At 55.2% G+C, this 57,671-nt stretch carries 53 protein-coding genes and 1 tRNA gene (1 of these 54 only partly in view); 34 read left to right on the forward strand and 20 right to left on the reverse strand.

All coding sequences use genetic code 11. The features are described 5' to 3' along the window. The 5 genes from cydC to G438_RS0108185 all read right to left on the reverse strand — a co-directional run. A protein-coding gene (gene cydC, locus G438_RS0108165; protein ID WP_034285705.1) for a thiol reductant ABC exporter subunit CydC crosses the window boundary here: on the reverse strand, window positions 1-508 show its 5' end (the start). 1,316 nt of this gene lie to the left of the window's left edge; 508 of the gene's 1,824 nt are visible here — the first part of the coding sequence; the start codon lies at window positions 506-508; its stop codon lies off the left edge, out of view. After that, window positions 505-2,301: a thiol reductant ABC exporter subunit CydD gene (gene cydD / locus G438_RS0108170; RefSeq protein ID WP_026460905.1), complete on the reverse strand. Its 1,797-nt coding sequence runs from the start codon at window positions 2,299-2,301 to the stop codon at window positions 505-507. The genes cydC and cydD overlap by 4 nt, the downstream gene beginning before the upstream one ends. A gap of 93 nt (window positions 2,302-2,394) precedes the next feature. Beyond that, window positions 2,395-3,513 (reverse strand): cytochrome d ubiquinol oxidase subunit II, encoded by a 1,119-nt coding sequence (cydB, locus tag G438_RS0108175; RefSeq protein WP_026460906.1) that lies wholly within the window; start codon window positions 3,511-3,513, stop codon window positions 2,395-2,397. 16 nt (window positions 3,514-3,529) lie between these two features. Beyond that, complete coding sequence (locus tag G438_RS0108180; protein WP_026460907.1) at window positions 3,530-5,077, reverse strand: cytochrome ubiquinol oxidase subunit I; 1,548 nt, start codon at window positions 5,075-5,077, stop codon at window positions 3,530-3,532. A gap of 173 nt (window positions 5,078-5,250) precedes the next feature. After that, window positions 5,251-5,457, reverse strand: a complete 207-nt coding sequence (locus G438_RS0108185; RefSeq protein ID WP_026460908.1) for a hypothetical protein — start codon at window positions 5,455-5,457, stop codon at window positions 5,251-5,253. Window positions 5,458-5,698: 241 nt separating this feature from the next. Here G438_RS0108185 and G438_RS0108190 point away from each other — a divergent pair, with 241 nt between their 5' ends. The 25 genes from G438_RS0108190 to G438_RS11490 all read left to right on the forward strand — a co-directional run bounded on the left by G438_RS0108190 (window position 5,699) and on the right by G438_RS11490 (window position 27,595). After that, window positions 5,699-8,191 (forward strand): Rne/Rng family ribonuclease, encoded by a 2,493-nt coding sequence (locus G438_RS0108190; protein WP_034285707.1) that lies wholly within the window; start codon window positions 5,699-5,701, stop codon window positions 8,189-8,191. 222 nt (window positions 8,192-8,413) lie between these two features. After that, window positions 8,414-8,896 (forward strand): cytochrome c nitrite reductase small subunit, encoded by a 483-nt coding sequence (gene nrfH, locus G438_RS0108195; protein ID WP_026460910.1) that lies wholly within the window; start codon window positions 8,414-8,416, stop codon window positions 8,894-8,896. Between the two features lie 24 nt (window positions 8,897-8,920). Further along, window positions 8,921-10,378 carry an ammonia-forming cytochrome c nitrite reductase subunit c552 gene (locus G438_RS0108200; RefSeq protein ID WP_026460911.1) on the forward strand — a complete coding sequence of 486 codons (1,458 nt, stop codon included), beginning with the start codon at window positions 8,921-8,923 and terminating at the stop codon, window positions 10,376-10,378. Then, window positions 10,368-11,249, forward strand: a complete 882-nt coding sequence (locus G438_RS12085; protein ID WP_051259427.1) for a tetratricopeptide repeat protein — start codon at window positions 10,368-10,370, stop codon at window positions 11,247-11,249. Before G438_RS0108200 ends, G438_RS12085 begins: the two co-directional genes overlap by 11 nt. Continuing rightward, the gene (locus tag G438_RS11470; RefSeq protein WP_051259428.1) at window positions 11,249-12,034 is read left to right on the forward strand and encodes a cytochrome c biogenesis CcdA family protein; all 786 of its coding nucleotides are present in this window, start codon (window positions 11,249-11,251) and stop codon (window positions 12,032-12,034) included. The genes G438_RS12085 and G438_RS11470 overlap by 1 nt, the downstream gene beginning before the upstream one ends. A 51-nt stretch (window positions 12,035-12,085) precedes the next feature. Further along, on the forward strand, window positions 12,086-13,567 hold the full coding sequence (locus G438_RS11475; protein ID WP_051259429.1) for a cytochrome c biogenesis ResB family protein: 1,482 nt from the start codon (window positions 12,086-12,088) through the stop codon (window positions 13,565-13,567). Continuing rightward, window positions 13,557-14,462, forward strand: coding sequence for a c-type cytochrome biogenesis protein CcsB (gene ccsB, locus G438_RS0108220; RefSeq protein WP_026460912.1), 906 nt, complete (start codon window positions 13,557-13,559; stop codon window positions 14,460-14,462). Before G438_RS11475 ends, ccsB begins: the two co-directional genes overlap by 11 nt. Beyond that, window positions 14,455-15,069 carry a TlpA family protein disulfide reductase gene (locus tag G438_RS11480; protein WP_051259430.1) on the forward strand — a complete coding sequence of 205 codons (615 nt, stop codon included), beginning with the start codon at window positions 14,455-14,457 and terminating at the stop codon, window positions 15,067-15,069. The genes ccsB and G438_RS11480 overlap by 8 nt, the downstream gene beginning before the upstream one ends. 185 nt (window positions 15,070-15,254) lie before the next feature. Then, window positions 15,255-15,575 carry a 50S ribosomal protein L21 gene (gene rplU, locus G438_RS0108230; protein ID WP_026460913.1) on the forward strand — a complete coding sequence of 107 codons (321 nt, stop codon included), beginning with the start codon at window positions 15,255-15,257 and terminating at the stop codon, window positions 15,573-15,575. Between the two features lie 35 nt (window positions 15,576-15,610). Then, window positions 15,611-15,871: a 50S ribosomal protein L27 gene (gene rpmA / locus G438_RS0108235; protein ID WP_026460914.1), complete on the forward strand. Its 261-nt coding sequence runs from the start codon at window positions 15,611-15,613 to the stop codon at window positions 15,869-15,871. Window positions 15,872-15,960: 89 nt separating this feature from the next. Further along, entirely contained in the window at window positions 15,961-17,484 is a 1,524-nt protein-coding gene (gene obgE / locus G438_RS0108240; protein ID WP_026460915.1) for a GTPase ObgE, read from the forward strand. Beyond that, window positions 17,484-18,587, forward strand: a complete 1,104-nt coding sequence (proB, locus tag G438_RS0108245) for a glutamate 5-kinase (protein WP_034285708.1) — start codon at window positions 17,484-17,486, stop codon at window positions 18,585-18,587. Before obgE ends, proB begins: the two co-directional genes overlap by 1 nt. Window positions 18,588-18,619: 32 nt before the next feature. After that, window positions 18,620-18,943 (forward strand): SAV_915 family protein, encoded by a 324-nt coding sequence (locus tag G438_RS0108250; RefSeq protein WP_240471043.1) that lies wholly within the window; start codon window positions 18,620-18,622, stop codon window positions 18,941-18,943. Further along, window positions 18,940-19,233 (forward strand): hypothetical protein, encoded by a 294-nt coding sequence (locus tag G438_RS0108255; RefSeq protein WP_026460918.1) that lies wholly within the window; start codon window positions 18,940-18,942, stop codon window positions 19,231-19,233. The genes G438_RS0108250 and G438_RS0108255 overlap by 4 nt, the downstream gene beginning before the upstream one ends. Next, complete coding sequence (locus G438_RS0108260) at window positions 19,230-20,459, forward strand: hypothetical protein (protein ID WP_026460919.1); 1,230 nt, start codon at window positions 19,230-19,232, stop codon at window positions 20,457-20,459. The genes G438_RS0108255 and G438_RS0108260 overlap by 4 nt, the downstream gene beginning before the upstream one ends. Beyond that, window positions 20,440-21,198, forward strand: coding sequence for a G protein-coupled receptor family protein (locus tag G438_RS0108265; protein WP_026460920.1), 759 nt, complete (start codon window positions 20,440-20,442; stop codon window positions 21,196-21,198). The genes G438_RS0108260 and G438_RS0108265 overlap by 20 nt, the downstream gene beginning before the upstream one ends. Before the next feature lie 15 nt (window positions 21,199-21,213). Further along, window positions 21,214-21,972: a hypothetical protein gene (locus G438_RS0108270; protein ID WP_131245858.1), complete on the forward strand. Its 759-nt coding sequence runs from the start codon at window positions 21,214-21,216 to the stop codon at window positions 21,970-21,972. Window positions 21,973-21,987: 15 nt separating this feature from the next. After that, window positions 21,988-22,746 (forward strand): hypothetical protein, encoded by a 759-nt coding sequence (locus G438_RS0108275; protein ID WP_131245860.1) that lies wholly within the window; start codon window positions 21,988-21,990, stop codon window positions 22,744-22,746. A gap of 15 nt (window positions 22,747-22,761) precedes the next feature. Then, window positions 22,762-23,532: a hypothetical protein gene (locus tag G438_RS0108280; protein ID WP_131245862.1), complete on the forward strand. Its 771-nt coding sequence runs from the start codon at window positions 22,762-22,764 to the stop codon at window positions 23,530-23,532. A 114-nt stretch (window positions 23,533-23,646) separates the two neighbouring features. Continuing rightward, window positions 23,647-24,930: a glutamate-5-semialdehyde dehydrogenase gene (locus G438_RS0108285; RefSeq protein WP_026460924.1), complete on the forward strand. Its 1,284-nt coding sequence runs from the start codon at window positions 23,647-23,649 to the stop codon at window positions 24,928-24,930. Between the two features lies 1 nt (window position 24,931). Continuing rightward, on the forward strand, window positions 24,932-25,624 hold the full coding sequence (gene nadD, locus G438_RS11485; protein WP_084403205.1) for a nicotinate-nucleotide adenylyltransferase: 693 nt from the start codon (window positions 24,932-24,934) through the stop codon (window positions 25,622-25,624). A gap of 96 nt (window positions 25,625-25,720) precedes the next feature. Next, on the forward strand, window positions 25,721-26,122 hold the full coding sequence (gene rsfS, locus G438_RS0108295) for a ribosome silencing factor (protein ID WP_026460925.1): 402 nt from the start codon (window positions 25,721-25,723) through the stop codon (window positions 26,120-26,122). Beyond that, window positions 26,119-26,838, forward strand: coding sequence for a histidine phosphatase family protein (locus tag G438_RS0108300; RefSeq protein ID WP_051259431.1), 720 nt, complete (start codon window positions 26,119-26,121; stop codon window positions 26,836-26,838). The genes rsfS and G438_RS0108300 overlap by 4 nt, the downstream gene beginning before the upstream one ends. Before the next feature lie 178 nt (window positions 26,839-27,016). Next, a tRNA-Ala gene (locus G438_RS0108305) sits at window positions 27,017-27,089 on the forward strand. Between the two features lie 140 nt (window positions 27,090-27,229). Further along, window positions 27,230-27,595 carry a VanZ family protein gene (locus G438_RS11490; protein WP_051259432.1) on the forward strand — a complete coding sequence of 122 codons (366 nt, stop codon included), beginning with the start codon at window positions 27,230-27,232 and terminating at the stop codon, window positions 27,593-27,595. A gap of 224 nt (window positions 27,596-27,819) precedes the next feature. Here G438_RS11490 and G438_RS12090 read toward each other — a convergent pair whose 3' ends face one another. The 3 genes from G438_RS12090 to G438_RS0108325 all read right to left on the reverse strand — a co-directional run bounded on the left by G438_RS12090 (window position 27,820) and on the right by G438_RS0108325 (window position 32,640). Continuing rightward, window positions 27,820-30,468 (reverse strand): exo-alpha-sialidase, encoded by a 2,649-nt coding sequence (locus G438_RS12090; RefSeq protein ID WP_051259433.1) that lies wholly within the window; start codon window positions 30,466-30,468, stop codon window positions 27,820-27,822. A gap of 136 nt (window positions 30,469-30,604) precedes the next feature. After that, a complete protein-coding gene (locus tag G438_RS0108320; protein ID WP_026460927.1) occupies window positions 30,605-31,636 on the reverse strand; it encodes a DUF5692 family protein in 1,032 nt (343 codons plus the stop codon). Window positions 31,637-31,671: 35 nt separating this feature from the next. After that, window positions 31,672-32,640 (reverse strand): hypothetical protein, encoded by a 969-nt coding sequence (locus G438_RS0108325; protein ID WP_476707407.1) that lies wholly within the window; start codon window positions 32,638-32,640, stop codon window positions 31,672-31,674. A gap of 256 nt (window positions 32,641-32,896) precedes the next feature. Between G438_RS0108325 and G438_RS11500 the strand changes: the two genes are divergently transcribed. Then, the gene (locus tag G438_RS11500) at window positions 32,897-34,228 is read left to right on the forward strand and encodes a DUF5692 family protein (RefSeq protein WP_051259434.1); all 1,332 of its coding nucleotides are present in this window, start codon (window positions 32,897-32,899) and stop codon (window positions 34,226-34,228) included. Window positions 34,229-34,331: 103 nt separating this feature from the next. Here the strand turns inward: G438_RS11500 and G438_RS0108335 are convergent, their stop codons facing one another. Both G438_RS0108335 and G438_RS0108340 read right to left on the reverse strand, forming a co-directional pair. Beyond that, the gene (locus tag G438_RS0108335; protein WP_026460929.1) at window positions 34,332-35,120 is read right to left on the reverse strand and encodes an ABC transporter permease subunit; all 789 of its coding nucleotides are present in this window, start codon (window positions 35,118-35,120) and stop codon (window positions 34,332-34,334) included. Beyond that, on the reverse strand, window positions 35,120-36,025 hold the full coding sequence (locus G438_RS0108340; protein WP_026460930.1) for an ABC transporter ATP-binding protein: 906 nt from the start codon (window positions 36,023-36,025) through the stop codon (window positions 35,120-35,122). Before G438_RS0108340 ends, G438_RS0108335 begins: the two co-directional genes overlap by 1 nt. Window positions 36,026-36,163: 138 nt before the next feature. On the opposite strand from G438_RS0108340, the gene G438_RS0108345 reads away from it, so the two are divergent. Next, window positions 36,164-37,774: an ABC-F family ATP-binding cassette domain-containing protein gene (locus G438_RS0108345; protein ID WP_026460931.1), complete on the forward strand. Its 1,611-nt coding sequence runs from the start codon at window positions 36,164-36,166 to the stop codon at window positions 37,772-37,774. Between the two features lie 48 nt (window positions 37,775-37,822). Here G438_RS0108345 and G438_RS0108350 read toward each other — a convergent pair whose 3' ends face one another. From G438_RS0108350 to G438_RS0108365, 4 genes are all read right to left on the reverse strand, one after another. Beyond that, complete coding sequence (locus G438_RS0108350; RefSeq protein WP_034285951.1) at window positions 37,823-38,587, reverse strand: amino acid ABC transporter ATP-binding protein; 765 nt, start codon at window positions 38,585-38,587, stop codon at window positions 37,823-37,825. 17 nt (window positions 38,588-38,604) lie between these two features. Then, complete coding sequence (locus G438_RS0108355) at window positions 38,605-39,528, reverse strand: amino acid ABC transporter permease (protein WP_026460933.1); 924 nt, start codon at window positions 39,526-39,528, stop codon at window positions 38,605-38,607. Window positions 39,529-39,580: 52 nt separating this feature from the next. Then, window positions 39,581-40,516 (reverse strand): ABC transporter substrate-binding protein, encoded by a 936-nt coding sequence (locus G438_RS0108360; RefSeq protein ID WP_026460934.1) that lies wholly within the window; start codon window positions 40,514-40,516, stop codon window positions 39,581-39,583. A gap of 87 nt (window positions 40,517-40,603) precedes the next feature. After that, window positions 40,604-41,299 carry a DUF4191 domain-containing protein gene (locus tag G438_RS0108365; RefSeq protein WP_026460935.1) on the reverse strand — a complete coding sequence of 232 codons (696 nt, stop codon included), beginning with the start codon at window positions 41,297-41,299 and terminating at the stop codon, window positions 40,604-40,606. Between the two features lie 113 nt (window positions 41,300-41,412). Between G438_RS0108365 and G438_RS0108370 the strand changes: the two genes are divergently transcribed. Further along, window positions 41,413-42,741, forward strand: a complete 1,329-nt coding sequence (locus G438_RS0108370; RefSeq protein ID WP_026460936.1) for a protein kinase domain-containing protein — start codon at window positions 41,413-41,415, stop codon at window positions 42,739-42,741. 195 nt (window positions 42,742-42,936) lie between these two features. Here the strand turns inward: G438_RS0108370 and sucB are convergent, their stop codons facing one another. Both sucB and lpdA read right to left on the reverse strand, forming a co-directional pair. After that, the gene (gene sucB / locus G438_RS0108375; protein ID WP_026460937.1) at window positions 42,937-44,670 is read right to left on the reverse strand and encodes a 2-oxoglutarate dehydrogenase, E2 component, dihydrolipoamide succinyltransferase; all 1,734 of its coding nucleotides are present in this window, start codon (window positions 44,668-44,670) and stop codon (window positions 42,937-42,939) included. 26 nt (window positions 44,671-44,696) lie between these two features. Then, a complete protein-coding gene (gene lpdA / locus G438_RS0108380) occupies window positions 44,697-46,070 on the reverse strand; it encodes a dihydrolipoyl dehydrogenase (protein WP_026460938.1) in 1,374 nt (457 codons plus the stop codon). Window positions 46,071-46,243: 173 nt separating this feature from the next. On the opposite strand from lpdA, the gene G438_RS11505 reads away from it, so the two are divergent. Next, entirely contained in the window at window positions 46,244-46,726 is a 483-nt protein-coding gene (locus tag G438_RS11505; protein WP_051259435.1) for a hypothetical protein, read from the forward strand. A gap of 174 nt (window positions 46,727-46,900) precedes the next feature. Here the strand turns inward: G438_RS11505 and G438_RS0108390 are convergent, their stop codons facing one another. The 4 genes from G438_RS0108390 to G438_RS0108405 form a co-directional block, all read right to left on the reverse strand. Next, window positions 46,901-47,362: a tRNA (cytidine(34)-2'-O)-methyltransferase gene (locus tag G438_RS0108390; RefSeq protein ID WP_026460939.1), complete on the reverse strand. Its 462-nt coding sequence runs from the start codon at window positions 47,360-47,362 to the stop codon at window positions 46,901-46,903. Window positions 47,363-47,529: 167 nt separating this feature from the next. Next, the gene (locus G438_RS12095; protein WP_026460940.1) at window positions 47,530-47,979 is read right to left on the reverse strand and encodes a Pr6Pr family membrane protein; all 450 of its coding nucleotides are present in this window, start codon (window positions 47,977-47,979) and stop codon (window positions 47,530-47,532) included. 81 nt (window positions 47,980-48,060) lie between these two features. Next, window positions 48,061-48,270 carry a hypothetical protein gene (locus tag G438_RS0108400; protein WP_026460941.1) on the reverse strand — a complete coding sequence of 70 codons (210 nt, stop codon included), beginning with the start codon at window positions 48,268-48,270 and terminating at the stop codon, window positions 48,061-48,063. A 102-nt stretch (window positions 48,271-48,372) separates the two neighbouring features. Next, the gene (locus G438_RS0108405; RefSeq protein WP_026460942.1) at window positions 48,373-48,903 is read right to left on the reverse strand and encodes a YbhB/YbcL family Raf kinase inhibitor-like protein; all 531 of its coding nucleotides are present in this window, start codon (window positions 48,901-48,903) and stop codon (window positions 48,373-48,375) included. A 211-nt stretch (window positions 48,904-49,114) separates the two neighbouring features. Between G438_RS0108405 and G438_RS0108410 the strand changes: the two genes are divergently transcribed. The 5 genes from G438_RS0108410 (at window position 49,115) to G438_RS0108430 (ending at window position 57,553) form a co-directional block, all read left to right on the forward strand. Next, window positions 49,115-49,570, forward strand: a complete 456-nt coding sequence (locus tag G438_RS0108410) for a hypothetical protein (protein ID WP_026460943.1) — start codon at window positions 49,115-49,117, stop codon at window positions 49,568-49,570. Between the two features lie 2 nt (window positions 49,571-49,572). Next, window positions 49,573-51,198, forward strand: coding sequence for a DNA polymerase Y family protein (locus G438_RS0108415; protein WP_026460944.1), 1,626 nt, complete (start codon window positions 49,573-49,575; stop codon window positions 51,196-51,198). 4 nt (window positions 51,199-51,202) lie between these two features. Further along, window positions 51,203-54,412: a DEAD/DEAH box helicase gene (locus G438_RS0108420; protein WP_034285712.1), complete on the forward strand. Its 3,210-nt coding sequence runs from the start codon at window positions 51,203-51,205 to the stop codon at window positions 54,410-54,412. A gap of 271 nt (window positions 54,413-54,683) precedes the next feature. Further along, window positions 54,684-54,953, forward strand: coding sequence for a 30S ribosomal protein S15 (rpsO, locus tag G438_RS0108425; protein WP_026460946.1), 270 nt, complete (start codon window positions 54,684-54,686; stop codon window positions 54,951-54,953). A gap of 251 nt (window positions 54,954-55,204) precedes the next feature. After that, window positions 55,205-57,553, forward strand: a complete 2,349-nt coding sequence (locus G438_RS0108430) for a polyribonucleotide nucleotidyltransferase (protein ID WP_026460947.1) — start codon at window positions 55,205-55,207, stop codon at window positions 57,551-57,553. Window positions 57,554-57,671 lie beyond the last annotated feature (118 nt).

The raw sequence follows: 57,671 nt of genomic DNA on the forward strand, positions 1-57,671 counted from the left end.
CTGCCGAAACGGGAGAAACAATAGCGATGCCAACGACGCTGCCGATGCCAACGATCGCAGTCACTGTTGTGGGGAGCAACGCCTTGACCACAAGGTCGCCCACATCATCGACGTCGGCACCGGCGCGGGCAAGAAGGTCGCCACGTTTGAGCTGCGCGACGCGGTCGAGGGGCTGATGAGCCAAGGTTGCATAAATGCCCTGTCGGAGCTCGTCCATGCCAGTCATCGCAACCTTGTGGCTGGCCAGGCGACTCAGGTACCGCATTAACGCACGTCCGACACCGAACATCCGTACGGATACTGCGGCGACCGTGAGGTGAAGGACTGGGGGTTGCTGTGAGGCGCGGGCAATGAGCCAAGCCGAGGTGGCGGCAAGGGCAATGGCACAACCGAGGGTGAGACATCCGAGGGTGATCGCGAGGAGTATTTCTTTGGGCTGAGCATTGACGAGGCGAAGGACCCTCCGCAGTGCACGTTTCTCTTGGGCGCTCAGTAGTATGGGCGTCATTTCATCGTCCCTTGAGAGGCGGCAAGTAATTCGGGTAGTTCAAAATCTGCGACCTCAGTGGCGTCATCGGCGGTCAATTCAGGCCAGTGGGCGATGTCATCGGCGCTGGCCGGTGCTGAGGTGACATTGATGACGTGGTCAGCGGCGTTGCGTACTGCTGCGCTGTGGGCAATAACAAGGACTGTTTTTCCTTGGCTGCTGAGGCGTTTGAGTGTGGCGACAACTGTATCTTCGCTGATTGCATCCAGGTGGGCGGTTGGTTCGTCAAAGATAATGAGCTGTGCGGGGCTGAGCAGTAGGCGTGTCAGCGCAAAACGTTGGCGTTGCCCGATGGAAAGGCCCGTGCCACCGTGCCCGATGCAGGTATCCCATCCGTGTTCTAGGGAGGCGAGTACCTTGTCGAAACCGGTTGCGGTGGCAGCCTGGGTGAGTTCATCAGTGGTTGCCCTTTGTCCAATATTGTCTGCCAGTGTTCCCGGTAGCACCGTTGGTACCTGCGGGATCCAGGCCACGTGGGTCCACCAGTCGGCACGACTGATTGCTTCCAAAGGGGTGTTGCCGACGGTAATCGTTCCGCGACTGGGCGTGAGTAAACGAAGCAAGGCGGCCACGGTGGTGGATTTTCCTGCGCCACTGTGACCAGACAATACGGTGATCGTGCCCGGGGTGATGGTAGCGGTCAGATGTGCAGGTGCCCAGGTAGAGCGTGCCGCAATGGAGAGATCATCAATATGTATGGGCGTGATAGCAAGGTCTGGGCAGGGAGTTGGGGGGAGTGTCGCATCGTCTGTTGCGCTACGAGGTGAGCCAGTTGCGTTGGCTCCGCTACCGGCTGAGTCGCTCTGGTCGTCGATAATCTCAAATGCGGCTTGTGCTGCTGCAACACCATTTGCTGAGGCATGGAATTGCGCACCCACCTGGCGAAGTGGCTCAAATACCTCAGGGGCCAACATGATAACCGCAAGCCCCGCGAAGAGGCTGATATTGCCGTAAACCATGCGCATACCCACTTCGACCGCGACCAAAGCCACCGACAGTGTGGCAAGGAACTCAAGGACGCCACCTGAAAGGAAAGCGATTTTCAAGGTCGACATTGTGATGCGGGTATTTTTCTCGCCGAGTTTTTTCAGGTGTGCCCGCGGGCTATCTTCGCGTCCAAGTGCCCTCAGGGTGGGCAGGCCTGCCATCAGATCGAGGAGTTGAGATCCTAATTGCTGCATGGAAAGCAAGCGTGCCTGGGAGGATTCTTGAGTGAAACGGCCAATAAGGGCCATAAAGATCGGGATCAGCGGAACGGTAAAAGCAGCCACTACCGCAGACCAGAAATCGAGGATCAATATGGTGAGCAATGCCAGCGGGGTGACGGTGCAAACCAGAATCAACTGTGGCAGGAAGCGAATGAAGTAGGGAGCAAGGTCGTCAAGGCCACGGGTCAGTAAGGTTGTGGTGTCATTCCCGTGACGTGCTAACCATCGAGGTCCCTTGGCAATGGCAGCAGTAAGTACCCTATCCCGTAGTTGTCGAATAGCCTGATCGGCTGCTCGCACAGCGATACGTTCACGTAAACCGACAATCAGTGAGCGCACAAGGATGGTCGCCGCCAAACCAATAAGTACGGGTACAACCTGTTGCAGTGGCACCTGTGTGGTAACTACTGGGGCAAGCGCGCCTGAGATGAGGAGTGCTTGGATGATGACCAAGGCCGCTGTTGCCACTCCAAGAATGGCGGTGATGATGATATAGCGACGTGCACTGCGCGCATATCTCATTAGCCGTGGATCTAGAGGACGCATAGGACCATTGTGCCTTTCCAACGCAGTCTTGCCTAAATGAACAACCGGGGCTTCGCGCTTCGCGCGAAACCCCGGTTGTGGTTTCAGCACATCCTAGCCAGCAAGGAAATTGTGGCCAAGACGGATCTGTTTGGGCAGAAGGCCCGTATCCGTATCAACATCGTCAGTGGAGATGCGGTGACGGAACACCCAATATGACCAGGCGGTATAGCCCAGAACGACTGGCACAAATACGACTGCCACGATCGTCATCACGGTCAGTGTTGATGTTGTCGACGACGCCTGCTCAATGGTCAGGGAGTAGGCGGGATCAATGGAGGACTTCATCACTGCGGGGGCCATACCGGCGAAGATCCATGCCACAGCGCCAGCGATACCCAGGATGGAGAAAATGAAGGATTTTCCTTCACTTCGCAGCGCATTTTGTGAGAACGCTGCCGAGGCGATGAAGCACAGTGCGGCAACGATGAGTGGAATCCATGCCAGCACATTCGTGACGTAGGCGAATTGGCCCCACAGTACCCACACTGCTGCTAGCACGGTGGCAACTGCGGTAGTTGGACCAGCGATGGTATTGGCACGTTCGCGGACGACACCTTCTGTTTTTAACGCGAGGAATTGCGCGCCATGTGCTAGGCAAATGGCGATGAGGACGACGCCACCGAGCAAGGTGAAGGGTGTCAGCAATGAGAAGAAACCGCCAGTGAGTTGGTGTGAGGAGACGTTGAGCATATCCGCCACCGCCTCGGGCGCAACGATGTTGCCATCGCGTCCAACAACTTCAATCTTCATGCCTTGCACGAGGTTGGCGAAGGCAACGCCAAGGAGAAGTGGTACGAGGAAGGCCGCGAACATGTGGAAACGGTCCCACAGGTGACGCCATTTTTCGGTGGCGATCTTTGAACGCCACTCAAGGGCGGCGATGCGCAAAATCAGGGCAACCAGCACCAGGAAAAGTGCAAGGTACATGCCGGAAAACATCGTGGCATACCATTCGGGGAAGGCTGCGAAAGTTGCGCCGCCAGCGGTGAGTAGCCACACCTCGTTGCCGTCCCAGTGTGGGCCGATGGTCCGTACCACCTGGGTGCGTTCCTTATCGTCTTTTGCGACAATGCCCGAGAGCATGCCGACACCAAAATCAAAGCCTTCAAGGATGAGGTAGCCGGTCCACAGAACCGCGATGAGGATAAACCAGAGGATGGACAGTGTCATGATTCCGTTCCCTTCCTCAGTAGCCGAAAGAGAGGTCAGCGGTGTCAGACCCCTCAGTTGACGTGGACTTATTGGGATGGATGCCCTCTTGCGCGTAACGCTTAATGAGGAGGACCCAGATGACGCCAAGGACGCCGTACAAGAGGGTAAAGAGCACCATAGTGGCACCTACCTGCCACGCTGGCACGTGGGTAGAGACACCAAAATCGGTCATCATCAGGACCGAACCCACCGGGTCGCCACTTTGCAAGCCAGCAATATTGGGGTGTACAACCCAGGGCTGACGGCCCATTTCAGTGAAGATCCATCCGAAGGAGGCGGCGATGAAGGGCATGGGGATACTCCACAGCGCGAAGGTTCCCAGGGCTTTTGATTGGCTTACCTGTCCCTTGCGTGTTGCCCAAAGGCCCCACGCGGCGAGCAGCGCTGAGAATGCGCCGAAAGCCATCATTAAGCGGAAGGACCAGAAGGTTGCCATTTGTGGTGGGCGGAAGTCGTATTGAGCTGCGTCACCGTAGGTGGCGACAAAATCTTCATTTGAGTTCAGAAGCTCAACCATGCGTTCTTGTTCCTGCATAACGCCAGCGGCTGGGGCAGTGAAGGAGTTGTGGGACATAAACGAGGCCACGCCGGGGATCTCAATGAACTTCGTTGGTGTTTGGCCACTGTCACCCAAGGGGCAGCCACCAAACTGTGCCACGGTGAAGGCAGCACCTTCGGTATCAACACAGATACCTTCAGCGACCGCCATTTTCATTGGCTGCAATTCGACGAGTTCTTGACCTTGGAAGTGGCCAGTTGCTGCGGTGCCCAGACCACCAATGATTGTCACTAACATGCCGAAGCGGGCAACGGGACGCCACATATCTCGTGCTTCTGCCTTGCCTGCTTCACCGCCCTCGCGTGCGGCGCGAGTCATCCACCACAATGCCAGGCCCGCGACGAGGGTACCGGCGATCATCCATGCAGAAGTAATGACGTGGGTGTATTCCCATACCAATACCGGGTTGAAAATCACGTCAAGGAAGCCGGTGACGCCGTCAAGTTCAGCGCGACCTGTTTCGGGGTTATACACTGCGCCAACGGGGTGTTGCATCCACGAGTTTGCACCAAGAATCCACAGTGCTGACACAGAAGTGCCGATGGCGGCCAACCAGATGCACAACAGGTGGACGCGCTTAGAGAGGCGGCCCCACCCGAAGATCCACAGTCCAATGAAGGTGGATTCGAGGAAGAATGCCAGTAGCGCTTCAACCGCGAGAGGGGCACCGAAGATATCGCCAACGAAACGGGAGTATTCGGACCAGTTCATGCCGAATTGGAACTCCTGGACGATACCTGTGGCTACACCGAGCGCGAAGTTAATGAGGAAGATTTTTCCGAAGAAGCGTGTGGCGTGAAGCCATGCTTCTTTTCCGGTCTTGTGCCATATGGTCTGCATAATTGCGACCAACAGCGACAGGCCGATTGTCAGCGGAACCTGAAGGAAGTGGTAGACGGTGGTGATACCGAACTGCCAGCGCCCCAGGGTCAGCGCATCAAACGCTGTCTGAGCGAGGGTCATGGCGTCGCCTTCCGACGAGTCTGTGTTGGAATGGACCGACAGTTGTCTGCCGTCGCAGACAACACGTCATGCCAGAAAGATACCCTGTATTACCACCCGGTTAGGTCCAATCGAGGGTGTGATTCGCTTAGTATGGGTGAATTGCAATGAATACCACTCTTTTTCTGACATTCTTAGGTGTTGATGTGGTAAACCGGAGCGGTAAAAGAGCGGCGGTCCTCAACTTCGGGTGCGATTAGAACATGGCCGCGTGCTGTTTGGCTTACCACGCCGCAGTTTGACTTTCCAGGGCGGCGATGACGCGCCACGACATCGAAGTGGCGAATTGTTGTGCCGAGCGCGAAGGAAACTGACAGGACAATATTTTCGACGAAGAACACAGTGGGCCCCTCTGCCCTTCAATGCCGTAACTGTGGAACAATAGGCGGTGAAGATGGGAGTCACGAATCATGCCTTCGTGACAATGGGTTACCAACCGGACGTATGTCGCGGTAGCAGCGGACCCTCCGAGCATCCTCGGACCCACAGGATTTCCGTCCCCTCGCGGGGCGAGCACTGGATGGGCGGTGGCATGAACCGCATCATCTACATAATTGGAGCACCGTGTCTACAGACTCACATATGCCGGAAACTCCGGCCGCATCACTACTTTTCCAGGCCCCTGCCTTCCAAGCACCGGTATTTGTTGCCCCCAGTATTGACGAGGCGCCAGCAAAGCCTCGTCGCAAAGCCAAGTCCGAGGCTACCACCGCTGAGCCAAGTGTTGACGGTGCTGAGGATGTGCCACCAAAAACCAAGAAACGGCGCACGACGAAGACTGCAGAAGAAGACGCTACCTCGTCCAAACGTGCACGACGTAGCCGCAAGGTGGTTGACGAAACGCCTGAAGAGCCTGCAGTACCTGAAGACGTTGAGCCGGTCACTGTTGAGGTTGACTCGGAGGACACCAACGAGGATTCGGATGGGACAAGCCGTCGTCGTCGGCGTAGGCGCACCCGTTCTGTGGTCACGGATGAGGACGATAGTGGCGACCTTAACGACCAGGTGACCGCCCTCAAAGGCTCAACCCGCCTCGAGGCCAAGAAACAACGCCGTCGTGATGGACGCAAAGAAGGACGTCGCCGCCACGGCTTGACCGAGTCAGAGTTCCTCGCGCGCCGTGAATCCGTTAACCGCGTGATGGTGATCCGTCATCAAGATGGACTGGACCAGATTGCCATTCTCGAAGATGACCTTCTTGTGGAACATTATGTTGCTCGCCGCACCCAGACCTCAATGGTGGGCAATATTTACCTTGGCCGTGTACAAAACGTTCTGCCATCAATGGAAGCTGCCTTCGTTGATATCGGTCGTGGCCGTAACGCGGTGCTTTACGCAGGTGAAGTCAATTGGGATGCTGTCGGTCTTGAAGGTCGCCCACGCCGCATCGAGTCTGCCTTACAAAGTGGTGACGCCGTTTTGGTGCAGGTCACTAAAGATCCAATAGGCCACAAGGGGGCGCGACTCACCAGCCAAATTACGCTTGCAGGACGCTACTTGGTGTTGATTCCTGGCGGCTCAATGATGGGTATTTCCCGTAAGCTTCCGGATAAAGAACGAACCCGGCTGAAGCGGATCCTTAAAGAAGTTGTCCCTCAGGGGGCGGGCGTGATTGTACGAACCGCAGCCGAAGGAGCCAGCGAGGAACAGATCGCCCAAGACGTTGAGCGTTTGAGTAAACAATGGGTCGAGATTGAAGAAAAGCAACAGAAGAACAAGGCTGCACCGGTTCTATTACGTGGTGAACCAGAACTTGCTGTTCGTGTTGTGCGCGATATCTTCAACGAGGATTTTTCAGCTCTTCTTATTCAGGGCAAAGAGACGTATCACACGGTGAGAGACTACGTAGAGGAACTATCACCCGAGTTGTCTGAACGTGTGCAGCACTGGGTGTCAAATGAAGATGTCTTCGCGGCACACCGTATTGACGAACAGCTTGCCAAAGGCATGGACCGTAAGGTGTGGCTTCCCAGTGGCGGTACCCTCGTTATTGATCGAACCGAAGCAATGACGGTGGTTGACGTCAACACCGGTAAATTCATTGGGGCCGGTGGCACCCTTGAAGAAACCGTGACGAAAAATAATCTTGAGGCTGCCGAAGAAATAGTTCGTCAGCTCCGCTTGCGCGATATTGGCGGCATCGTCATTATCGACTTCGTTGATATGGTTCTTGAAAGCAACCGTGACCTTGTACTGCGACGCCTAGTGGAGTGCTTGGGCCGTGACCGTACCCGACACCAAGTCACTGAGATCACCTCACTTGGCCTGGTACAAATGACCCGCAAACGAGTTGGAGAAGGCTTGGTCGAAGCCTTCTCCACTACATGCCAAACCTGCGAAGGTCGCGGCTTCATTGTGCATCATCACCCAGTGGAGTCTGAAGGTACGCCCAATAAAAAGAAGAAGAAAAATGCGCCCGAACCTCGGCGTATCGAAGACGGACCTGAACGCGAACGTGCCCGTGAAGCATTAAGTGCGATAGCGGCGGCAAGTACCCACAGGGAGGAGACATCGTCCAAGGACGATACAGCTGAGTTGAGTGATGCCGCAGGGCAACCAGATGATGCCGTGGCGACAGCCGATATTGATGAGACACGAGCAAAAGATTCGGTGTCGCTAAATCCAGTAGCCGTAGCACCCTCTGGTCCTCAAAAGCAGAAGACGGCTCGCGTCAAGCTGGGGCAAGAAGCACCTGTGAAACGGAAGCGCGCTCGTCGTGTTGCCACCTCCGAATCGAATGAGCCGAGCGTGGAGAGTGCTTTACCGGAGCCGACGCCCCAGGAGGAAACGGCCGCGGTCGACAAGGGAGGGCCGAGGCCTTTTGAAGAAAGTGCTCAGGCAAGTCCGGCTCCCAAGAAACGGCGACGTGCGGCATCGCTGCAGTCCGCAGAACCACAGGACCGTAGCAGTAGGGCAGAGTCCATCGTTTTGCCACCTGTTGTGCAGGACCAGGCGTCACCTCGAGGCGCAACATCCCTTGACGAAATTGTTCTGCCTGAACGTTCACAGGATGCCCCAAAGACACGTAAGCGGCGTCGTGCAGTGTCTACGGGTGTAGTGTCGACGGGGGAGTAGCCGTGCATACAATCTGGCGCATTTTTGTTGATGTCCGTTAATGCATTGGGGGTTGGGATGTAGGTCCCAACCCCCAATGCATTATCTAAAAAATGGCGTAATCTGGCACATTCTTTTTTGCGGCAATCTTCCAAAAAGTGGGCAAGGTTACTAGAATATTTGGCAATGCAACAGCCTGACGTTCTGTCATTAAACTGCAGTCCCATCAAGGAAGGTGTTCCGATGAAGCGACACGTGAAGGATCGAAGTGCCTCCACGACACTTCTCGCTGTCCTTCTTGCCTTCGTTGTGGGCGTCGCTAGTGGCCTGGTTATTTACACCTTCGTCTTTGCTAAAGGTTATTCCTACCTATCCAGCGATCCCAACGTCTGCATTAATTGCCACATCATGGAAGAGCAGTATGACGGATGGAAGGCCGGTCCTCACCGTCATAGCGCGGTATGTTCTGATTGTCATTTGCCACACGACAGCCTCGTCAGCAAGTACTACGTCAAAGCAGAAAACGGATTCTGGCACGGCCTGAAATTCACCACTGGTGACTACCCCGAAAATATTGTGGCGCGGCAAATATCTGTTGATATCACTAACGAAGCATGCCTGTACTGCCATGCCGATGTCACCGACGACATACGACACCCCGTTTCTAGCAGTGACACCGAAGTCTTTGATTGCGTGCGTTGTCACCACAACATCGGTCACGAGTAGGCCACAACACAAGGAGCAACAGAAATGGACACGAAACAATCCACCACACGAGGATTGATGACGAGGCCACTGTTCTTGGCGCTACTCGTCGTCATCGTTGCAATTGTCACCTTCCTCGTCACTGCGCTTTTGATGAATATCATGCAGCGCCAGCATGAAGGTTCGACTACCTTCACGAAGGTCGTTGAGCTAACCGAAAGCACCTATGACCCTGCGGTGTGGGGACAAAATTTCCCCACGCAATATGAGTCATATAAGCGAACCAGTGAATTCGTGCAGTCGGACCATGGTGGTGTCCTCGTTGACCACAGCGTGGAAGGGGATCCACGTACCCAGGTACCGTCCTCGAAACTTGAAGAGGACCCCCGCCTCGTAGATATGTGGGCGGGCTATCCGTTTGCAGTGGATTACCGGCATGCCCGCGGCCACGAATACATGGCGATCGATCAGCTCTATACGCTGCGTAATACCCAGTTCAAACAGCCGGGAACCTGCGCGAACTGCCATGTTTCTGCCCCCGAACTCTACGATGCGTTGGGTAATGGTGACCGTGATGCAGGATTCCTTAAGATGGGCACAGTTGGACTCACGGATCTGCTATCGGGTGACAATGCGCATCCAGTGGCATGTATCGACTGTCATGATCCGCAAACGATGGCACTGCGTGTGACCCGGCCCGCCTTCGAACGTGGCATCGCAGCTGTAAAAGCGTTGGAGGGCATTGAAAACTACGATGTCAACACCGATGCTACACAGCAGGAAATGCGTGCCTATGTGTGCGCACAATGCCACGTGGAGTATTACTTCCAAGGTGAAGACAAGGTCTTGACCTTCCCCTGGGATGAGGGCCTCGATATTGATGATGAGTATGCCTACTATGAAAATATTGGTCACGTCGATTGGACCCATAAGACCACTGGGGCAACGATGCTGAAAGCTCAACATCCCGAGTTTGAAATCTGGAGTAACGGCGTACATGCTGCCAACGGTGTTACCTGCGCCGACTGCCACATGAATTATCAGCGTGAGGGTGCAGCTAAAGTCACCAACCACCAGATCACTACGCCTTTGGCCAATGTCAACGCCTCATGTGGAACCTGTCATAAGACAGGTGACGGCGTACTGGAAGCACGAGTGGCAAATATTCAAGATGGTTTCATTAACTCCAGGGACCGTGCCTTCGATGCGCTCGTTGGGTTGATCCGCGATATTGAAAAAGCTCAGGCCGATGGCGTCAGTGCCGAGCACATTACGCTGGCTCAAAGTTATCAGCGTAAAGCCAGTTTCTACATTGACTACGTGTACTCGGAAAACTCCTACGGCTTCCACGCCCCCGACTACACCCAACGGATCCTTAACCAGGGGCTTGATGCGGCGCGCATGGGGCAGCTTGCCCTCAAGGGTGTATCCGCCCAGGAGCTTGCTGCCTCAGAGGTGAGTGTGGCAAATGCGAGCCACGCTGAGAGCGCCGATGCCCAATAAGCAGCCCACCAGTCACGATTCACTGTCCGAGTTTGTCGCTGGCCTAAGCGCGGATGAGCGTGCCCACCTTCTCATTCTGCTCACACAGAATGAAGAGGCGGTCGGGCATCAGCAATTGAGCGAGGGGGACGAGCACGGTATGCAGGCAGGCGATGGACACGCGCCTCGACTGGGTGAAGATGCTGAGGGTGAACGAGGCGGTCCTGGGTCTGGTGACGACCTGACCCAGGACGGTGCTGGGAATGGTGATGAGACACCTAGTAAAGCAGCGCGTGGCGACGACGATGAATCCGACGACTTCTATAACGATATGGAAGGCGAGGAGGACCTCATAGCTGCCCGCGCGACCCGTCGCATGAAGGCACGTCGCCACGCGCCTGTCGAGAAGGCACAACTGAGTGCAGTACTGAAATTCGCGTTATTTGCTGCCGTTGCCTGTGGCATGATTGCAGCAATATGGCTGGCAGGAATCTCAAACCAACAGCAAAGTGCTGAGACTGCGAGCATGACCCAGCAAAATAGCGCCTCGGCGATTGCTGAACGGCTCGCCCAACTGCACAACCAGGTTGAACGCAGCCCGAACGATACTGACGCACGTTTGGAACTGGGAGCGCTCCTCTACGACACCGGCGATGTGATGGGTGCCCAAGAGCAGTGGAAGGCTGTGACCGATATTGACCCAGAACAGTACAAAGCCTGGTACTTTCTTGGGTTCACCTACATGATGAGTGAAACGCCTGACGAAGCTGCCGCCGTACAGGCGTGGCAAAAGGTCATTGAGCTCGCACCTGAATCTGCGGAGGCACAAACAGTTGCCGAGCACATGAGTCAACTTGAGACAACGGAAAATTCCTCCACTGTGGGTGAGTAATGGATGCCGTTACCATTCCTCTCGCATTCTTCGCTGGAATAGCAGCCTTCGCCTCGCCCTGCTTTCTTCCGCTATTGCCTGCCCTCCTTGCCTATCTAGCGGGACAGTCTCAGACGGTATCGCCGTCCCTCGCAACTGTCGCCGCGTTACCTGCACAAGGCTTTATCCGTGCCAAACGCGTCGCCCCTCATCGAAATGCCAATACAAATGTGAGCAGTAAGGGTACGTATGCGGTGCTTCATGCAGCGCTATTCGTTGCAGCATTCACCGCATCATTTATCGCAATGTGGGCCGTTGCGGCGTTATTGGGTACTGGCATGGGGCGATTGAGCGAAATACTACGTATTGTCGGTGGAATATTGTTGATACTTTTTGCAGTCCACGGTTTAGGGTGGATCAGGCTGTCGGCACTTAACCGCACTCTGCGTTTTTCTATTGGGACTCAGGCAAACGCCTCGTGTATGCGCTCATTCGTTATGGGCTGTGCCTTCGCTTTCGGGTGGTCGCCGTGCATTGGCCCTATCCTTGCCGCGATCATAGCCCTGGCTCTATCAACGTCAACAATGTGGCAAGGCTTCACCCTTATGCTCGTGTTCTGTCTAGGAATGGGGTTACCCATCGTTGTGTTGGCACTTGGTGTCGACACGGTGACGAAGTATCTGCGAGCGCTCAAGGGCTGGCAACGCACCATTCAGATCGGTGCCAATATCTTGATGCTGCTGATGGGGGTGCTGATGCTCGCTAATTTGTTGGCGCCACTATCGGCAGTGAATTGGAATGCATAAACGATCACATTTATCGCTCGTTAAAGGCACAATACGTATAAGGAGGGTGATATGAGTCATGAATTAGGGGCGCAGGTTGAGACTCCGGACGGGGTTGTGCCCGAGGGACATGTGCGTGTCACTGAACTCTTCCTATGGATCTATCGCCTGCTATATTCCAAAACCTTTGGTCTGTGCATCATTCTCCTCTTCGCCGTCATGGCCCTCGTTGGTTCGCTACTTCCGCAGATGAGTATTGCGGTGCGGGACTCCGAAGTGGCGCGTGAACAATTCCTGGCCCGACTCCGTCCCATCTACGGTGGATGGGTGCCTATCCTCGACACGCTTGGCGCCTTCCACATCTTCACGTCGATTGCCTTCTATGTCGTAGTTGCGGCCTTGGCGTTATCGATTATTGCCTGCACAACCCACCGCATCCCTGAACTTGTTGAACGTCAGTATCATCCGCGAACCCACGTGGCGCCTCGTTTCTTCGACAAAGCGCGATATCGTGCCACCATCGAAACTAGTGCGTCCCTTGAGCAGACGCGACGTATCGTTGAATCCACTGCACGCGCTGCGCAATGGCGTGTATTGCCCAGTGATAAGGACAGCGAGCGTGGGCTCTACGTTGACCAACACGCTTGGAGTGGCATTGGAACCGTTTTGGCGCACACAGCTTTCGTCCTCATACTTGGCGCATTCGTCATTTCATCAACCTACGGTGTCGACGAGGAAGTTATCGTGCCTGTAGGTAGCAGTGTTGACATCGGTCACGACACCGGTTTGGCGGTCTACGCCCATTCTTTTACAGATACGTACACTCCCGAAGGGCAGCCCCTTGATTACGTGTCGGATGTGTCGATTCTGCGGGGCGGCGAGGAAATAGACCGACAAGAAATCCGTGTGAATTCGCCAATGACTGTAGGCAAGTATCGCCTGCACCAGGCAAGTTTCGGACATGCCGTTGACATAGTTGCCACTAAAGGCGCCTCCCAGATCCTCTTCGAAGGTGCAGTGGCCCAAGCGTGGACAAGTGAAGATGGCCGTGACGTATATGGGCGCGTCGATCTATCAGATGGCACCATTGTCGTGGTTGCTACCGCGGCCTCGGGGCAGATGGATTCAACTATTCCTCCAGGTGTCGCGCTATTTGAAATACATGCAGACGAGTCCTCAGGTGCCGTTGCGCGCGGTCAAGCCTCCCAAGGTGCATCGGTGAGCGTTGGTGACTACACCTTCACGTTCGTGCGCGAACGGGAATACACGGCGTTCACATTGCGCCATGACCCTGGGGCAGTACTTATGTGGATTGCTTCAGCTTTGCTCATTATCGGCATGACAATCACTTTTGCCTTCCAATATCGTCGCGCATGGATTCGGATTGACGAGGCTGGGAATCCACAGCGCCAAGAGGTGCGATTAGGTGCCGTATCCCGTCTCGACCTCAGCTTTGAGAGGGCATTTAAGAACCTCGTTGCACGTATAGAAACTGAACTGCCTGGCGACTCCACGCCACATGGTACCGAGCAGGAGGAAAACGATGATCACTAGTGTGCAAATGCCTCAACTGGGCCAGCTCATGCTGACCATCGCTTTGGTTGCCGCCGTGGTAGCTCTCGTGTGTGATTTTGTGGTCGTGGCAGGTCGTCGCACGCCCCGCGCAGCAGGTAACACGCAAGGCGGCACTTCACAGGCAGCAGCGAAAGTTGCTACTGTGCGCGGCGAGAAACTTCCCAGTGGTCTTGCCTTTTTTGGCACCGGTTTCACTGCGTTGGCTGCGCTAATCCTTTTAACGTATCTGGCCATGCGTGCTTGGCTTACCGGTCATGGCCCATTTGCTAATCAACACGAATTTGCGGTGTCTTTCGCTGCTGGCATCCTCATGGCCTATCTTTTCGCAGAGTGGAGATATCGCATCCGCGCGCTATCTCTTGGCGTTCTCCCAGTGGTTATTGGCATGTTGGTGTATGCCAACAGCCTTGATATGGCAATTAAACCGTTGGTGCCCGCTCTGAAAAATAATTTGATGCTGACCCTGCACGTCGCATTCGCTGTGGCAGCATATGGGGCCGCATGCGTGAGTTTTGCAGCAGCCGTATTGCACCTCCTGCACCCCTATGTGAAGAAAGTGAAGATACTTCCCTCTCGTGATGTCCTTGACGATGTTGGATATAAGGCGGCGATGGTGACCTTCCCGTTGCTCACCATGATGATTGTCCTGGGTGCCGTTTGGGCAAATACTGCGTGGGGACGCTATTGGGGGTGGGATCCGAAGGAAACGGCAGCACTGGTGACGTGGCTGTTTTATGGCGCCTATCTTCACGCAAGAGTCACCCGAGGATGGCAAGGTACTCGCAGCTCATGGCTATTGATAATTGCCTTCGCCTCGGTTCTATTCGCCTACTTCGGCAACCATTTCTTTGGGGGGCTCCACTCCTATGGATAACGATTCTGGTGCGAGAGAGCAGTCACACAGTACCGCAACGCCGCAAAAGGTCTGGCCTCGTAACGTTGCTGTCCTCATTGGTGTTGTTGCGTTAGTCCTAGGTGCGATATGGCTAGGGAAATGGTGGCGCAGTTCCTCGGAAGGCATTTCGTCAGTCGAGGCTGGCGACGGTGCAGGTAGTGGCGTTGTCGTTGGTGACCCTGCGCCGACATTTACGGCCCGTGACCTGGACGGCAATGAGGTAACGAGTCAGAGCTTTGACGGCAAAGCAACGTGGATTATTTTCAACGCGACATGGTGTACCGACTGCCGGATTGAGGCCCCTGATATTCAGGCAATCTACGAGGCGCATAGTGTCGATCTCAATATTGTTGCCTTTTATGTCAATGATCGCGAGGATACTGTGCGTCAGTGGAGTCAGACCCTCGGTTTGAGTTATACGCAGGTCGTTGACGCCAATAGTGAGGCTGCTGCCGCCTACGGTGTTGCTGGTATTCCGCATCATGTATTTATCGACCCAACTGGCATTGTCGTCGACAGCTGGATTGGCGCATTGTCGCGTTCTCAGATGGATGAGAAAATAGGTGCGCTGCTTGCGCAGCAATAATTTGACTAGGCGATGCCCAGGTGTGGAATCGCACAGTCGAAATATGCGCTAAAAGTGTGCCTCAGCTTGCTTCTCGGGTGGGCTTTGGGCTAGATTTGATCGTCGGCGCACCGAGCGCCAACGGAATCACGTGTCGATATGTCGCAGTGTGACGTGTCGCGATTCCGTCCCGCATACCAAAAGAGATGAGCTTCAACGTGGTCTACGCGATCGTCAAGGCCGGCGGCCGACAGGAAAAGGTGTCCGTCGGTGACGTCGTCGTCGTCGACAAGCTGGCCGAGGAAATCGGTTCCAGCATCGAACTCCAGCCGCTGATGCTGGTCGACGGTGACACTATCACCGTTGATGGCGACAAGCTGAAGAAGGTCACCGTCAAGGCTGAGGTTGTGGATTCCGCTAAGGGTCCGAAGATCTCGATCATCAAGTACAAGAATAAGACCGGCTACCGTAAGCGCCAGGGTCACCGTCAGAAGATGTCGGTCATCAAGATCACTGAGATCGCCTGACAACTTTACGTTTTTACTAGAAAGTAGGTGCACTGATGGCACATAAGAAGGGCCTCGGTTCCTCCCGTAACGGTCGCGACTCCAACGCTCAACGCCTTGGTGTGAAGCGTTTCGGCGGCCAGGTAGTCAAGGCAGGCGAAATTATCGTCCGTCAACGCGGAACCCATTTCCACCCCGGTGAGGGTGTGGGTCGCGGCAAGGACGACACGCTTTTTGCTCTGCGTGCAGGCGCAGTAGAGTTCGGCATGCGCCGCAACCGTAAGGTTGTCAACATCGTGGAACCGGTTTCCGCCTGAAACCGGTCGATTCAAAGGGGCGTCCGGCGTAGCCGGACGTCCCTTTGCCATATAGAGTTCAACTATGGCCCACACGCTCAGGAGTAAATATGGCATCCTTCGTTGATCGCGTGACCATCCATGCCGCAGGCGGAAACGGCGGACATGGTGTTGCTTCGGTCAAACGCGAAAAATTCAAGCCACTGGGTGGGCCAGACGGTGGCGATGGAGGCAATGGCGGGTCCGTCATCCTTGAGGTAGACCCCAATGTCACCACCCTGTTGAGCTTCCACCGCAACCCGCACCAACGTGCCCAAAACGGTACGCCAGGTATGGGAGATTTCCGCCAAGGGAAGAATGGTGCGGATATTATCCTGCCTGTACCAGAGGGCACTGTCGTGAAAAGCTCCTCGGGCGAACTCCTTGCGGACCTCACCGGCGCGGGTACACAGTACGTGGTTGCTGAGGGTGGACGAGGCGGCCTCGGCAATGCCGCTTTGGCGTCAAAGGCCCGTAAAGCGCCTGGTTTTGCGTTGCTTGGCGAACCGGGCGAAGAACGTGACGTGGTCCTTGAACTGAAATCTGTTGCCGATGTTGCTCTTGTGGGCTACCCGTCGGCAGGTAAATCGTCACTTATTGCAGCAATGTCAGCTGCCCGCCCAAAGATTGCCGATTATCCATTCACGACCCTTATTCCTAACCTGGGGGTTGTCCAAGCAGGGGACAGCCGTTACACGATCGCTGACGTTCCGGGACTTATCCCAGGCGCGTCTCAAGGCAAGGGCCTTGGTCTGGACTTTTTGCGACATATCGAGCGTTGTGCGGTGATCGTGCATGTGTTGGACACGGCCACTTTTGAACATGATCGTGACCCGGTGTCTGATCTGAAGACTATCGAAGCTGAACTTAGCGCATACGAGGGTGACCTTGGCGCTGTTGAAGGATATGTCCCTCTGATGCAGCGTCCCCGCGTCATTGTTCTTAACAAAATTGACATCCCGGATGGGCGTGACCTTGCCGAGATCATGCGCAGTGAACTTGAAGCCTTTGGATGGCCCGTCCATGAAGTCTCCGCAGTTTCCCATGAGGGGCTTTCCTCCCTGTCCTATACGTTGGCGCGCCTCGTCGATGAGCAACGGGCTGCGTTGCCGCAGGTGAAGGCCCGCAAGATCATCCGCCCCTCAGCTGTTGGCGCAAAGGATACGATCACCGTCAAAGAAGCTAAGGTTGGTGCTGAAACCGTCTACCAAGTGCGCGGGCAGAAACCAGAACGTTGGGTGCGGCAAACTGATTTCACAAATGACGAGGCGGTGGGCTACCTTGCTGACCGTCTGGCTGCTGCCGGTGTTGAAGACCTGCTAATGAAAGCCGGGGCAGTGGCCGGTGACACCGTCATCATTGGCGAGCTGCATAACGGTGTGGTCTTTGACTGGGAACCAACACTGTCAACTGGACCTGAACTCCTGGGTAGCCGCGGCACGGACTTGCGTATTGACGCGAATCCTCGTGCAACCCGCAAGGAACGCAAAGAACGCTACCACGAGTCAATGGACGCCAAAGCTGCTGCGCGCGAAGAATTGTGGACTGAACGTATGGCGGGCAAATGGACCGACCCAGATGAAAGCACACGCTGATGAATACTGCGCTGGCGAAAGCACGTCGCATCGTTGTCAAAATTGGATCATCCTCACTGACCAGGCAAGATGGCGGCCTTGATCTCAATCGTATTGACGTAGTCGCACGACTTGCCGCGAAATGGCAGCGTTCAGGCCGTGAAATCGTTGTCGTTTCGTCGGGTGCGGTTGCTGCTGGCCTTGGGCCGCTTGGCCTTGAACGGCGTCCTCGGGACTTAGCGAATGTGCAGGCCGCAGCAGCCATGGGGCAGGGTCTGTTAGTGGCACACTGGTCCTCAGCCTTCCAAGCTCACCATCGACATGTTGCTCAGGTGCTGTTGACAACGCGTGACATTATGCGACGTGAACATTACACGAATGCGCGTAGCGCTATTGAACGCCTTCTGGCCTATAAGGTTGTGCCGATTATTAACGAAAATGATGCGGTGACAACACGCGAGGTCCGTTTCGGTGACAACGACCGCCTGGCAGCACATGTCGCCCAGCTTATTGCTGCCGATGTTCTGGTGTTACTTACTGACGTTGATGGCCTTTACACGGCACCTCCAAGCCAGCCGGGCGCGCGGCTTGTTGAGCGTGTGACCCATGCTGACGATCTTGAAGGGCTATTGGTGACCGGAGCAGGCTCAAAGGTTGGCTCGGGTGGTATGGCCACCAAAGTGCAGGCCGCCTCAATGGCAACTGCGGCTGGTATTGGCGTGGTGCTCACGTCCGCAGATGCCCTCGCTGATGTCCTTGCTGGTCGGCGCGTGGGTACATGGTTTGAACCCCATGCCCAGCGTCCGACCTCTCGGGCGCTGTGGATTGCACATGCCGCACATTCGCAGGGAGAAATTCTGGTTGATGCCGGTGCTGTCCGCGCGTTGACGGTGGGGAAGAAATCCTTGCTCGCCGCTGGTGTCGTTGGAGTGAAAGGGCACTTCGCTTCAGGTGATGTGGTTGATATCGTCTCTGATTGTGGTTTAGTGGGGCGCGGTATCACCTCCTATGACTCTGATACCGCCGCCCAGATCGCTGGTGTCCCCAGTGAAGAATTAGTTGCACGCGGTTGGGATAACCCGCGTCCGTTGATTCACCGTGACGATTTGGCGCTGCTCACCTGATATGGTTGCTGCGTTCGGTGGAAGGAGTATCTATGGGCGATGGCGCTGCCGCACCGGTCGGGATTGACGGCGAAGTCATGATCCCACCTGTGGTGTATCTTCCATCTACGGGTGCCTCAACGAAATATGGAGCAGAAGTGGAGCTGCGGACCACTCAAGATGGTCGCACTGCACTTCTTGCCTATACGGCGTTGGATCGGCTTTCGCGATGTTGCGGACCACACCAGCCGTGGGTGCTCTATCCCACTGATCGTCTGGGGGAACTTATGGAGGCTTGTCCTTTCGATGTTATTTACTTTGACATGGTAATTCCACCAGAAGCTCAACGTCCTTATGTGGGAGGTGAGCAGCAATGAGTGATTCCTTATTTGTCGATCAGGAAGTGCTGGGCATCATGGCACGGCGGCATCGTGATGTGGCAACCGAAATACAAGAGCACGCCAACCAAATGCCGACCTTTGTTGATGGTGGCATTGGTACGGCATACATACTGTTGACGACAGCGACCGTTGCAGCAGGTTTGGGTGACATTGCACGATGGTCGCAGGGGGCGGCTGACGCTATTGATCAGACAGTCGAGGATTTCGCTCAGGTGGATAGTACTATCGCTGACGCTGCTTCACAGATGCGGGGGAGCCTGCCGTGAATATCGTGCCCCACGTCCATGGTATTGATACCGAGATTGCTGGTGATGCTGCAACAGTTGATGACGTGGCTCGTTGGCTGACGGCATTGGGGAAATCTGCCAACTCTGCCCACATGTGGTTGAGTTCTGCTCGTGCTGGTAGTGAACTGGGGTGGGAAGGACTCGCTGGCGACGCTTATCGGTCGTTCGCAGAAAAATTACTGAAGGCGATCAGCGACTATGCTGATACCACCAGTGATGCAGCCGATATCATTGGGACCTTTGGTGACGAATTGTATTGGCAACAGCGCCGTATGTCAGAGTATCGCGCGCGTGCTGTCGACGGCGGCCTGGTGGTGAAGGGATTTGTGATTGAACAGCCTGCGCCGCCAGTGGATGTGCCCGCCCTTTCGCCATACGCCACAGTAGCTGAACGAGCGGCCCATCACGGACTGCTCGCGGCGGCTGAAGCGGCTGCTCAACGTCAGCGGTTGTATGAAGAGCTTGCCGCAGATGCTGCGCACACGCGATCCAGCTACGAATGGTGGGTTGAACAGTATCTGGTGCCAATGCAAGAGCGTGCCTACGAATTGGATTTAACTAGCACACTGCGGGATATTACAGCAGACTTTGCCACTTCCTTAGGTGAGAATCTTTTCGCAGTGCGCGCTGCAGAATTGCACGCAGGTGCTGAGGCGGCGATCAAGGCGGCGATGGAAAAGGGTATGCCGCCGCATTTGGCTCAGCGACTAAGGGTGCCTGGGCGTTTCTTATCAAATGCTGACGATGCGCTCGCAATGTCAAAGTGGATAAAAGGCGCGGGTATCGCGATAACCATTGGTTTCATTGGTGCTGATATTGCTGCGGGCGATTCGCCGTCAGGCGCGGTGCTTTCCGGTACAGCAGGTATGGCTGCGGCCGCAGCCGCCGTACCTGCAGTTGCAAGCATTACTTCCGGTATTGCTTCTTTCGTGCTCGGTGGGGGTGCTGCCGGAGCTGCGGCAATAGTGAGTGTGGCATTTCCGCCCGTTGTACTGGTATTCGTCGGTGCAGGTATTGCCTTCGCTGTGCGGTGGGCCTACGAAGAGTATGTGCCGCTAAGGGTACGCCGTGCCATTGACCGAGGTTTTTATGATGTGGGTCGTGCAATGGCTGACCTCAGTACGACCGCTTCATACGAAGGCCTCACGCCCGGCCACGGTAGCGCCTATAAGGAGATATTCGGTGATGGCAATGCAACGCGGTGATGATTTGGTTGATGAGGTTGTGCGTGACTGCGCTGAAGTTGACGAGATGCTTGCTAAGGGGGTGAAGACTATTGCGAAGGCTTTTGTGTTCTTCATAGGTGGTGGATTGTTTTTTATGGTGGCTACCTCAGCGTTTTATATTCCGCTGGCCTTTGTCCTGTTCGGAGTGCAGATTGCATCAATATATGTTGCTGTTCAGTGTCGTCCGTTATTGGTGTGGTATTTGGTGGGGGACACGGCCGAGACGCGGACACCAATTGTGTCGATTATTGCATCGGTGGCTGTGTACATTATGCAGGTTGGTATGGGTGTGTGTGGGGTGTTGGCGCTCTGGAATTGGCGGACTGAAGGTGCCTATAGGATTGCGGCTCTTTTCCTTGGTCTCTCTGTGTATGCGTTGTACCGTATGAGGTCCGTGCGTATTTCCTTGCGTCGTGCGCGTGTGGTGTTGACTGCGGATCGTTTTGTTGTGCATGGTGCTGATGGGTCGGTGTGTGATATGCGCTGGGAGGATTCGCCTCGGCTTGTGGGGATTGATCGTGTTGGTATGGGGGTGTTTGAGGATGCGGGGGGTGTGCGTCAGCGGGTGGCGTTAGTTTCACTGCCGCTTAAGCGTGTGGAGTTGCGTGACATTGTGGAGTTTTATGCGTCTCATCCGCATGAGCGTGCGCGTATTGCGTCTTCTGATGGTCTACAGCAGTTGTGCCGTCTTTGCGCCATCACACCAGCAGGACGCTGAGTTACTCCGAGGTGAATGAATATGCAACGTGGTGATGATTCGGTTGATGAGGTTTTGCGTGACTGCGCTGAAGTTGACCGGGAGTTTGCTAAGGGGGTGAAGACTATTGCGAAGGCTTTTGTGTTATTTGCTGGTGGTGGGTTGTTTTTTATTGTGGCTACCTCGTCGTTTTATATTCCGCTGGTCTCTATTCTGTTAGGGGTACAGATTGCATCAATATATGTTGCTGCTCAGTGTCGTCCGTTATTGGTGTGGTATTTGGTGGGGGATAGGGTTGAGGCGCGTGCACCGATAGTGTCGATTGTGGCATTAGTGGCCGTGTTTGTTATGCAGGTTGGTATGGGTGTGTGTGGGGTGTTGGCGCTCTGGAATTGGCGGACTGAAGGTGCCTATAGGATTGCGGCTCTTTTCCTTGGTCTCTCTGTGTATGCGTTGTATCTTTTGCGTTCTCAGCCTATTTCCTTGCGTCGTGCGCGTGTGGTGTTGACTGCGGATCGTTTTGTTGTGCATGGTGCTGATGGGTCGGTGTGTGATATGCGCTGGGAGGATTCGCCTCGACTCGTGGGGATTGATCGTGCTGGTATGGGGGTGTTTGAGGATGCGGGGGGTCTGCGTCAGCGGGTGGCGTTAGGTTCACTGCCGCTTAAGCGTGTGGAGTTGCGTGACATTGTGGAGTTTTATGCGTCGCATCCACATGAGCGTGCACGTATTGCTTCTTCGGATGGTCTACAGCAGTTGTGCCGTCTTTGCGTCATCACACCAGCAGGACGCTGAGTTACTCCGAGGTGAATGAATATGCAACGTGGTGATGATTCGGTTGATGAAGTTTTGCGTGACTGCGCTGAAGTTGACCGGGAGTTTGCTGGTTGGGTGAAGTCGGCGGCGACGCTTTTTGTGTTATTTGCTGGTGGTGGGTTGTTTTTTATTGTGGCTACCTCGTCGTTTTATGTTCCGCTGGCCTACATTCTGTTAGGAGTACAGATTGCATCAATGACCATCGCTAATCGGTGTCGTCCGTTATTGGTGTGGTATTTGGTCGGAGACAGGGTTGAGGCGCGTGCACCGATAGTGTCGATTGTGGCATTGGTTACCATGTTTGTTATGCAGGTTGGTATAGGTGTGTGTGGGGCGTTGGCGCTCTGGAATTGGCGGACTGAAGGTGCCTATAGGATTGCGGCTCTTTTCCTCGGTCTCTCTTTGTATATCTTGTACCGTATGCGGTCCGTGCGTATTTCCTTGTGTCGTGCGCGTGTGGTGTTGACTGCGGATCGTTTTGTTGTGGTGGACGCTGGTGGGGTGATGTGTGATATGCGCTGGGAGGATTCGCCTCGGCTTGTGGGGATTGATCGTGCTGGTATGGGGGTCTTCGAGGATGCTGAGGGTCTGCGTCAGCGGGTTTCACTGAGTACGTTGCCGCTTAAGCGTGTGGAGTTGCGTGACATTGTGGAGTTTTATGCGTCGCATCCACATGAGCGTGCACGTATTGCGTCTTCTGAGGGTCTACAGCAGTTGTGCCGCCTTTGTGCAATCACACCAGCAGGACGCTGAGTTACTCCGAGGTGAGTGAATATGCAACGCGGTGAGGATTCGGTTGCTGAGGTTTTGCGTGACTGTGCCGAGGTTGACGGGATGCTTGCTGGTTGGGCGAAAACTGTAGTCTTGCTCTTTGGATTATGCACCATCGGCGGGCTGTTTATTATTGTACTTTCCTCGGCGTTTTACGTTCCGCTGGCCTTTATATTGACCGGTGTGCTGATTGTGCTTATGTCGATCGCTGCTCGGTGTCGTCCGTTATTGGTGTGGTATTTGGTCGGGGACAGGGTTGAGGCGCGTGCGCCGATAGTGTCGATTGTGGCATGGGTGGTGGTGTTTGTATTGGTGGTTGCTATGGCTGTGTGTGGGGTCTTGGCATTGTGGAATTGGCGGACTGAAGGTGCTTTTGGGGTAGCAACTTTATATGTCTTTTTCTCTGTGTCTTTCCTATACGCCATGCGTTCTCAGCGTCTTTTCCGCTTTCGTGCGCGTGTGGTGTTGAGTGCGGATCGTTTTGTTATACATGGTGCTGATGGTTCGGTGTGTGATATGTGCTGGGAGGATTCGCCTCGGTTTGTGGGGATTGGTCGTGGTGGTATGGGGGTGTTTGAGGATGTTGGGGGTGTGCGTCAGAGGGTTTCGTTGATCATGTTGCCGCTTAAGCGTGTGGAGTTGCGTGACATTCTGGAGTTTTATGTGTTGCATCCGCATGAGCGTGCGCGTATTGCGTCTTCTGATGGTCTACAGCAGTTGTGCCGTCTTTGTGCAATCACACCAGCAGGACGCAACGGCACACAATGATAGGCGGCCAATAACGTTGCCTTGCTGATGGGGATAACGCCATGTGCACAAGCAGATATTTCCCATGGAGAACGTCACCTGCAGTAACTGGTGCCGCTGTGCGAAGATGGGGACATGGATACCTTAGCGGCTGATATTTCAGACATCACGTCGGCTGCGCGCCGCGCTGCGCGTCACCTGGCAACGGCCACCACGAAACAGAAAAACGACGCCCTCGAAGCGATTGCTGTTGCCGTTCTTGAGCGCGCCGACGAAATTATCGCCGCCAATGCCCTTGACTTGGAACGAGGCCGTGCTGACGGCATGAACGACGGCCTCCTTGACCGCCTCGCTCTTGACTACACGCGGCTGCGCGCCATCGCCTCGGCAGTGCGCGAGGTAGCCGCGCTACCCGACCCCGTCGGTCGCGTCGTACGCGGACTAAACACAGAAGGTGGCCTACGTGTCACTCAGGTCGCAGTCCCCATGGGGGTCGTCGGCATGATCTACGAAGCTCGCCCCAATGTGACGATTGACGCAGCCTCCCTCGCGCTCAAATCAGGTAATGCTGTAATCCTGCGAGGCGGCAGCGCCGCCGAAGCGTCCAACCGCATCATTATTGACGTGATGCGTGATGCGTTGACATCAGTGGGCTTACCGCGGGACCTGATTGCCACAGTTGATCCTTGGGGTCGAGCCGGTGCGCGAGCAATGATGACAGCCCGCGGCCAGATCGACGTTCTCATTCCACGCGGTGGTGCAGGCTTAATCAATACCGTCGTTGAAGAATCAAAAGTGCCGGTGATTGAAACAGGGACCGGTAATTGCCACGTGTACGTCGATTCAGGTGCCGACCTAACAGCAGCCGAAAACATCGTCATGAACGCAAAAACGCAACGTGTAGGTGTGTGTAATGCAGCAGAAACCCTGTTGGTACACGCAGATGAGGCAGAAAGATTCCTTGCCTCAGCACTCACACGCCTCACCACGGCAGGGGTGACGATTCACGGTTGTGAACGCACGATGACCATCGTCGACACTGTTTCAGGTATTGACGCTGATATGGTGACCGCGGCAACTGAAGACGACTGGGCGAAAGAATACCTGTCAATGGATCTGGCCGTGAAAGTTGTCGACAGTATTGACGACGCCATTGAACATATTCGCCATTACTCGTCAGGACACACTGAAGCCATTTGCACCGCGTCGCTGACCTCAGCACGGAGATTCCGCACTGAATTGGATTCGGCGGCTGTCGCGATTAATGCCTCAACGCGCTTTACTGACGGCGGTCAACTGGGCTTGGGCGCAGAGATCGGTATTTCCACGCAGAAACTCCACGCGCGCGGCCCAATGGGTCTTGAAGAGTTAACCACCACGACGTGGATTATCGAGGGTGAAGGAACGGTTCGGCCCTAAGATGCGTGTAGTCAACAGGGGAGTGGTCACCGGAACTCGACCACCGCGCGGAAAGCGCGACCATAAAGATCGGCGTTCAGTTGGCATTATGGGTGGTACCTTCGACCCAATCCATCACGGACACCTCGTTGCAGCCAGCGAAGTAATGGACGTTTTCGACCTTGACGAGGTAGTTTTCGTCCCCACGGCTATGCAACCTTTTAAAGAAGGGCGTTCGGTGACACCCGCCGAGCACCGTTACCTGATGACGGTGGTTGCGACCGCGTCGAACCCGCGTTTTTCGGTGTCACGGGTCGATATTGACCGAGGTGGGATCACATATACCGTCGATACCTTAGCTGACCTGAGACCCTTGTACCCTGACGCAGATTTCTATTTCATCACCGGTGCTGACGCCCTCGCGCAGATCGTAAAATGGAAAGATTCTGAGACACTCTTTGAGACCACGCATTTTATTGGTGTGACTCGTCCAGGTCATAAACTTGATGCCACAGGCTTACCGCGCGCGTCGGTTTCCTTGCTGGAAGTGCCCGCTATGGCAATCTCTTCAACGGATTGCCGCAGCCGCGTTGAACAGGGGAAACCCGTGTGGTACCTCGTGCCCGATGGTGTTGTCCAATATATTTCCAAACATGGGCTCTACCGGCCCGGACAGGAACCTACGTTGACCGCGGTCAATGGTAACGGGCAATGACCTGCATTTAGGTAGTCGCCCGGTCGCCGTTGACGCTTGCCGCACAATATTGGGTTCACCTACCCACGCCTCGACAATATTTCGGAACGGAGATCTATGACCTGCGCAGATAGCACCCGTGAACTTGCCCAACTGGTGGCCAAAGCAGCTGATGACAAGCTGGCAAATCGTCCCGTCCTCGTTGACGTGTCATCTCGCCTTGGCTTGGCTGAGGCCTTTGTTGTGGCGTCAGCACCGAGCGCACGGCAGGTGAAGGCTATCGCCGAGGAAATCATGGATGTGGTGGCTCGTGAATGCGGCTACCGTCCCGCCCACATTGAAGGACGTACGGAAGCGCGGTGGGTGTTGCTCGACTATGGAGATCTCGTTGTTCATATCCTTGTTGACGATGACCGTGACTATTACGCATTGGAAAGCCTGTGGGGTGATTGTCCGGTGACCGCATTGATTGACGTTGTCCCGTCACCAGCGCTGCTCGGAGCAGGGGGTACGCGATGAGGATAGGTGCTCGTCGTGTCGTTTTCCTTCGGCACGGACAAACAGATTTCAACGTGGATCGACGCTTCCAGGGGGTTATTGATAAGCCGCTTAATGATCGAGGACGGCTTCAAGCTCAGCAGGCAGCAACGCTATTTCCTGATTGGCTTGCCACACGTGCCACGCAGGTGTCCTTTTCAGAGGTGCCCACCTTGTCGCGGGAGGTGAAAGTTATTTCATCGCCGCTGAGCCGTGCCTTTGAGACGGCGTCTATTGTGGCGGCTGGCTGCACGCAGGCTGGCCTTACCGTTGGTCAGCTCGCTACGGATAGCCGATTGATCGAACGTTCCTACGGGGTGATGGAGGGCCTCACCGTTGCCGAGGCTGAGGGTGCGTACCCGCAATGGTTCCAACAGTGGCGTGAAACCGGAGAATGCTTAGAGGCTGACATCGAGGACTCGGCACTTGTGGGACGCCGGATGGTCGAGGCGGCCACCGAGTACGCATCCGAGGGTGCCGACGGCAGTGCGTTGCTGGTCGTTGGTCACGGTTCAGCAATCACCCGAGCAGTGATTACGATGCTGGGCTTGTCGCCGCTGACATTCGATGCACTACGAGGCTTAGAGAACTGTCACTGGAGTGAATTGGTACATGTTGGTGGCGGCGGCTCAGGTGCCTCCGGTGCTCCCGCTTGGCGTTTAGCGGCGCACAATGTCGGTGCCTCGATATGTGCGTAGTGCTGTCCGATAGTGGTGACCTACCGCGGGGAAACGAAAGCACTGCAGCTTCAATGAGGCAGAACTGCATGCCGAAAGTGACAGTGTGGTGCGCGGCATAGCTGTCGATTTTGCAGCTCGGTCCATATGCCGCTATCCTTGTTGAGTCGCCGCGCGAGAGCGCACAGACAAAACCTTCGGGGCTATGGCGCAGTTGGTAGCGCGCTTCCATGGCATGGAAGAGGTCAGGGGTTCGAATCCCCTTAGCTCCACTCTTGGCACCTCACAACATGTGTCCTCTTCAGATGGTTCGTTGTGAGGTGTTTTTGTTGCGGAATGCGCTGTGCTGCACGGACTGTAGGGTGATCATATGCTCCGAGCCTCCGCCTCCAGTGCGCGTTAGACTGGCGCCGTGCGTTTTTCCTATTTCTGGGTTGGTCTTGCCGTTGTTATGAATGCCGGATTCTTTCTGCCGAAGGTTCCCGGTGCTGGCTTGTCCCAGGGGTTTGACCACGCAGACAAAGTGGTGCATCTGCTGATCTTCGCCTTTACCGCATGGGCGCTGATGCTACTTACGCGCTACACCCAGACCGCATTTGCCCGCTGCGCGATACTTTTACTTGTGTGGGCGTGCGCTGTGGAGATGATCCAGCACTTCTTGCCGAGGCGCTCCGCCGATTTTGTTGACATCCTTGCCGATGCAGGGGGCATTATTCTTGGGCTGGTTCTTGCTTATTTCACGCATAAGGTGTTGTCGCGAGCAGCGTCGGGCCGCTAGGGAAACCTCCTTCAGTATTACACGCGCAAGGTGGACTTTTGTGTTCGATAATGGGCCAATTATCCGATTACGTGGTGCTTTTTGCCGCCGAGGTGAGGGTAAAGGCAAGGCTGTAGTCTGACCAGGGCAATAAAAGGGGGGTGGATCCTTGTGCGTTGCGCACTAAGATCCACCCGCCTCTTATGTACATGGCCCATGAAATGGGGGCATAGGCCACGTGGTTCTTATTGCTTGCGGCGGTGACGTAATAGGAGGCCACCGCCTAGTGCCACGAGCGCGATGACGGCAATGCTAGCTGCGGCGGTGCCAGTTCGAGCCAAAGTCCGAGTATTCGTCGATTGTGTTGCAATCGGACGGCCAATAGGCTGGCCTTGCTGGCCTTGCTGGCCTTGCTGGCCTTGCTGGCCTTGCTGGCCTTGCTGGCCTTGCTGGCCTTGCTGGTCGGTGTCGGGCGTGTCTTGCTTGGCAGCGCTTACAGTAAAGGTAGCGTCGGCGTGTTCAAGGCCCTCTATTGAGGCCCGATAGTCACCGAGCTCAGCATCTGCTGGCACCTCCCAATGTGTCGAGGCGACCCCCGCTTCGTTTGCGGATACGGAAGGCAATGCGAGCAGTGTTGCCTCGCCTCGTCGCACAACGAAGGTAACGTCGCGGCCTGCAGGTAAGCCGTGTGCTGAAATTTCCACCGTCTGGCCAGGGCTCAATGATGTGGGCGAGGCATGTAGGGTCACCTTCGATGGGTCTATGGAGCGGAGTCCATAGAAACGAATCTCTGCTGCGGCAGCATTGGTCCCACCCGAGGAGGACGTTTGCTCACTGGTGACGTGGATTTTCACGCAGTTAACGCCTGCGCTCGCAGCAGGTGAAAGTGTCAATGCACTAAAGGTATCGCGTTGGTATGCCAACTGTCCCTCACCTACGACCGTCCACGTGATGCCCTCATCGGTGCAGTGTGCCGCACCGTTGATACGTGCCACTGAAACTGCGTAATCTTTAAAAGCACCATTGCGCAAGTCGCGCTGAGGAGGAAGATACGTCACTTTTGTCAGGTCGTGCCTCTGTTTCAAGGTAGCAATGATGACGTGGTTATTGATAATTGTCGAAGGCTTATTGCGCCACTGGGAATGCCAGAATGTTTGAATATCGCCATCAACGGCATGTTCGATGAGTCGCTTCTCTACCTCGTCTTGTGAATTCGACCAGATATCGAAGTTTTCACGTGCAATACGCGTCTCATCTGTGATAGTGAGCGTGACCTTTGCTGTGGCCACTGAATGATCAGTTCCCGTAAAGCGCAAAGTCAAAGGGTAGGCGCCATCCATGGCATCAGCAGGTATTGTCACCTGCACAGGGATGCGTGCGCTGTTGTCCGCGCTGACATGTACCGGCTCTGCTTTCCACGAGGCGGGCAAGTCCTCCACGGTGATGGTTCCTTCAGTGTTGCCTGATGTACTTGCCACGGTGGCGGTGAACTCGGCACGTGCAGGGAGGCTTTTTACCTCAACGTTATTGACTGTCATTGAAGCGCAGGCTTGACCGAGCCATCCCAGTCCGAAGGAGCGGTAGAAGATTCCTTTTTCTTTATGTGTTCCTTGTCCGTCTTCCGTCAGTAGCCCAATACGTCCGTCGTGCTGCACTGTGATGGTCGCATATCCTGTGGAGTCTTCATTGAATACTTTGTGAATTGGCCATGTCTTACCGTTGTCGCATGACATCCAGATGGTGCCGCGGTGGCGGTTGTTGTTATCGTGCCAGACCTGGGCATTGGCGAAAAGAAGGACCTGTGAACGGGGATCTTCTGGTGCGGCATTGGGGAAGGCTCTGACGGGTTGCCCATTGGTTTTAGCGTCCGTAATGTCGCTGATGCGTTGGAGGTTGTTCCAGGTGGCGCCACCGTCAAACGACTCGGCTTGCCAGCGTACCCCACTGCCGTGCCGCGTGCGGTCACGCGAGTTCAGGAGGAGTGAACCGTCGGAACGTTCAACGACTTTATTTTCATCCATATCGGCACCGATGGTGGAGCCGGCACGCCAGGTTGTTCCGTGATCGTCGGAGTACAGTGAGAAGGCTTCCTGTGCGCCGCCATGTCGCTTAGCCAGCGTAAACTGTTGGACAAGGCGGCCCTTGTATTGACCGTGGCGAATCTGAATGCCTTGGCCAGAGGCGGCGAACCGCCATGCAATACTGGGGTCAGGGGTGACCGTGCTGGTAATAATGCGACGCTCCCAGGTTTTCCCGTCGTCGCGGGAAGTGGCAAGTTCTGCTTGGATGACCTTGCGGTTACTGTGATCGTTGCCTGCAACCGATTCTTGTATCCCTGCTTCGTAACTACGAACGTAGAAGGTGAAGATATTGCCGGTGTTCCAGTCAACGACGTAGGACGGGTCGGAGCACCCATTTATTTGAGTCCAGTCGCCAACGGGATTGCCATCGCATATATTGCCGTCAGGCGCCCAGGTTTTCCCGCCGTCGCGTGAGCGGAATTGACGAATGGAGTTGGGGTTGGGGGAGTCCTCCCCGTTTTTCCATTGGGCACTTAGGCGTTCATGCCAGGATTGTCCGTTAAATCCTTCGCCGGTATTGCGGCCATATTTCGTACTATTGGCGCTGATTGGGCGCTCATCGAATGCGGCGATGAGGTCGCCGCCCGGCGTGGCGGTAATAGCAGGTATTCGATAGTTGACTCGTGTGGGGTCCTGTTCGGCGAGCGCGTAAGGCGCGCTCATCGTCGTATCCATTGCCGAGGCGGAGGGGGGTTCGCTTGAAGTGGCATGGGATGTGCCGGGGGTGGCAACAGCGATGCTTGTGAGTATTGCTGTAGCAATGAGTGTTGAAACAGTGAAATTGTGACGGCTGTTTTCAGCATGTCGTGTCATGCGTCCTCCTTGACGTGTCTCAAAAGCACAAGGCGTAAGATGTCTGACAAGTGGACTCTAGCATGATAGTTACCCGAAAATCTAATGGTGGGGGTCGTGCAAGCACATGAGCACGATCCCCACCATAGGCGTAGCCTTATCGATAACCACACTCCTTTGCGCTCTTGCCAAGACGCGCAGCAATCCTGTCCTGGTCATCATCAGTGGCAAGATCGCGTACCCATTCCACATATCGTGGTGTATCGGAGTAAATCTCTTGTGTGAACGGATTGCGTCGCAAACGCACAATACGGCGAATATGGACGACAAAGACAACGATATTTGCCGCCAAGGCCACAGCTGACACAACAAACAACGCCACTGGATGATGTGAACTGCGATGTGCGAATACAGAATCGTGCATGAAATGTGGAAAGGTGAGGACCACAGCAGACCACAATGTCAAGGTATAGGCACGGTACTGAATCCACGCACCACGTCCGCATTTCATCAATGCCGGAATCGTGCACGCCGCCAGCAGCGCCACACCTGAATACCAAGCACGGTCAGCCAGACAGTTATATACGTATGCAAAATTCCACAGATCATAGGCAATAATCCAGCCAATCGTCAGGTCACCCCAAATAATTGCCCGATCTTTGCGTTTCGACACGAAAATACCTACCCAGCCTGAGATCGCTAGGAGGTTCAGGATCCCTGCAATGCCGTTCATAATATTCCACGGCCCGCCCCATGTCACCATACCCTGTGACGGATCCACCCCATGGATGCCGTAGCACTGAAAATCACGCACCACCGCCTCGGCAATATTGATAGCCAAAATGAGCGGTGGAATCAGCAGATACCACCGATTGCGGCGAAGCCTCGGAAATACCTGCAACGCGACTAAGGACAAACTTCCCGCAAGCGCTGAATACTGCTTGACCACAGGGAACCACCCTGCGGACGCAGTCCCAGCAGTCGACGTCGGCCACCAAAAAATCGACAGTGCCACGGGTATGACTACAAAAACAGCAAGCGCCACCCATAAGCTGCGCTGTGCAAGCCATGCCAGAAAAGCAAGGGCAGCAACCACGGCAATAAGCATCACGTAGTCCCACCACTGCCCAACCTCAAAGAACAATAGGGTGGGATAATTGGGCCGCTCAATCGCATCCGAGACAGGCATCGTACCCACGGCAGGCAACGCACCTAAGGCACGCATCACAGTGCCTCCTTACCCCAATGCGGCAGATACGTCCGCTCCATCTTTTGCCGGATCTGCTCATCCCAGCTAAAGACAGGTTCCTTCCAATCAACGAAATACTGTGAATCAACCACCGCCTCCCATGGAGTGCCCGGACCCGTTGGAGGCCACGAAGGATCATCGGTCACCGGAGGTCGGATTTCTGCCACGGCAGGTGCAGAACGGCCAAAACGGAACCACTGCGTATATGTGTCCTCAAAAAGTGGGGTGCCGTCATGACGTCCCGCAGGCGTACCTGTTGGGAAGAAACGGCCTCCAAGCATTCCACGCATAAATTTACCTGTGTGATGCTGCTTCTTTCGGAACTCAAGGACGCGCTTGACGTACGTATTTTGCATATTCGTCATACAACCACCGATCAACTCAATGTTGATCCAGTTGAGGACCTTCATGGCTGCTGATGCAGGCTCGTACCCGATCCGCCAGTGATTAATCAAACGTGTGCGCCCATCCTTTAGAGGAACCATATAGAAACACCACGCTGCGGCAAAGTGTTTCATCCCCGGGAAACGGAATGCGTACGATCCGGGTGCTTTCGGTGGGTTCTTAGTGTCAACCCACTGCACCATGTATTTTCCAGGCACCACATCAGCCCACTCCATCGACATTCCGTGGAAGTCAAAGGCCGCAATATCGCCAGGCATCATCGAATCAGGCTGTTGGAACTCCTCTTGTATTTCGTAAGAGTTAAAAAACGGCAGACGCGCAAATGTGCGTTCGAGGAACTCTGAGGAAAATGACCCTGATTTCTCCGCGCCAATTTGTTTAAATAAACGCCACACAGCATAGGCAGGTGCATCAATAGTGATCGCATAGGTTGACGAGTAGCCATTATCGTAGTTGGCATCAATCAGGTCATCACCCGGATAATGCCATGCCTGCTCCTGTGGCGTTGCTTTACCAAAATGCTGACTGTAGGTGTACATTCCGCCGATAAGTCCGGCAGCTGACAAAAGCAGCACCTTAGTTGCTGTTTTTCGGGATATGGGTGACATGGGATCCTCCTTGAAAAATAGGTGCGGTAAGGATCGCTTGGAGTTGGCTCCCCGACATCGTCGTCGGGTAAATATGGCGGCGAAAGATGGAGTCGATTATTTCAAGCGAAAAGCACACCGAGTAGTTACTTGGTGACTATAGTAAGCCGTTATACAGAATGTCGCTGCGTTTTCAAGGAGGAAAACAGTGGAATCGTTATTTCTGTGGGAACTAGGCAGTCCGAAAGTTTACCTTCTGTGGCTGCTGGTACTCGCAGCGCAGATACTTGTCGCAGAAATTAACCGGCGGTGGAACTGGACCATATTTGCCGTATGGACCATCGGAGGTATCGCTCTGATGCCATACGCATGGATACACGGCACACCAATGGTGGGCTGGTTCCCCTTCGGAAAATACGCCATTATGATCCTCACAGCAACGATGACGGGGATCGTATTGGTCTACGCGAAACGCCACCCGCACAAAGCGCACCGGTACGCGATATGGCTCGGCGTTGCACTGTGGATCGGCTTAGCGGTCAACATTATGGAAGCCAATATTCGTGACCTCACCATTTACCTCCATGCCGACACCTACTACGCATGCGCGGCCGACTGGCAATGCCTGAAAGCAGTGAATGGTTCGCATACGATCGACATGCTCGCCGGTTTGCCTGAGGCACGCGGTATCGCCGCCGAACTTCATTCACAGCAGTGGTATCAAGCCTTAGCCGATAATTTCGCATCCCGCAATATTGGCATTGACCCCGAGACGGGTTTCCGCACGATTGGTGGCTGGTGGAACCTTGTGTCGGCTGCGGCAGGTCTACTCAATATCATCACCATCACGGGACTTGGGAAAATTATCGCAACGTCGCCTGGGAAACAAAAAGTACGTGGTCTGATTTGGGTTGATATGGTCTGGCCGTGGGTGATCGCCTACGATCTGTGGAACCACGCCTTCTTGTATAACTCTCTGGCAGACTATTCGTGGTACTGCACCTTGGCCCTCCTCTTGGCCTGCACAATTCCGGCTTTCACCTGGGCAAAAGGTCAGTGGATATGGTTCAGGTGCTTCACCCTAGTCTTTTGGATCTCCGTCAACACACTGTTACCGGAGTACATGGTGCCGCCCAATGACACCTTCAATTTCGCGACCATGAATCCGACGGCAAATATTGTGTGCGCTATTCTTGCTCTCATTGCGAACGTCGCGTTATTTATCTACTGGCTCTATAAGATCATTCGGCATCAGCGCAACCCTATTACCGGTGTCCTTTACTGTGAACTTGGCGAATTTCGCACAATCGTGCGTGAACATTGCGACGACAAAGATAAGTATTTCCTTGTTGATCGGATCAAAGAAACACCGCACGAATTGGGATTCGACCCACAATCCCTTGTACCGCCCACCGATGGTTACAGCTCTTATATGCCCTGGTGGGGAGGCAAGGATCGACGTTATCCAAAGGCACAAGTGCCTTTCGAAGTGCGTAGTGCGACAACACCTCAGCGCGGCCTTTCCGGGCCTCGTGAATAACACGAACGAGGCTATGCGAGCCTGCCGCGGATACAGGAGGAAAGCGGACCCAACCCAAGCGAGTAGCGCATGACACTGCCGCTGCGCACGACTATTAGCAACGCTAACGGATATCGCGGGAGCGGAAAACCACGCCACCTACGCCAATAAAGCACAGTGAGCAACCAAGCAAAAGGACGATTCCGGCAAATGGCCAACCATCCTGTAGCGGAATAGAGCGATACACCCACGAAATGGGGGAGCAGTAGCGTAGCCACTCGTAGTCTGTAACAGCCTTACCCAAGGCATCGGCTAAATAACTCAGCAATAGCACACCAACGGCAAGTGCCTGGGCGATTTGCGCGCGGATCCCAACTGCTCCCAGTCCAATACTGAGCGCAGCGAAAAAGAAGCCAAGAGCGAGCCACGCCACGACCTCGGCAGGTATGAGGGCAATATCCACACGAAGCTGCGCCCCCTCATTGAGTCCCAGCAATACACACGAGGTGATAACGCCAATAACGAGGAAGCGAAGGAGCAGCATCAGTAGCTGTTGACCATAGTAATTGAGGCGTGAAATACCGTGCGCGAGCGTCATTTCCAGTCGCCCACTGTCTTCTTCACTGGCAAGTGCTCGCGTGCCCCACACGATACCTGCCGCACATATGAGGAATAAACCAAGTAACCCAAAAAAAGTCGAATGAGTCCAACCGGCACCCGAAGCAATCGCGTCATATCCCAGCGCCTCGACCATGTCAGCGGGAAGCTGTTGGATCAGCTCCTGCATCCCAGGCCCGGTCCCAAGTAACGGATAGAAAGAGCCATAAGCCACCAGCAAGCCTGAAAAGGCAAGAATCCACAAAAGAAATGCCGTCCACGTGGCCCTGATTTCGTGGGAACACACAGCAAGCATCAGTCCTCCTTGCCGTAGATCGTGCGCAGCGAATCGGCTAAAGCGGGTTCAGTGATGACAAGATCAACGAGGTCGTGGCGGGCAAAGAAGGCAACAACGTCGTTACTGCGACCTTCGATGAGCCCTGTGACGGTGAAGGTGTCGCCATCATCGTGCACGTCAAACGGGAGATTACATGCCGTTAATTCTTCGCGCACACCGGGAAGCGAGTCGCCGCGAAGACGTGCTTTCACGTGCCGTTGAAGGCTCTGCCGTAGCTCGTCAATAGTCGCGTTCCTTACTAACTGTCCGTGGCGAAGTACCGCCGCTTGCTGGGCGATCTGCTCAATCTCGGACACGATATGCGATGACAAGATGATCGTTGCACCACGCTGTTGCGCCTCGCGCGTGCAGTCAATAAAGATTTGCTGACCTACTGGGTCGAGCCCAGATGTTGGCTCGTCGAGGATGAGAAGCTCAGGTTTGTGCATAAAGGCCTGAATAATCCCCAATTTTTGTTTATTCCCTTTGGAAAGCGTTCCCACACGGCGGGTGAGATCAAAGTCGAAGCGCGTGGTTAAAGAGTCAAGGTAGTGCCGATCGACTGCGGGGCCAAGGCGGGACCAAAAACGCAGATGATCGCTACCTGAAAGCTTCGGATTGAAATGTGTCTCCCCAGGTAAGAAGCCGATACGTCGCCGTAAGGCAGCGCCTGCACTGCGGGGATTTTGGCCCAGTACGCGCACACGTCCTGACGTAGGCCGTATGACGTCCAAAAGTAAGCGCATCAATGTCGTCTTTCCGGCACCGTTGGGGCCGATGACGCCAAACACCGTATTGGATTCAATGGCCAGACTCAGCGTGTCGAGGGCAACAACAGAGCGGAAACGCTTCGTCACCTCGGTGATTTCAACGACATTCGTCATATCAACAGCCTACGCTTATCACCCCGAGAAAAGCAGGGGGCACGCCTGTATACGCTTTGTCACTGCTCAGCCGTGGCGCTGCAGGTACGAGGACCGCGCCTTGTCGCATTTACTGGAGGTGCCACGTAGACTTGGGCGGTGATTAACGTCCAAAATTTTTCCTTGCGTATCGGGCCGCGACAACTTGTCAACAATGTGAGCTTTCGAATCGACAAGGGAATGCGCATCGGGCTCGTTGGGCGAAACGGCGCAGGAAAAACCACAACGATGCGACTACTTGCAGGACAAAAGGACAGTGGCGCTGCTGAATATGAAGGCACGATCAGTACTACAGGCACAATCGGCTACCTTGCGCAAGACACCGTCCTTGGGGACCAGAGCCAAACAGCACGTGACCGTATTACCTCAGTTCGGGGGATTGACGCCATTATCGCCCGTATACGTAAAGCCGAAAATGACATGGCATCAGCACAAGGCGCACGCCAAATCAAGGCAATGGAACGCTATGTCAAACTTGATCAGGCTTTCACCAATGCAGGTGGATGGGCTGCCAATGCGCAGGCGGCTCAAATTGCCCACTCGCTTGGCCTTGAAGACCGCGTCCTCAACCAAAGCCTCGATACGCTGTCGGGCGGCCAACGTCGACGGGTAGAACTTGCTCGGGTCCTCTTTTCCGAGGCAGACGTCCTCCTGCTCGACGAACCCACTAACCACCTCGATCACGATTCCATCGTGTGGCTTCGGGATTGGATTAAGACCTTTCCCGGTGGCGTCATGATTATTTCTCACGACGTCAAACTTCTTGGAGACACTGTCAACCAGGTGTTCCATCTGGATGCTAACCGCGCCGAAGTCGACATCTACCACCTGGGGTGGAATGCCTACCTCAAACAACGGGAAGAAGATGAGCGGCGTCGACGTAAAGAACGTGCCAATGCCTTGAAAAAAGCCGAGCAACTACGTGCACAGGGCGAAAAAATGCGGGCCAAAGCGACCAAAGCGGTGGCTGCTCAACAAATGCTGCGCCGAGCTGAAGAACTCATGGCAATGGCGGGCCAAGAACAGCACGGCGAAAAAGTGGCACGCCTCCGTTTCCCCGAACCTGCGCCTTGCGGCAAGGTGCCACTGAGCGCCACCTCACTGTCAAAAACCTACGGATCATTGGAGGTTTTTACTGGTGTTGACCTCGCCATTGACAGGGGAGCGAAGGTCGTGGTGTTGGGCCTTAACGGTGCTGGTAAGACCACCCTCCTGCGTCTGCTATCGGGGATCGAAGCCTCCGACACAGGCGAAGTAGTACCCGGGCATGGACTGCGTTTGGGATATTACGCGCAGGAACACGAAACCCTTGACCTGGGGGCAACCGTTATTGAAAATATGGTGGCAGCTGCCCCTGGCTTAGATGACACACAAGTCCGGTCAGTGCTTGGGCAGTTCCTCTTTGGAGGCGACGACATTTATAAACCGACCCACGTGCTTTCGGGTGGTGAGAAAACGCGCCTCGCTCTTGCGACACTGGTGGTGTCAGGAGCCAATGTGCTGCTACTGGACGAACCGACGAATAACCTTGATCCTGCGTCACGTGAAGAAATCCTCAACGCCTTGCGTACATACCAGGGGGCAGTTGTTTTGGTGACCCACGATCCAGGTGCGGTGGTTGCCCTAGAACCGCAGCGTGTTTTGCTGTTGCCCGACGCAGATGAAGATTTGTGGGACGAATCCTACCTTGATCTGGTGACCCTCACCTAGGAGTGCGGCACATGATGTGCCGCGCAGATAGCGACAGGATCGACTCGCCTACAGTACCTTCGAGAAGAATTCTTTGGTGCGCTCTTGTTGAGGATTGTCAATCACCTCTGCAGGTGATCCCATCTCAACGACGACGCCGTCGTCCATAAATACGACGGTGTCAGCGACCTCGCGAGCAAACCCAACTTCGTGGGTGACCACAACCATTGTCATCCCATCCGCAGCGAGGTCCTTCATTACGCCAAGTACCTCGCCAACAAGTTCTGGATCGAGGGCGGAAGTCGGCTCGTCAAAAAGCATGATTTCTGGATCCATGGCCAACGCCCGCGCAATGGCGACGCGCTGCTGTTGGCCGCCAGAAAGCTCAGAAGGATAGTGGTCGGCTCGATCGGCCAAACCCACCCGCGCAAGTAATACACGCGCACGCTGGGCCGCCTCGGCCTTTGCGATGCCAGCAACGTGGATAGGAGCCTCCATGACGTTCTCAATGGCCGTCATATGTGGGAAAAGATTGAAACGCTGGAAGACCATGCCGATACGTGAACGCTGGGCCGCAATCTTCTTGTCGCTGAGATCATGCAGAACCGTCTGCCCATTTTTGGTTTCTTCGCGATAACCCAGGAGTTCTCCCTCCACTTCAACGCGACCTGCAGAAATCGTTTCCAACTGATTCAGGCATCGCAAGAGTGTGGATTTTCCTGAACCTGAAGGCCCAAGGATGACACACACCTCTCCAGCCTTCACTTCTAGGTCAATGCCACGTAACACATGCACATTGCCAAAAAACTTGTGGACCTGGTGCACTCGGACCATTGGTGCAGATATTGTCGTCACGGGGTCACCTCGATAAACGCAGTTTCGGTATGGGCATCAGCTGAAGGGCCCGGCTTTTTCTCAGCATTGCGACGTTCAAAGCCTTTCGAAAAATGCCTTTCGATATGGCTTTGTATCCACATGAGAAGTGTCGTAATGGCCATGTACCACAGTGCGGCAGAAATAAGCAGAGGAACCGGGAGGAACAGGGCTTGGCCTTTAGTGCGTGCCACGAAGGTGAGTTCTAAGGTGTAGGGGATTGCCGCCACCAATGACGTGGTTTTCAACATGGAAATGGTTTCATTGCCAATGGGGGGAACGATGACACGCATTGCCTGCGGCAAAATGATGCGGCGGAACACGAGGCTACGAGGCATCCCAAGGGCGGTGGCAGCTTCCCATTGGCCTTTGTCAACTGACAGTAGGCCCGCTCGCATAATCTCTGCCAGGTAGGCACCTTCGTTGAGGCCCAGGCCGATACATGCCATCCAAAATGCCGTGAAAAGTACGCTGGTTTCAAAGGTGGCAAATGTCGGTCCAAAGGGGATTCCCAGCGAGATCGTTGGGTAGAGAACAGGGATCAGCGACCAGAAAATCAACTGCGTGTAGATCGGGGTGCCGCGGAAAAACCAGATATAGAACGTGGCGACCCAACGAAGCACAGGGTTGACTGATTGGCGCATGATGGCCATGGTGATTGCCAGTGCGGTGCCAAGCAGCATGGCGATCACGGTGAGGATCAACGTGTAGATGACACCGGTGACGATGGTTTGCGAGAACAGCCATTGACCAACAACATCCCACCGGTAATTCGGGTTGGTGACAAGGCCATAACCGATGAAGGCCGCGACGATCGCAACGAATACGGCCGACACCCATCGGCCGGGTTTGGGGGCCGGTTTGGAATCAATGAGTTCAACGTTGTCTTTCACGTGTGCCATGGGTTTCCTCGATAAAGGTCGCGGTCGGACCTTGGGGTCCGACCGTCAGCCGTTACTTTGCCGAGTGCAGCTCAGCAGTGGTCAGGGCAGCACCTTCGGCACCGTAGGCGGCGAGGATTTGCTTGAGGTACCCCTCGTCCATGAGGTACTGCAGTGCTGCTTGGACGGCGGTGGCAAGCTCTAGGTCAGCTTGGGCCACTGCAACACCTTGAGGTTCAGATTCGATGACGTCACCGACTTGCTCCAGTTTCCCAGTGGACAATTCGACTGCGTAGCCAATCACTGTGGAATCGGCGAATGTTGCGTCATACTGGCCGCCAATAACTTTGGTGGCGATATCACTTTGCAGGTCATGAGGCATGATGGAAATTGCTTCCTTCCCAGCGGCCTCACATTCGTCAGACAGTGTTTGGGCGAGTTCCTGCTGGTAGGTGCCGTTTTGTACACCAATGGTGCTGCCACAAACATTCGTTGGATCAAAGGCTGAGGGGTTCCCCGCTGCTACCGCATATGCTGAGCCCACCTCAACGTAGGAAATCATATGCACCTGTTCCACGCGTTCTGGCGTGATCGTGAAGGAGGAGATACCAACATCGAATTTTGTCCCCAATGCAGGCAAAATGGTGGGGAATTCCGCGTGTGTGGTTTCGCCATCAGATAGGCCCATGACCTTTGCGAGGGCACGTGTGAGGTCAACGTCGTAGCCAACTGGTGTTTGCCCATCAGCTCCACGGAATTCGCCAGGGGCATAGTCAGTGGATGCGCCGTTACGCAAAACGTCGCGTTCTTTCACTGCTGCCGGAACCAAAGCCGCGATCTCGTCCACGGTGGGGATCTGGCTGACATCAAATGCTTCCACAGTACTTGCCGAGGTGGTGGTTTCTTCCCCGGATGCGGTACTTGATGACGTGGTTTGGTCTGGGTCCGAGCAGCCGACGAGGGCGAAGGCTGCTGCAGCGACGATGGCTGCGGCGGAGAGCTTGCGCATGGGAGTGCCTCTCAGTTGGGAATCAACATCTATAAGTATGCACCCCGACGTATAAATATACGTCGGGGTGTCTCAGTATGCGGTAGATCAGCGTCCGCGGAAGGCGCGTCTACTGGGACGAACCTTCGTTGGATCAATCCCTTTAGGAATCGGAGCCTGAAGGCGCGTCAATGCGGCAAGACGTTGTTGAACTGCAGGGACTTCTTCTCTTGTCAGGTGCTTCTTGAGCTTGCGTAGTGCAGATTCGAGTTGAGCTAACTTAATCTGCCCAGCTTCTTGCCCCACCTGAATGATGTGCACAGGCACATTACGCATCACACGGACAACCTTCTTGCGTTCGGCATCCAACAGTGGCTTCACACGAGAGGATGGCCCTTCCGAGATGAGGACAACGCCAGGGCGGCCAACGATACGCCACACAAGATCCTGCTCGCGGTTGCCAGCAACCGGTTGCTCTGGGACGATCCAGCCACGACGAATCTGGGATAGCACAGCATAAACTGCTCCAACGCGCCCATCAACCTGGCTATACATCGCCCTGCGCACAAGGAACGCCAAAAGAGACATCGAGGCGAGTGCAGCGGTAGAGATCCCAAGGATCGTCCAAAGGATATATGAACCGCTGGTGAGTGCGGCAATCAGCACTCCGATGGCGATGATAGCTATGGACATTCCCCCCAAAACCCATCCGATCCACGGGTAGGTGCGGGCGGTAATGCTGTAGGCGTCCTTGAGGTTGTGATACCACCGACGCTTCTTTGGAGTGGAAGTCGTGTCGCTCATAATGCCTCTAGTCTATAGGGCTAATTGCCTCGGCGAAGATCACCTTCGCACCTGTTTCCACAGAGTGGAGTAATCCATTGCGAAATTAAATAAAGTCACTGCATTCTTATGAGATGAAGATCAACAGTTATGAATTGGGTGAAATTGTCTGTGTTGCACGCGGTGGTCCTTATTGGGCCACCCACACATCCGATGGCCGTGAAGCACTCATACAACTGCGTAGCTCAGATGAATATGCGCGTTACCGCCGTCGCTGGGATCGATGGGCACAGGTGTCACACCCGCATGTGCTGACATTGATCGACATTAGTGTCGATGCTGATGGGCGAGTCGCATTGGTGACAGAACGCTTGAGTGGGCCCAGTCTTGCGTACATCATGGATCAGGGCAGTCTGCGCCGACTCGACGAAAAGGAAGCACTGATCGATGCCCTTATTGATGGGGTTTCTGTGTTACACAGTGCTGGCATCGTTCATGCAGATATCAGTCCAACGAATATCCTCATGACCGACAGCGGTCCGGTTCTCATTGACATCGCTGAAGAGATAGGCCCTGGCGGTGGCACCCCCGAATGGTCTCAGGACCTTACCAAAGACGCTGCGGGCGACTACTTGGCGCTTGCGCGAATTGCCGAGGCCATTGAAGCGCCTTCCTGCAGCGTCGAACGTCTCACTCGCCTTGCGCTAAGCCAAAGTAGTCAAGGTGACACGTGCAAAGAGGGTGTAGGCGAAGCTGTCCACAGTGGGCGCAAACTGCGCCGATATATCCCTCATGACTACGATCCCATCCAAGCGATGCGTCTGAGTGCATTGGCCACGCCAACGATGCCTCCGCCTCGTTTAGCGCGCCACCGCGGCACAGTAGGACGCCAACTAGCGTTGCCGCGGCTGCTCATACTTGGTTGTGCACTGGTGATCGGGGTCCTTGCCAGCGGCGCTGTAGCACTGTCCCGCGGTACTCGGCCTTCCAACGAGGCTCAAAGCGGGAACGTTTCTGTTTCTGAGACGGTTATCGGCGCAGAAGAATATCCCACTTCGGTTACTATGAGCGACGGAGCTTCAGTTGCCTCGTGCCTATCAATCGACCAGGCGAACGCACGTTTGGAACAGATTCTGTCAATCAGAGACAACGCTCTTAGCGCGCACGATATTAGTAATCTCGATGCTGCCTTAGGTGATGATGTCCTGGCCGAAGACCTCAACCGGATCTTCGCAATGAGTAACGAAAATATCCACATCTACTCATATCGCACGACGGCTGAGGCTTACCAGGTTACCTGTAGTGGCGATGGACGCATTGCCATTGATGCGCATGTGCAACAACAGGCGTATCAACGTTGCGACAACGGAATATGCCGCAATATCGCTGCCGGACCAATTGTGCCCATGCGTTTAACACTCGGTGGCGATACGCTCCTGCTTGTGGAAGCAATACGACAATAAAGCGTGGATCCAATACCCAGAAGTTTTGGGGTATTGCAGGTCACCCTTCTTTGCCGAAGCGATTGTGGGAGCTGTGACATCGTAAGGCTTTGAGGCTGCGGGCCACGACTTCCAATAGTTCACGAGAAAGCAGAGGGGCGGAGCTGACAGCTGCCAACTCCGCCCCTTGCCATCACCTACGTGACAGCGGTGATCTCACAGTCCGAGTTCTGTCTCGAATGCGCCTTCTTCAAGGCGTTTCTTCACATCCATGAGGAAACGCGATGCGTCCGCGCCATCAACAAGGCGGTGGTCGTAGGAAAGCGACAAATACACCATCGAACGAATAGCGATGGAGTCATTCCCCAAGGTGTCTTTGACAACCACAGGGCGTTTCACGATGGTGCCCACACCCATAATTGCCGTTTCGGGCATATTGAGTACTGGTGTATCAAAGAGCGCGCCGCCCGACCCGGTATTCGTAATGGTGAAGGTGGAGCCAGAAAGCTCATCTGCTGAGGCAGTGGCGTTGCGTGTGCGTGCCGCCAAATCACCGATGGAACGGGCAAGATCAGCGAGGGACTTGGTGCCAGCATCTTTAATAACCGGCACTAGAAGACCACGTTCAGTGTCAACCGCAATACCAATATGCTCGTGATCGAAGTAGGTCACTTCCTTATCGGCGATCGTGGCATTGATCTTGGGATGGTAGAGCAGTGCTTCAGTCGCCGCCTTAACGAAGAACGGCAAGAAGGTGAGTTTAGCGTTCTCACGCGCGGCGAAAGAATCCTTTGCCTGTGCCCGCAAGGCGGCAATCTTGGTGACATCGACCTCGATAACCGTGGTGAGTTGTGCAGCGGTCTGCAACGACTCCACCATGCGACGCGAAATTGTTTGACGCAGGCGCGACATCTTTTCCGTCGTTCCACGTAACGGGGAGGGCTCACGTGTTTGTGCGGGTGCGACCTCAACCGAAGATGTGCTTGCCACTTTTTGAAGCGCTGCCGCTGCGGCTTCGACATCTTCGCGTCGAATACGGCCACCCACGCCTGTTCCGGTCACCGTCGCCAGATCCACGCCAGCCTCGCGGGCAAGTTTGCGTACGATCGGCGTGACGTATCCGCCGCTAAGGGGTGCTGCGACGGGAGCCACGGGGGCAGCAGGTGCTGAGGCGGGGGCGGCGGGTGCAGCAAAGGCTGCAGGAAGGGCGGCTTCAACGACAGAAGCGACCTGCGGGGCTGCTGGTTGGGCAGGGGCGGAGGCTTCCCCTGGTACGGGTGTCGACGGAGCAGCGGGCGCTGATGTCGGGGCCGCCGCCACGGCAAGGTCACCTGGTTCGGTTTCTGTGATAACAGCAAGTACCGTACCGACCTCGACTGTTTCGTCTTCATCAACGAGGATTTGGGCAAGCCAACCTGTGGCAGGGGAGGGTACTTCAGAATCGACCTTGTCGGTTGAAACCTCAAGTAGTGCCTCGTCGGCCTCAACACGGTCACCCACAGCCTTCAGCCAGGTGGTCACCGTGCCCTCGGATACGGATTCACCAAGTGCTGGCATGGTGACCTTGACACCGTCACCGACAGTGCCAGTTGCGGCTGCGTCAGGCGTTGCTGGTGCAGCAATGGCAACTGGTGCTGGGGCAACAGCAGGGGCAGGTGGTGCCGCCTGTACCGGAAGGTCTGCAGCGACAGGCGTCGTTGAGGTAACTTCCGAGGCATCACCGATACGTGCAATAACAGTACCCACCTCAACTGTGTCGTCTTCTTGAACGAGGATTTCTAGCAGCACGCCTGCCGCAGGTGAAGGAACCTCAGAATCTACCTTGTCAGTGGAAACCTCCACTAACGGTTCGTCGAGTGCGACAGTATCGCCAACACTTTTTAGCCAAGTGGTGACTGTTCCTTCAGTCACCGACTCGCCCAGCGCAGGCATGGTCACGTCAGTTGCCATGTGTTTTCTCCTTGTCGGTACCGAGGTCAGTTATGTGCGTGGAGGGGTTTACCGGCCAAGGCAAGCGCCGCCTCGCCGATGGATTCGTTCTGTGTGGGATGAGCATGGATGAGCGCTGCCACATCTTGCGGGTAGGCCTCCCAGTTCACCATGAGTTCACCTTCACCTACCTGTTCGCCAATACGGGCACCAATGCCGTGGAAACCGACAATGGGGCCGTCCTCAATCGACACTAACTTGATAAAACCAGCAGTGCCCAAAATATTGGATTTTCCGTTACCAGCGAGGTTGTATTCGACGGTGCGCACCGCGTCCCCGTATTGCTCGCGGGCCTGCTTCTCAGTCAGGCCAACCGATGCGATTTCCGGTTCGCAGAAAGTCACACGAGGGATGCCTGACTCAACAATAGGAGCAGGGGTCAGACCAGCAATTTCCTCAGCGACGAAAATACCCTGGAGGAAACCTCGGTGGGCAAGTTGGAGGCCAGGCACAATATCGCCCACCGCACGGATATTACCCACGCCAGTGTGAAGGTGTTCGTCAACGAGGACGAAACCGCGTTCCATGCGGATACCGACCTCTTCATACCCCAGCCCTTCGGTGACCGGGCCACGCCCAACGGCCACCAGAAGCACGTCAGCGTCGAAGGCTTTCCCATCCTCAGTAGTGACATGAACACCTGCATCGTCCTGTGTTGCGCCAGCGAAACGTGTATTCGTGTAGAACGCTATGCCGCGCTTACGGAAGACGCGCTCCAAATGCTTTGAAATTGCTTCGTCTTCGTTATTAGCCAGGTGAGGCAGGGCTTCAATAACAGTGACGTCGGCTCCAAATGAGCGCCACACAGAGGCAAATTCGAGGCCAATAACGCCGCCGCCGAGGACGACCGCGCGCTGTGGTACCCATTCCATCTGCAGCGCTTGGTCGGAGGTGATAATACGTCCACCGATCGTTAACCCAGGTATTGAGCGAGAGTACGATCCGGTGGCAAGAATAATGTGTCGGCCGGTGACGCGTTGGCCATTGACCTCCACCGTGTCAGGGGCAACGAGGCGTCCCCACCCATTGATAACCTCAACATTGCGAGACGACAGCAGACCTTGTAGGCCCTTAAAAAGCTTCGTAATGACTGAGTCGCGGTATTTGGCTACCTGACCCATGTCGATACCATGGAACGTCGAGAGAATACCGAAGGCAGCCGATTCTTTCACTGCATCGGCGGTTTCAGCAGCGTGAAGGTACGCCTTGGTGGGAATGCAGCCGCGATGCAGACAGGTGCCACCTACTTTATCGCCTTCAACGAGGGCCACTTTTAGGCCGAGTTGCGAGGCGCGTAGGGCGGCTGCGTATCCACCCGAACCGGCCCCAAGGATGACGACGTCGTATCCGGGCTCGCTCACTTGATCCACTCCTAGGTGTTGACTAGTGGACGGCAACGACCGTCCGGGCCTATTGTCCCACTCGGAGGCCCTTGCTGTCCCGTTCGCACGGTACCGTTAGTGGTGGGACTGCCCACAGGACGGGCTACCGCTTAGGATAATGAGGTGCAACGGACGAAGTATGGAGGCCATATATGACACCCGCAATGCCGCCAGTCGAACAGGTCCGCGATACTCGTCCGCCGGCACGAGGCGGTGGGCGCCTCGTGATGGTGCTGTTTTGGGCATTCGGCCTGTGGGTTGTCATTGATGCGCTGCTCAACCTGTTTTCACGGCCAAGTGATGGTGCGATCGGTCCGCTCCTAGGCACATTTGTCGCAGGAGTAATACAGGTGACCGCGGCCATTGGCATTACACATAACGGTCGGCGGATGCGCATGATTGCCTGGGTGGCCACCGTTGTAGCCTGTGCGGGTCCGCTGATTGTTGGCATCGTTGGCTGGGGAATCCCAGAAGTGACGGCGTACCGGTCGGCCTGGGGTGCCTTTGGTCAGGACTACTGGTACCTACCTGTCGTGGTGAACGCAATCGGTTTAGTGTGGCTGTGGGTATCGAACCCTCGGCGTATCGTTGAAATTGCCGAGCAGGTGGAGCGGCACCCGACCTTACGTAAATGAATCAGATGGTGTGTCATCCGCATCCTTCAACGAAGGCGGCGCCTGGCTTTTGAACCTGGGTGAGCTTCCTGCGGACCTGGGCCGGGTGTGGTCGCCTCGGCAAATGAATGGCAATGGGATGCCGAGTCGCTGAACTGAGGGGAGCTGGGCACACGCTGCGACGAAACGTTCCTTCTAGATTCCGCCAGGGAAGCCGAGCTGACGCCACGCCTCGTACAACACGATAGATGCCGAGTTCGCCAGATTCAACGAGCGTACCCCCGGCATCATTTGAATGCGGAGATGTCGTTCAATGCGGGGATGCGCTAATGCCTCCTCGGGGAGTCCCGTTGACTCGCGGCCAAATAGGAAAGCGTCCCCATCAGCGAAACGTTCATCGCTGTAGTGCGTGGTGGCGTGTCCCGTTAGTGCCCACACGCGTGAGGGAACATCAGCCAGTGCGTGGTCAAGATTCGGGTGGACCTTGACGTGGGCGAGATCGTGATAATCTAAGCCCGCTCGCCGCAATTTCGTGTCATCCATATCAAAACCCAACGGTTCAACCAGATGCAACATGGCACCTGTGCAGGCAGAAAGGCGGATGGCAGCCCCGGAGTTGCCAGGGATTTCAGGGGTGAGAAATATCAGATGAAGCACTCGTTGATTGTGCCATCTTTACTTAGGCTGGGTCATCCTACTCGCCGCACAGGCTCAGGTATGCAATCACCTGTAAGTGGGCCGCTGCTTTCACTTAGCAAGCCGATTGTGGGTGCTGCGTTAGATGAATTGCTTGAAGGAGCGACGTTTACGCATGTGTCAACGACTTACGAGTGTGCAGGTCCTAAATCTCGGGCAAGTATGAGTTCCCGCGTGTCAGCATGATTGCCGCAACGATACTGAAGATACGGCAGTAAATGTGCGAAGAAACATGCGGTGGGAATCACCAGCGCCATCACTGCAAGCGAGGCGATAACAGGACCCAGGCCAAGCCGTGGCACGTCCATAAAGACATAGGGATACCAATCGACGAGGTGTCCGCGGGTAAGTGTAAAAGCTGCGTAGAGTGCAGGGTGAAGTGCTGTAATGCCCAGGTGATGCCACCGCAAAGTGAGGGGAGAAAAGCTGAGATAGCTGCCCCACAGCAGGAGAGGTGTCACCACATGCTCCAGGGTACTTGCCGCAATGATTTCGGTGGGGAAGTAAGAGCCAAGGTTGGGGCCAAGGAGTACGGTGAGGTAAACACCGCTGGTCAGCGTCATATCAACAAGTGCCACCAGGTGAAGGTTGCGCCACAGACGGTGATGCGTAGGCGCTAATGCAAGGTATGTGCAGACGAACGTGGTGAGCGTATTAGATTACGCCGTAAAGAAGGCGAAGCGGTTGAGTCCTGACTGCCAGCCCGCAGGAAAGGATGTGCTATAGCCTGCGTCTGGCGGCACCCACGAGGGGTGGGCTGAGTAATAGAAGACTTCAATTCCCACACCAACTGCTGCACATGAGGCTGTGAGAAGGAGTAAAGCGCGCGTCAACGTGCGCGGAATCTGGCGAAAAGTGCTGGTCGCCATCGTGACCTCCGGAAAAACACATCGTCGTGATACCGAATCGTTACCTAACTGTAATCGAAACGTTATTTGAATATGTGCATTTCCGGAGGCGATATTGCGATGTTAATGCTGGTAGGTGACAGTCAGCGTGGCGCGAGCAAGTGTGTGTTCAAGTGCAACAAAGGAAGCCATCGTTGGTGTGGCATCGTCGTCAAGGCCCAAAGTAGGGATGTTAAGGGCGTGAATGGCGAAGATGTAACGGTGAGGACGGTCGCCTTGCGGGGGAGCGGCACCAAAATAATTTGCGTGACTATGGTCTGCTCGCAAATGGAATGCAGCCCCCTCAAGGTTGAGATCGGAAGCGCCCGCATTGTGCTCAAGCTGTGTGAGTGAGGGGGCGAGGTCGATGATGCACCAGTGCCACCAGCCTGCTGGGGTTGGTGCGTCGGGGTCAAAACAAGTGAGCATAAAACTTTCAGTCTCGCGTGGTGCTCCGCTCCAAGCAAGATGCGGTGAAATATTGCCACCGTCAGCCGTGTGAATCTGTGGCATAGAAGTGCCATCGACAAGGTCATGCGAAGAGAGTGTAAATGAGGGGACCTGTGGGAGTTGAGCGTAGGGGTCGGGGGCAATGGGGCGTGAACTGAGGTCCATGAGAGTCTCCTTATATGGGGGCTAGGGTGGGTAAAATGGCCGTATTTGGCGGGGATCTCCTTATGTGCGCGGTCCTGTGTTCCACAGGGCATAATCTGCGAAAACTTCTGAAGAGGGACGAAGTTGTCCCCATAAGAATCTATCAGTGCTGCACATGTGGGAACACCCCTTTACTATATAGAACACATGTTCGAAAATGGGGGTGGTGTATATGGATCCTAGACTCGCACACGCCAGAAAAATCCTCAGAAAAACAGAAGAAACCCTGGGTATTTCCAGCGCAAGCACACAAGGACATCTCATCCTTGAAGTGCCAAATAATGCTGAAATAATCTTGCATGCCGCCCACAACTTCTGGCACGAAGAACAGTGGGCAGCGTTCGTCGAAACACCCAATATTGGATGGAACGCTGCCCACAACATCGGCCTTGACCTCGACCACATCCTCATCATCCCGCAGACATACGGCCAAGGCGCGCGTATCCTCACACACCTAATCGGTGCAGTCGGCCTGCTTTGCGTAGGCGCGTCCATACCTATCAAGTCGCATACTCGTCTTGCCGCGCAGGCAAGAAAAAGCAACACCATCATCCTCACGCTGCATCCTTGGATTGGAATCTCCCGCCCCTGGCGTGATCACAGTATTCACATACACAAGGCGGTATAGCTATGCGCCGAATTGCACTGTGGATTCCCGACTGGCCTGTTAACGCACTTGTTATTGACAGTCCACCATCTTCGCCCGTGGCATTGGTAGCCAAAGGGCGTATCGTGCGCGAGTCAACCTACGCCAGAAAAACAGGGATTCGCACCGGTATGCGACTGACAACAGCCCGATACCTTTGTCCTGATCTCATTATCTTGCCCAACGACCCCGACCGAGAAGGCAAAGCCTTTGAATATGTCCTTCAATGTTTTGACCGCCACGCTGCATACGTTGCCTCACTACGCCCAGGCCTCGCGTGGGCTCCAGCTACAGGAGCTGCTCGCTGGTGCGGAGGCGAAGAAATACTCGCCGAAACCCTGATCGACGACATCAGCACGCACCTAGGCATAGAAAGTTACGTGGGTATTGCTACCGGACCAATAGCAGCCATCGCCGCCGCCAAAAAAGGCATGATCATTCCTCCTTGCGACACTCAGCATTTCCTTGCCAAAGAAAACCTCAAAGAGCTTCTCAGCTTTATCCCAGGCCAGCGCACCGAGTATCTTCACCACACCCTCGACACCCTCGCCCTCCTAGGGATCCATAGCTGCGAAGACCTGCGCACAATTGACAGGAAAGACCTGTTGGGCCGTTTTGGAAACGCCGGACAGACATTACTTGCACTCGCTCACGGCCAAGAAATACCCCTGGGTCGCACTGAACGCACCTACGATTGTCACGAAGTGACTCGCGACTGTGACCAGGCAGCGTGCAGCATCGAAGAAATACTTTTCCCCTTACGCCAAGCTGCTGTTGAACTTGCAGATGCGCTCACCGGACGCGGACTTGGATCACACAGCCTGACCATCACACTCACCACTGAAAACGGAGAAGAACACACCCGACTATGGCACGGTGTCGACGCGCGAAATACTGACACAGTTATCGAACGCGCACGATGGCAAATACGTGCCTGGCTTGACGCCACCCACATCACAGCGGGCCTTTGCCGTATCACCCTATGCGCCACAGATCTGAGTGCCACCGAAGAAACCCGGCGCCTCTGGGGAGAAAACGCCCCTCAGAAACGCGCACATCAAGCGGTATCAAAAATCTACTCCCTGCTGGGGGAAGATACAGTCCTTACCCCATTCCTCCAAGGCGGATACGACCCGCGAAGTCGAATCATCTGCCACCCTTGGGGAAAAGGAAAGCCTCCACTTCTGCCTATCGACGGCCAATGGCAAGGAAGTGTCGAACTCAGTCCTGCAACACTGTACGAAAACGCGCCAGAAATTCAACTCCTCGGCAAAGAGACACCCTCAGCCGACCCAGGCCGAGCACTCCCACACCTTTTTCCCCTGCATGTTAGTGCTCGCGGAGAATTGAATGGCGCCGCCCACCTGATCCGAGCAGCAACCAAAGACTCATCTTTACCTGACCCATATACCTCCCTTCAAGAGCTTGAAGTGATCGACACCCGTGGTCCCTGGCCGGTTCTTGGTGCCTGGTGGACGACAAAAGAAAGCCGCGCGTATCTGCAGGTGAAATGTACAAATGGGGCAGAATTTTTACTCAAATACCAAGACAGAACGTGGTACCTCGAAGGGATTTATACACACGGAACAATCTGCGGACAGCTATCCTGAAAAGATGCATACGCCCACCAGTTTACGAGCCACAATCGCCACCTTAGAAGATGCTGACATTATGGCGAAAGTTGGGCCTGCAACATGGGCACGGGGTGGCGCCCACTTTCGCAATAATAAAGTTATTGACATTCGTGATGGCGACGATGGACGCATCTGCGGACGTATACGTGCCACAGGGCTGACATACACCGCGTGGATTGCACCAGGCGTGCTCACCCCAACACTGACCTGTGCGTGTACCCTAGGGCAAGATTGTGCGCATGCCGTTGCTCTGCTCCTCGCCGTGCGTGCCTACGAGCGTGAACAAAGAGACGTGGGCCCGCAGTGGCGCGAAGCCCTGAGTGCACTTATCGGCGGTCCCTCAGGGGCGCGTGGCGAGGCGATGGCGCTGCTCGTTGACACCTGCGGTGCCCAAGGTGCCTGGGGCAGCAATGGCGCCGACAATGGCAGTGCGCATCAGCGTGGCAGCGAAAAACTTGGCCATATTTGGTTGACGCCACTGCGTCCAGGAAAACACCGCGAATGGGTAACTAAACGAGCGACATGGCCCGATATTGTCACTGAACAGTGGACATCAGTCGTCGATGATCTCAATCCCACACATGTGGCATTGCTGCGCGAAGGGTATCGTCGCTCCCGCGATGGAACAAAGTGGCGTTCGAGAAGCGATGTTGCCCTTCAAGATTTAGGGTACGAGGCATGGAACTGGCTGCGCTCCTTAGAACGTGCAGGGATCACACTACTGACACGCATTGACCCACCTGTGCCGCTCACGCTGTCACAAAGCACATGGGAAATGAGTTTGGACGCCGCTATCTGCGACGGCAATCTCCTTTTATCCCCAGTGGCCACCCTCGGTGACACTGTTGTCTCACAAGCGCTGATTGCCGCAGAGTCAGGTCTAGTTGTTCTCGACGGAGGTGAAACCCTCGCACGAGTGGCACATAATGACATTATTTCGCAATGGGACAGTCAAGCAATGACGATACCCGCCGCTGATATTGCAGATTTCCGTGCCACATGGCTACACTCCCTGCGCACGCATATCCGTGTTCTCTCCCGCGACGGAAGCTGCCCGCAAGACCACGAAACTGAAGTCCGCCTCGTTGCTACCCTACGCATCAACGAATCGAAGAATTTGCTGATTCGCTGGTGGAGCGAATACGACATCGCAGGACAATGGCAGCGTGCTCCCTACGACAGACAGACCGTCGAGCCAGCCGTGCGCACCATTGCTGCACGTATCGAGCGTCGTGGTCGCGGCATATGTCCAGCTGACCTATGGCCAGCAATGTTAACCAATGACGAGATACCTGGCTGGAAAATATGTCGCTATATTGACGAAGTCGTTCACAGGATCGACGACACCCATCTCGTGTGGGATATTGCTGACGAAGTGACACAAATGGCTGCCAACGAACCTCAGACGGTGACGATCGGCATCGCGCTTGACGAAACAGCCGAACGTGACTGGTTTGATTTAAAGGCACGTATCTTTGTTGGTGGCCACGAACTTGAATTCGCTGATGTTTTACGCGCACTGTCACAAGGCCACAGCCACATCTATGTTGCTGGGCACTGGGTGAGTCTCGACGGGCCACGTATTACGCATCTACGCTACCTGCTCGAACAAGCGGCGCAACTGACTGACAGTAACCCTCATCACCCCAGAATTCACACGCTACATACGGGCTTATGGGAGGAACTGTCCCAAGCAGCAGACCGCGTCGATGCCGCCCACAGTTGGCGACAACGCCTTGAAGGCCTGAGCGTAGATACTGACAGTGCGGCCTTGCCTGTCGATGCGTGTGTAAGCGAGATACTGCGGCCCTATCAAAAGGACGGACATCGCTGGCTGAGCTCTCGCGCCACCCTTGGTCTGGGCGGAATCCTCGCCGACGACATGGGTCTTGGTAAAACCCTTCAATTGCTTTCAGCTATTTCCGCATTGAAAACCCAAGGGTGTGTAGGTGGCTCAGCAGGTCCCGTGCTGGTTGTTGCTCCCACCTCCGTACTGGGTACCTGGCAGGCCGAGACGCAGCGATTCTTCCCTGATCTGCGTCTTGCCCTCGTGTCGTCGACACGCCAGCACGATGAGATTGCGCCGGTATTACAAGAGGTCGACATTATCGTCACCTCCTACACCATCATGCGTTTGCAGGCCAAAATTTGGGCTGCTCAACCGCTCGCTGGCCTGATCCTTGACGAGGCTCAGGCAGCAAAAAACCCTGCCACAGCCATCCACAAGTCTTTGCGTGGGCTCAACGTTGGCTGGTGCTTCGCGGTGACAGGTACCCCGGTGGAAAATTCACTGCTGGACCTGTGGTCAATCCTGCAACTGACGTGTCCAGGCTTATTGCCGGGGCGCAAAATATTTGACGCCGTATTCCGTAAACCTGTCGAGGCTGGATCAACACAGCAGCTCAAACGACTACATACGCTTACCGCTCCCTTCCTGCTTCGTCGGACGAAAGAACTCGTGGCAACAGATTTGCCAGATAAAATCGAGCAAGTTGTGCGTGTGGAATTGGGGACGGAACATCGTCGGATTTATGAGCAATATCTCGCCAGAGAACGCAGCCGACTTCTTGGATTGATGGACAATTTTGGAAAACATCGCATCGATGTTCTGGCTTCTTTGACTCGATTGCGTCAACTTGCTCTTGATCCGGCATTGGTCGACTCAGCTCTGACGTCGGTGGGGTCAGCCAAGATTGAATACCTTGCCGATCAACTTGACGAAATTGTTCCTCGCGGTCACCAAGTGCTGGTCTTTAGTCAGTTCACATCATTTTTGGAGCGCATACGCCACGTGGTTGAGCGCCGCGGACATCGCGTGGTTCAACTCGATGGATCGACCCGTAACCGTGTAAGTGTGATTGATGAGTTTAGGAAGGGAAAGGCCGACGTATTCTTGATATCCCTCAAAGCAGGCGGTACAGGTTTGACACTGACTGAAGCGGACTACGTTTTTGTCATGGATCCCTGGTGGAATCCCGCTGCTGAGGAACAAGCAGTGGATCGGGCACACCGCATTGGACAATCCAAGAAAGTCAACGTGTATCGCCTTGCTGCAGCTGAAACCATTGAGGAAAAAGTACTTGCCCTGCAAGAGAAGAAACGCAAACTCGTCAGTGCGGTTGTTGATGATGTACCACATGCGAGTCGTATTACTGTTGCTGATCTGCGTCGTCTCCTTGACGAGGCCTAAAACCGCACCATCGAAAAGCGTGCATTGCGGGCGCAGTGGTGACTGGGCCTCGAACCATGCTGCCCAGAACCATGTGCTGCGGGCATAGTAGTCGCAGATAGAAGTGCGAACGTGCCCGATTCCACAAGGAAAAGGGCCCGTAGTAGGGGAGGAGAACTACCAGGGGAGCTCCCGCCTCGTGTAGAGTAGAAAGGCCGTCGTGACGGCCGCGGATCGTATGCCCTGAGGATAAGCCTCATCGCTCCGCGCAACGGATATGAAGGAGAGGCCTGTGCCACTGAGCAAGGACGTCAAGGAAAAGATCATCGCCGAGTACGGAACCCACGAGGGTGACACCGGCTCCCCAGAGGTTCAGATTGCACTGCTAACCCAGCGCATCAAGGACCTCACTGAACACTTCAAGCATCACACCCACGACCACCACTCACGTCGTGGTCTCCTGCTTCTGGTTGGCCGCCGTCGCCGCCTTCTTGGCTACCTCGCTGAGATTGACATCGAGCGTTACCGTTCGCTGATCGAGCGCCTCGGCCTGCGTCGCTGACACGAAACCGGCCCGATCCCGCTACAGGGAACGGGCCGGTTCACTACGTCCGCCACCTGCGGAACCGAATACAACACGAAGTAACACACACCAATCACCTACGCAAAAGTGGCCCAGTAGCGGTTTTCGACAGTGGCTTACGGACCCGGCTTCGTCACTTGACGCAGCGCAGGACCTGTGAATGTCCGTGGGCTTCGATCGAAGGCCGAGCTGCCACCCGCGTATCCATCACCTGTCAAGGAGAAACCCACATGATGGAAGGCAACGACATCGTCGCTGCAGAAGCGATTATCGACAATGGTCGCTTCGGAAAGCGCACCGTGCGCTTTGAAACTGGACGCCTTGCCAAGCAAGCTGCAGGCGCCGCAATGGCCTACTTGGATGACGAAACGGCCATCCTTTCCGCCACCACCGTTGGCAAACAGCCTAAAGACCAATTTGATTTCTTCCCTCTCACGGTTGACGTTGAAGAACGCGCTTATGCCGCAGGCCGCATCCCCGGCTCTTTCTTCCGTCGTGAAGGACGCCCCGGCACGGAAGCGATCCTTGCGGCACGCCTCATCGACCGTCCCCTGCGCCCGGGCTTTGTCAAAGGCCTGCGTAATGAGGTTCAGGTTCACGAAACCGTGCTTGCTGCGCACCCTGATGACGCTTATGACGTTCTTGCAATCAACGCCGCGTCCATGTCCACTCAAATCGCTGGCCTCCCATTTACCGGTCCTATTGGTGGCACACGTTTGGCACTTATTGACGACCAGTGGGTGGCATTCCCGCGCTGGTCAGAAATGGAGCGCTCTGTCTTCAATATTGTTGTCGCGGGACGTATTGTCACCACCCAAGACGGCACTGAAGACGTTGCTATCATGATGGTTGAAGCTGGCGGCGGTGAAAACGAATGGGACCTCATTCAAGCCGGCGCGATGGCACCTACCGAAGATGTCGTCGCTGACGGCCTTGAAGCTGCAAAGCCCTTCATTAAAGTCCTATGCGAAGCGCAACTTGAAGTTGCCAAACACGCTGCGAAGGAAACGGCTGACTTTCCGCTCTTCTTCGATTACACCGATGAAGAATATGCAGCCGTGGAAAACTTCGTTGGTGACAAGTTGGCGACCGCGTTGCTGACCGAAGGTAAACTTGCTCGCGACGAGGCCGTTGATGCGGTGAAAACCCAGATGCTTGAAGCGCTGGAAGAATCCTTCCCAGAGTCCGAGAAGGCACTGAAGGCTGCCTTCCGTTCGCTGGAGAAAAATACGATTCGTAACCGCACTCTGCGTGAAGAAATCCGCATGGATGGGCGTACCCCGCGCCAAATCCGTTCTCTGTCCGCTGAAGTTGAGGTGCTTCCTCGCGTCCACGGCTCAGCACTGTTCCAACGTGGCGAAACCCAAATTCTGGGTGTGACCACGCTTGCCATGCTCCGCATGGAGCAGCAGCTTGACAACCTGTCGCCTATTACCGCCAAGCGGTATATGCACCAGTACAATTTCCCCCCCTTCTCCACCGGTGAAACCGGTCGGGTGGGTTCACCTAAGCGCCGCGAAATTGGCCACGGTGACCTTGCCGAACGTGCACTGAAGCCCGTGATCCCTGCGCGCGAAGACTTCCCTTATGCGATCCGTCAAGTCTCTGAGGCTCTGGGCTCCAACGGCTCTACCTCCATGGGCTCGGTATGTGCGTCAACACTGTCAATGCTTCAAGCCGGTGTGCCGCTGCGCGCACCCGTTGCCGGTATTGCTATGGGCCTGATGACAGGTGAAGTTGACGGCGTCCAAAAGTCACTGACGCTGACCGATATCCTTGGTGCCGAAGACGGCTTCGGTGACATGGACTTCAAGGTGGCAGGTACCCGCGACTTCATTACGGCGCTGCAACTGGACACCAAACTTGACGGTATTGATTCTCAGGTGTTGCGTGCCGCCCTAGCTCAGGCGCGCGATGCGCGTATCGCCATCCTTGACCTCATTGATCAGGCCATTGACTCACCTGACGAAATGAGCCCCTACGCGCCACGTATCATCACCGTCCAGGTGCCTGTTGACAAGATTGGTGAAGTGATTGGCCCTAAGGGCAAGATGATCAACCAGATCCAAGACGACACAGGCGCTGACGTCACCATTGAGGACGACGGTACTGTCTACATTGGTGCATCGACTGGTGAAGCCGCTGAAGCTGCGCGTGCAATGGTGAACCAGATTGCCAACCCGCAGATGCCTGAGGTAGGCGAGCGCTTCGTCGGCACAGTTGTTAAGACCACGTCCTTCGGTGCCTTCGTGTCACTGACACCTGGCAAGGACGGACTGCTGCATATCTCGCAGGTGCGTCGCCTAGTGGGCGGCAAGCGTGTAGAGGCAGTTGAAGACGTTCTGCAGGTTGGCCAGCAGGTTGAGGTCGAGATAGCTGAGTTCGGTGATCGCGGTAAGTTGTCGCTCCACGCGGTCGTTGACGGCGAAGCAGGCGAATTTGTGCCTGCAGAAAACGGTGAAGGCGAGGACCGTCCCGTGCGTCGCGAACGCCGTGAGCGCATTGAACGTCGCGAACGTCGTCCTCGTACCCGTATGCGCCGCATGCGCGACGACGAGGACGAAGCGATCGAAGGCTGAGTTGGACGCTTTTATCCGATAGACGAGGCGGGGCTGGGTGCGAAACTTAGCTCCGCCTCGTTTATTGTTGCGAGGGTCATGCGATTGTGGCAACGGCCGACTTTCAGACAAGACACAA

This window comes from Schaalia suimastitidis DSM 15538, assembly GCF_000429105.1.
In the GTDB taxonomy this organism is placed as follows: Bacteria; Actinomycetota; Actinomycetes; order Actinomycetales; family Actinomycetaceae; genus Pauljensenia; species Pauljensenia suimastitidis.

Coding starts and splice junctions, on each gene's coding strand:
- rpmA (WP_026460914.1), top strand. CDS start 15,611: ATGGCACATAAGAAGGGCCTCGGTTCCTCCCGTAACGGTCGCGACTCC.
- G438_RS0108250 (WP_240471043.1), top strand. CDS start 18,620: ATGGGCGATGGCGCTGCCGCACCGGTCGGGATTGACGGCGAAGTCATG.
- rplU (WP_026460913.1), top strand. CDS start 15,255: ATGAGCTTCAACGTGGTCTACGCGATCGTCAAGGCCGGCGGCCGACAG.
- G438_RS11470 (WP_051259428.1), top strand. CDS start 11,249: ATGGATGCCGTTACCATTCCTCTCGCATTCTTCGCTGGAATAGCAGCC.
- G438_RS0108275 (WP_131245860.1), top strand. CDS start 21,988: ATGAATATGCAACGTGGTGATGATTCGGTTGATGAAGTTTTGCGTGAC.
- G438_RS0108255 (WP_026460918.1), top strand. CDS start 18,940: ATGAGTGATTCCTTATTTGTCGATCAGGAAGTGCTGGGCATCATGGCA.
- G438_RS0108300 (WP_051259431.1), top strand. CDS start 26,119: ATGAGGATAGGTGCTCGTCGTGTCGTTTTCCTTCGGCACGGACAAACA.
- G438_RS11480 (WP_051259430.1), top strand. CDS start 14,455: ATGGATAACGATTCTGGTGCGAGAGAGCAGTCACACAGTACCGCAACG.
- G438_RS0108405 (WP_026460942.1), bottom strand. CDS start 48,903: ATGGACCTCAGTTCACGCCCCATTGCCCCCGACCCCTACGCTCAACTC.
- G438_RS0108190 (WP_034285707.1), top strand. CDS start 5,699: ATGCCGGAAACTCCGGCCGCATCACTACTTTTCCAGGCCCCTGCCTTC.
- G438_RS0108340 (WP_026460930.1), bottom strand. CDS start 36,025: ATGACGAATGTCGTTGAAATCACCGAGGTGACGAAGCGTTTCCGCTCT.
- G438_RS0108350 (WP_034285951.1), bottom strand. CDS start 38,587: ATGGTCCGAGTGCACCAGGTCCACAAGTTTTTTGGCAATGTGCATGTG.
- G438_RS0108420 (WP_034285712.1), top strand. CDS start 51,203: ATGCATACGCCCACCAGTTTACGAGCCACAATCGCCACCTTAGAAGAT.
- proB (WP_034285708.1), top strand. CDS start 17,484: ATGAATACTGCGCTGGCGAAAGCACGTCGCATCGTTGTCAAAATTGGA.
- ccsB (WP_026460912.1), top strand. CDS start 13,557: ATGATCACTAGTGTGCAAATGCCTCAACTGGGCCAGCTCATGCTGACC.
- G438_RS0108430 (WP_026460947.1), top strand. CDS start 55,205: ATGATGGAAGGCAACGACATCGTCGCTGCAGAAGCGATTATCGACAAT.
- obgE (WP_026460915.1), top strand. CDS start 15,961: ATGGCATCCTTCGTTGATCGCGTGACCATCCATGCCGCAGGCGGAAAC.
- G438_RS0108265 (WP_026460920.1), top strand. CDS start 20,440: ATGGCAATGCAACGCGGTGATGATTTGGTTGATGAGGTTGTGCGTGAC.
- G438_RS0108410 (WP_026460943.1), top strand. CDS start 49,115: ATGGATCCTAGACTCGCACACGCCAGAAAAATCCTCAGAAAAACAGAA.
- G438_RS0108200 (WP_026460911.1), top strand. CDS start 8,921: ATGGACACGAAACAATCCACCACACGAGGATTGATGACGAGGCCACTG.
- G438_RS11475 (WP_051259429.1), top strand. CDS start 12,086: ATGAGTCATGAATTAGGGGCGCAGGTTGAGACTCCGGACGGGGTTGTG.
- nrfH (WP_026460910.1), top strand. CDS start 8,414: ATGAAGCGACACGTGAAGGATCGAAGTGCCTCCACGACACTTCTCGCT.
- G438_RS0108180 (WP_026460907.1), bottom strand. CDS start 5,077: ATGACCCTCGCTCAGACAGCGTTTGATGCGCTGACCCTGGGGCGCTGG.
- nadD (WP_084403205.1), top strand. CDS start 24,932: ATGCGTGTAGTCAACAGGGGAGTGGTCACCGGAACTCGACCACCGCGC.
- G438_RS0108325 (WP_476707407.1), bottom strand. CDS start 32,640: ATGTACACCTACAGTCAGCATTTTGGTAAAGCAACGCCACAGGAGCAG.
- G438_RS0108415 (WP_026460944.1), top strand. CDS start 49,573: ATGCGCCGAATTGCACTGTGGATTCCCGACTGGCCTGTTAACGCACTT.
- G438_RS0108270 (WP_131245858.1), top strand. CDS start 21,214: ATGAATATGCAACGTGGTGATGATTCGGTTGATGAGGTTTTGCGTGAC.
- rsfS (WP_026460925.1), top strand. CDS start 25,721: ATGACCTGCGCAGATAGCACCCGTGAACTTGCCCAACTGGTGGCCAAA.
- G438_RS0108320 (WP_026460927.1), bottom strand. CDS start 31,636: ATGCCTGTCTCGGATGCGATTGAGCGGCCCAATTATCCCACCCTATTG.
- G438_RS11505 (WP_051259435.1), top strand. CDS start 46,244: ATGACACCCGCAATGCCGCCAGTCGAACAGGTCCGCGATACTCGTCCG.
- G438_RS0108335 (WP_026460929.1), bottom strand. CDS start 35,120: ATGCTTGCTGTGTGTTCCCACGAAATCAGGGCCACGTGGACGGCATTT.
- sucB (WP_026460937.1), bottom strand. CDS start 44,670: ATGGCAACTGACGTGACCATGCCTGCGCTGGGCGAGTCGGTGACTGAA.
- G438_RS0108355 (WP_026460933.1), bottom strand. CDS start 39,528: ATGGCACACGTGAAAGACAACGTTGAACTCATTGATTCCAAACCGGCC.
- G438_RS0108360 (WP_026460934.1), bottom strand. CDS start 40,516: ATGCGCAAGCTCTCCGCCGCAGCCATCGTCGCTGCAGCAGCCTTCGCC.
- G438_RS0108400 (WP_026460941.1), bottom strand. CDS start 48,270: ATGGCGACCAGCACTTTTCGCCAGATTCCGCGCACGTTGACGCGCGCT.
- cydB (WP_026460906.1), bottom strand. CDS start 3,513: ATGACACTGTCCATCCTCTGGTTTATCCTCATCGCGGTTCTGTGGACC.
- G438_RS12085 (WP_051259427.1), top strand. CDS start 10,368: ATGCCCAATAAGCAGCCCACCAGTCACGATTCACTGTCCGAGTTTGTC.
- G438_RS0108365 (WP_026460935.1), bottom strand. CDS start 41,299: ATGAGCGACACGACTTCCACTCCAAAGAAGCGTCGGTGGTATCACAAC.
- G438_RS0108285 (WP_026460924.1), top strand. CDS start 23,647: ATGGATACCTTAGCGGCTGATATTTCAGACATCACGTCGGCTGCGCGC.
- G438_RS12090 (WP_051259433.1), bottom strand. CDS start 30,468: ATGACACGACATGCTGAAAACAGCCGTCACAATTTCACTGTTTCAACA.
- cydD (WP_026460905.1), bottom strand. CDS start 2,301: ATGCGTCCTCTAGATCCACGGCTAATGAGATATGCGCGCAGTGCACGT.
- G438_RS0108370 (WP_026460936.1), top strand. CDS start 41,413: ATGAAGATCAACAGTTATGAATTGGGTGAAATTGTCTGTGTTGCACGC.